The 45,410-nt window shown below is 61.9% G+C and carries 35 protein-coding genes (1 of these 35 only partly in view); 17 read left to right on the top strand and 18 right to left on the bottom strand.

The features are described from left to right. The first annotated feature begins 74 nt into the window (after window positions 1-74). From K3727_21735 to K3727_21710, 6 genes are all read left to right on the top strand, one after another. Window positions 75-1,727: an SEL1-like repeat protein gene (locus K3727_21735; protein ID UWQ93526.1), complete on the top strand. Its 1,653-nt coding sequence runs from the start codon at window positions 75-77 to the stop codon at window positions 1,725-1,727. Further along, a complete protein-coding gene (locus K3727_21730; protein UWQ93525.1) occupies window positions 1,727-2,971 on the top strand; it encodes a sel1 repeat family protein in 1,245 nt (414 codons plus the stop codon). Before K3727_21735 ends, K3727_21730 begins: the two co-directional genes overlap by 1 nt. A 185-nt stretch (window positions 2,972-3,156) precedes the next feature. After that, window positions 3,157-3,588, top strand: coding sequence for a hypothetical protein (locus K3727_21725; GenBank protein ID UWQ93524.1), 432 nt, complete (start codon window positions 3,157-3,159; stop codon window positions 3,586-3,588). 70 nt (window positions 3,589-3,658) lie between these two features. Further along, entirely contained in the window at window positions 3,659-4,546 is an 888-nt protein-coding gene (locus K3727_21720; GenBank protein UWQ93523.1) for a hypothetical protein, read from the top strand. Between the two features lie 160 nt (window positions 4,547-4,706). Then, entirely contained in the window at window positions 4,707-5,801 is a 1,095-nt protein-coding gene (locus tag K3727_21715) for a DegT/DnrJ/EryC1/StrS family aminotransferase (GenBank protein UWQ93522.1), read from the top strand. Further along, entirely contained in the window at window positions 5,798-6,784 is a 987-nt protein-coding gene (locus tag K3727_21710) for a hypothetical protein (protein ID UWQ93521.1), read from the top strand. The genes K3727_21715 and K3727_21710 overlap by 4 nt, the downstream gene beginning before the upstream one ends. Here the strand turns inward: K3727_21710 and K3727_21705 are convergent. Then, window positions 6,779-7,426 carry a hypothetical protein gene (locus K3727_21705; protein ID UWQ93520.1) on the bottom strand — a complete coding sequence of 216 codons (648 nt, stop codon included), beginning with the start codon at window positions 7,424-7,426 and terminating at the stop codon, window positions 6,779-6,781. The genes K3727_21710 and K3727_21705 overlap by 6 nt on opposite strands. Before the next feature lie 364 nt (window positions 7,427-7,790). Here K3727_21705 and K3727_21700 point away from each other — a divergent pair, with 364 nt between their 5' ends. Further along, window positions 7,791-10,889, top strand: a complete 3,099-nt coding sequence (locus K3727_21700) for an FG-GAP-like repeat-containing protein (GenBank protein UWQ93519.1) — start codon at window positions 7,791-7,793, stop codon at window positions 10,887-10,889. A gap of 3 nt (window positions 10,890-10,892) precedes the next feature. Here K3727_21700 and K3727_21695 read toward each other — a convergent pair whose 3' ends face one another. The 3 genes from K3727_21695 to K3727_21685 all read right to left on the bottom strand — a co-directional run bounded on the left by K3727_21695 (window position 10,893) and on the right by K3727_21685 (window position 14,656). Further along, window positions 10,893-11,633 carry a phosphoadenylyl-sulfate reductase gene (locus K3727_21695; protein UWQ93518.1) on the bottom strand — a complete coding sequence of 247 codons (741 nt, stop codon included), beginning with the start codon at window positions 11,631-11,633 and terminating at the stop codon, window positions 10,893-10,895. A 94-nt stretch (window positions 11,634-11,727) separates the two neighbouring features. Further along, window positions 11,728-13,317 carry a sulfotransferase gene (locus K3727_21690; GenBank protein UWQ93517.1) on the bottom strand — a complete coding sequence of 530 codons (1,590 nt, stop codon included), beginning with the start codon at window positions 13,315-13,317 and terminating at the stop codon, window positions 11,728-11,730. 181 nt (window positions 13,318-13,498) lie between these two features. Continuing rightward, the gene (locus K3727_21685) at window positions 13,499-14,656 is read right to left on the bottom strand and encodes an NAD-dependent epimerase/dehydratase family protein (GenBank protein UWQ93516.1); all 1,158 of its coding nucleotides are present in this window, start codon (window positions 14,654-14,656) and stop codon (window positions 13,499-13,501) included. Between the two features lie 470 nt (window positions 14,657-15,126). On the opposite strand from K3727_21685, the gene K3727_21680 reads away from it, so the two are divergent. Beyond that, window positions 15,127-17,112, top strand: a complete 1,986-nt coding sequence (locus K3727_21680) for a glycosyltransferase family 4 protein (GenBank protein ID UWQ93515.1) — start codon at window positions 15,127-15,129, stop codon at window positions 17,110-17,112. Between the two features lies 1 nt (window position 17,113). After that, window positions 17,114-17,857 (top strand): glycosyltransferase family 2 protein, encoded by a 744-nt coding sequence (locus tag K3727_21675; protein ID UWQ93514.1) that lies wholly within the window; start codon window positions 17,114-17,116, stop codon window positions 17,855-17,857. A gap of 221 nt (window positions 17,858-18,078) precedes the next feature. Here the strand turns inward: K3727_21675 and galE are convergent, their stop codons facing one another. From galE to K3727_21660, 3 genes are all read right to left on the bottom strand, one after another. Then, a complete protein-coding gene (gene galE / locus K3727_21670; GenBank protein ID UWQ93513.1) occupies window positions 18,079-19,065 on the bottom strand; it encodes a UDP-glucose 4-epimerase GalE in 987 nt (328 codons plus the stop codon). A gap of 38 nt (window positions 19,066-19,103) precedes the next feature. Further along, complete coding sequence (locus K3727_21665) at window positions 19,104-20,075, bottom strand: SDR family oxidoreductase (protein UWQ93512.1); 972 nt, start codon at window positions 20,073-20,075, stop codon at window positions 19,104-19,106. Window positions 20,076-20,296: 221 nt separating this feature from the next. Then, window positions 20,297-22,576: a hypothetical protein gene (locus K3727_21660; GenBank protein ID UWQ93511.1), complete on the bottom strand. Its 2,280-nt coding sequence runs from the start codon at window positions 22,574-22,576 to the stop codon at window positions 20,297-20,299. A 338-nt stretch (window positions 22,577-22,914) separates the two neighbouring features. On the opposite strand from K3727_21660, the gene K3727_21655 reads away from it, so the two are divergent. Then, on the top strand, window positions 22,915-24,081 hold the full coding sequence (locus K3727_21655; GenBank protein UWQ93510.1) for a nucleotide sugar dehydrogenase: 1,167 nt from the start codon (window positions 22,915-22,917) through the stop codon (window positions 24,079-24,081). Window positions 24,082-24,102: 21 nt separating this feature from the next. Here K3727_21655 and K3727_21650 read toward each other — a convergent pair whose 3' ends face one another. From K3727_21650 to K3727_21640, 3 genes are all read right to left on the bottom strand, one after another. After that, window positions 24,103-25,761 carry a glycosyltransferase family 61 protein gene (locus K3727_21650; GenBank protein ID UWQ93509.1) on the bottom strand — a complete coding sequence of 553 codons (1,659 nt, stop codon included), beginning with the start codon at window positions 25,759-25,761 and terminating at the stop codon, window positions 24,103-24,105. 286 nt (window positions 25,762-26,047) lie between these two features. Continuing rightward, window positions 26,048-26,350 carry a hypothetical protein gene (locus K3727_21645; protein ID UWQ93561.1) on the bottom strand — a complete coding sequence of 101 codons (303 nt, stop codon included), beginning with the start codon at window positions 26,348-26,350 and terminating at the stop codon, window positions 26,048-26,050. 4 nt (window positions 26,351-26,354) lie between these two features. Continuing rightward, window positions 26,355-27,434, bottom strand: a complete 1,080-nt coding sequence (locus K3727_21640) for a DUF2793 domain-containing protein (GenBank protein UWQ93508.1) — start codon at window positions 27,432-27,434, stop codon at window positions 26,355-26,357. Window positions 27,435-27,629: 195 nt separating this feature from the next. On the opposite strand from K3727_21640, the gene K3727_21635 reads away from it, so the two are divergent. Then, window positions 27,630-29,042: a mannose-1-phosphate guanylyltransferase/mannose-6-phosphate isomerase gene (locus K3727_21635; GenBank protein ID UWQ93507.1), complete on the top strand. Its 1,413-nt coding sequence runs from the start codon at window positions 27,630-27,632 to the stop codon at window positions 29,040-29,042. Between the two features lie 173 nt (window positions 29,043-29,215). Here the strand turns inward: K3727_21635 and K3727_21630 are convergent, their stop codons facing one another. The 7 genes from K3727_21630 to K3727_21600 form a co-directional block, all read right to left on the bottom strand. Continuing rightward, window positions 29,216-29,554 (bottom strand): hypothetical protein, encoded by a 339-nt coding sequence (locus K3727_21630; GenBank protein ID UWQ93506.1) that lies wholly within the window; start codon window positions 29,552-29,554, stop codon window positions 29,216-29,218. 120 nt (window positions 29,555-29,674) lie between these two features. Next, the gene (locus K3727_21625) at window positions 29,675-30,346 is read right to left on the bottom strand and encodes a YjbF family lipoprotein (GenBank protein UWQ93505.1); all 672 of its coding nucleotides are present in this window, start codon (window positions 30,344-30,346) and stop codon (window positions 29,675-29,677) included. Then, on the bottom strand, window positions 30,343-32,538 hold the full coding sequence (locus K3727_21620) for a YjbH domain-containing protein (protein ID UWQ93504.1): 2,196 nt from the start codon (window positions 32,536-32,538) through the stop codon (window positions 30,343-30,345). Before K3727_21620 ends, K3727_21625 begins: the two co-directional genes overlap by 4 nt. A 180-nt stretch (window positions 32,539-32,718) precedes the next feature. Next, a complete protein-coding gene (locus K3727_21615; GenBank protein UWQ93503.1) occupies window positions 32,719-34,593 on the bottom strand; it encodes a polysaccharide biosynthesis protein in 1,875 nt (624 codons plus the stop codon). Between the two features lie 420 nt (window positions 34,594-35,013). Next, window positions 35,014-35,907, bottom strand: a complete 894-nt coding sequence (gene galU, locus K3727_21610) for a UTP--glucose-1-phosphate uridylyltransferase GalU (protein ID UWQ93502.1) — start codon at window positions 35,905-35,907, stop codon at window positions 35,014-35,016. Between the two features lie 286 nt (window positions 35,908-36,193). Then, entirely contained in the window at window positions 36,194-37,276 is a 1,083-nt protein-coding gene (locus K3727_21605; GenBank protein UWQ93501.1) for a ParB N-terminal domain-containing protein, read from the bottom strand. 34 nt (window positions 37,277-37,310) lie between these two features. Beyond that, window positions 37,311-38,699: an AAA family ATPase gene (locus K3727_21600; protein ID UWQ93500.1), complete on the bottom strand. Its 1,389-nt coding sequence runs from the start codon at window positions 38,697-38,699 to the stop codon at window positions 37,311-37,313. Between the two features lie 466 nt (window positions 38,700-39,165). On the opposite strand from K3727_21600, the gene K3727_21595 reads away from it, so the two are divergent. The 6 genes from K3727_21595 to K3727_21570 all read left to right on the top strand — a co-directional run bounded on the left by K3727_21595 (window position 39,166) and on the right by K3727_21570 (window position 45,077). Further along, window positions 39,166-40,197: a replication initiator protein A gene (locus tag K3727_21595; protein ID UWQ93560.1), complete on the top strand. Its 1,032-nt coding sequence runs from the start codon at window positions 39,166-39,168 to the stop codon at window positions 40,195-40,197. Between the two features lie 173 nt (window positions 40,198-40,370). Further along, window positions 40,371-40,937: a dTDP-4-dehydrorhamnose 3,5-epimerase gene (gene rfbC, locus K3727_21590; protein UWQ93499.1), complete on the top strand. Its 567-nt coding sequence runs from the start codon at window positions 40,371-40,373 to the stop codon at window positions 40,935-40,937. A gap of 6 nt (window positions 40,938-40,943) precedes the next feature. Beyond that, window positions 40,944-41,996 carry a dTDP-glucose 4,6-dehydratase gene (rfbB, locus tag K3727_21585; protein UWQ93498.1) on the top strand — a complete coding sequence of 351 codons (1,053 nt, stop codon included), beginning with the start codon at window positions 40,944-40,946 and terminating at the stop codon, window positions 41,994-41,996. Next, the gene (gene rfbD, locus K3727_21580) at window positions 41,993-42,859 is read left to right on the top strand and encodes a dTDP-4-dehydrorhamnose reductase (protein ID UWQ93497.1); all 867 of its coding nucleotides are present in this window, start codon (window positions 41,993-41,995) and stop codon (window positions 42,857-42,859) included. Before rfbB ends, rfbD begins: the two co-directional genes overlap by 4 nt. A 73-nt stretch (window positions 42,860-42,932) precedes the next feature. Continuing rightward, window positions 42,933-43,805: a glucose-1-phosphate thymidylyltransferase RfbA gene (rfbA, locus tag K3727_21575; GenBank protein ID UWQ93496.1), complete on the top strand. Its 873-nt coding sequence runs from the start codon at window positions 42,933-42,935 to the stop codon at window positions 43,803-43,805. A gap of 18 nt (window positions 43,806-43,823) precedes the next feature. Then, window positions 43,824-45,077, top strand: a complete 1,254-nt coding sequence (locus tag K3727_21570) for a glycosyltransferase (GenBank protein ID UWQ93495.1) — start codon at window positions 43,824-43,826, stop codon at window positions 45,075-45,077. A gap of 87 nt (window positions 45,078-45,164) precedes the next feature. Here the strand turns inward: K3727_21570 and K3727_21565 are convergent, their stop codons facing one another. Beyond that, on the bottom strand, window positions 45,165-45,410 hold the 3' portion of the coding sequence (locus tag K3727_21565) for a polysaccharide export protein (GenBank protein ID UWQ93494.1). Its footprint extends 882 nt past the window's final position; the window shows 246 of its 1,128 coding nt (coding positions 883-1,128); its start codon lies off the right edge, out of view — the gene reads right to left on this strand; its stop codon occupies window positions 45,165-45,167.

Raw genomic sequence — 45,410 nt, 5'->3', positions numbered from 1 at the left:
CGGTTCCCACTGTTGCATGACTTGTTCTAAGGTGGCCCCAGCGCATTCACCCTTTTTGTCAAAGACGTATCCTCATGCCCTTTTTCCACCACCTGACAAGACCCTGGTACACCGCTCTCTGCCTGGGCGTTTCCCTGCCGCTGACCGCCCTCCCGGCTCTGGCTCAAAGCGAACTGGCCCAAGGCGAACAGCCCCCGCAAGAGCAGAGCGAAGCGGCACCGGCCCTGCCCGAAATGGCCGCAATCGAACAGGCCTGGAAACGCGGCGATTATGTCACCGCGCGTGCCGGGCTCGCGCAGCTGGCTCAGGAGCTGGGCACGCCGCTGGCGCAATACCGCTATGGCCGGATCCTGTTTGAAGGGCGCGGCGGGCCACGCGATATCCCCGGCGCGATCGACTGGCTGACCCGGGCGGTCGCGCAGGACCACCTGGAGGCGATCACCCTGCTGGCGCGCATCCATCTGAGCGGCGAGGACCTGGGCCTGCAACGCGATTCCGCCCAGGCCGCAGAGCTGCTGGCCAAAGCGGCGACCCGCGGGAAAAGCGAAGCCCAATATTATCTGGGACTGCTCAGCAGCGCCGGGGACGGCCTGCCCAAGGACGAAACCGCCGCCGTCAACTGGTTCCTGGCGGCCGCCGAACAGCAGCATGTCGAGGCGCAATATGCCCTCAGCCGCGCCTATTCCAAAGGTGCAGGCGTTGAGGTCAACACCCAGAAGGCTCTCAAATGGCTGACCCGGGCGGCCGAGAACGGCCATACCGACGCCCAGTTTTTCCTGGCCAATGCCTATGACGGCGGCAAGGGGGCCCCGAACCTGCCCGGCGAAGCGCTGGCCTGGTACCGCCGGGCTGCGGAAAACGGGCATATCCTGGCCGCGCGGGTGCTGGGTACCAAATACATGCAGGGGGACGGGGTCACACAGAACATGACCGAAGCGCTGCGCTGGCTCGTGCCTGCGGCGCAGGCCGGTGAACCCGGTGCCATGTCCAATCTCGGGTATATCTATACCACCGGTGCCGAAGGGGTCCCCCCCGATGAGGCCAAGGCGCTCTATTGGTATGAGCAGGCTGCCGAATATGGCGTGAGCCGGGCGATGCTGATTCTGGGCCAGATCCACGAAACCGGCCGGGGCACACCCGTCGATCCGGCCCGGGCGATGGCGCTCTATCGTCAGGCGCTGAGCGCCGGACAGCCCAAAGCCGCCGAACAGCTGACCCGGATGCAACTGGCCGGCAAACTCGACGCTCTGGCCGCCCCCCAGGAGGCCGTCGCCTGGATGGCGGTGGCGGCCCGGGATGGCACTGCAGCTGCCCAGGAGTGGCTGGCCGCCCAGGCTGTGGACGGCAACCGTCCGGCCCGGACGGCGCTGGCGCTGGTGCTTTTGGCCCAGGCCCAGACCGCCCCGGAAACTGCTCCGCAAAAAACCCAGGAGGCCGCCGCTCTGCTGCTGCAGGCCGCCGAGGCCGGAGATGCCCGGGCGCAGGCCGAGCTGGGCCAGCTCTATACCACCGGGACCGGGGTTTCTCTGGATTATGTCAACGCCCATAAATGGCTGAATGTGGCCGCCGCCAGCGGCGCCACCAAGGCGGCACAACAGCGCGACACGATCGCCAAGCTGATGACCCCGGAGCAGATCGCCCAGGCCCAGACCGCCGCCCGGGAGGTGTTTGAACAGGCGACCCTGCAGCCCCCGCAAACCCAACAGACCGTTCAGGAAAACAACTGATGCGCCACCCACGTCCGATGCGCCAGGGCTTGTGGGCCTGTCTGGTTCTGCTTGCGGTCCAGGCGATTGCCCCGGTTTTTGCTCCGGCTTTTGCTCAGACCACGTCGCCAGAGATCACCCCGGATCAGAATACCGGCCGGGCGATGGACCCTGCAACCAAAGACGCACCCGAAGAGTGGTTCGAACAGGGCGAACGCTATCACGCCGGCCAGGGCGTCATCCGGGATTTCCGAACCGCGGCCGATTTCTATCGTCAGGCCGCACAACAGGGCCATGCCGGTGCCCAGAACCGGCTGGGACAATATTATCATTCGGGCCTTGGTGTGGCCCAGGATCTGGATCAGGCCCTGACCTGGCTGGAGCAGGCCGCACAACAGGGTGATCCACAGCATTTGTTTGATCTCGCCACCGCCCTGGAAGGCTCTGATCCGACCCGCGCTGCCACGATTTACGAACAGGCCGCCGACGCCGGCCATACCGAGGCTTCGGTCAATCTGGGGGTGCTGTATCAGGACGGCATCGGTGTGGCCCAGGATCATGAGCGGGCCTTTGCCCTGTATTTCAAGGCCGCCAAGACCGGACATGCCCGGGCCCGCAACAATCTGGGATTGCTCTATGTGCGCGGCCACGGCGTGGACCAGCATTACGAAAAGGCAACCGTCCTGTTTCAGGCCGCCGCCGATCAGGGGCTGCCCACGGCCATGCGCAATCTCAGCGTCATGTATGCCAATGGGCTGGGCATCGCGCAAAGCGATGCGCTGGCCGAACAATGGGCCCGGCGCGCCAGCCAGACCCGACAGGATGTGGTCTCGGTCGATGACACCGAATTGTGCCTGTTTGACGACAGGTTGCAGCGCCCCGACAACACCCCCGACAACCGGGCCATCGCGTTACAGGCCGCCCAAAGCCGGGACCCCGTCACCCTGTTTCTCGCAGGCTGGCTCAGCTGCAGCCACCCCGAAGCCAGCATTCTCGACCTGCGCCAGGCCGCCCGGCTGTTCCGGGCCGCTGCCGACCGGGGTCATGGCCCCTCGATGCTCAATCTGGCGCAGTTCTATATTCAGGGACGCGGTGTTCCGCAGGATTTCATGTTGGGATACATGTGGTTGACCCTCGCCGGATCAGCCGGCCTGCCCCAGACGCTGGCCCAGAGCACCGCCCTGCAACAGCGCATGCCCCCCGAACAGGTCAACGAAGCCCAGACGCGTGCACGTGAAATTTGGCGGAAATTGCAACCAATGTGAACAAGATCATTGTGCACGATCTGAAAACATAGAAATTTAATAAAACTTCTTAATTCCGGGGACCCCCTCGTGTATAGTGAAGTTGCCCCAACGGCAGGCTGCCGCACGGCATATGTGCCGGAACACGGGCGAGACAAGGCAAAACGAGTGATGTTTTTTTGATTGATTTGACTGGAAGGAGCCACATGTCTCTGTTGAAAAAAGGTCTGATTCTTGCGGCCGCGCTGCCGATCAGCCTGGGTCTGGCCAGCATTTCCATGGCCGCCAATCCTGTAAAACAACATAATTCCAATGCGGTCTGGTTCGAGAACTGGACCGGGTTGAGCAACGCCAAGCTGGTGGTCTCGGCCCCGGACGGCAAGATCATCTCGATTGCTGCCCCCAGCGGCACACCTGTCTTTCAGCTCAGCGGCTCCGAAGTGGTGGATGGTATCTATCACTTTGAACTGAGCGCGGCGAGCGAGGAACAGGTCAAGATCGTAAACCCGCAGAACAACGGGCGCGGCGACGCGGCCTCTGACACCAAGGCCAAACCGTTCCATATGAACGGCAGCTTTACCGTATCCCGCGGGGTGATCATCAGCCCCGAGGACATCTCCGAAGAAGACACCAACTAGACACAACCGGACATCCGGGCCGCAAAGAGCACCGGAGCCTCTGACATAAACACAACAGGGAGTTTAACAAATGCCTTCTGTACGCACATTGAAATCACTTGCACTGGGGACCTCGGCCCTGTGCCTCGCCGCCAGCCTGGCCCAGGCGGATCAGGTCATTCTGGACGATCTGATCGTCGATGGCAGCATCTGCGTCGGCATGGACTGCGTCAACGGCGAAAGCTTTGGCTTTGACACGCTACGCCTGAAAGAAAACAACCTGCGCATCAAGGCACAGGATACGTCGAATTCGGCGTCCTTCCCGACCAATGACTGGCAGCTTACCTTCAACGACAGCACCAATGGCGGTCAGAACAAATTCTCGATCGACGATGTCGACGGTGGTCGCACCCCCTTCACCATCGAAGCCAGCGCCCCCAGCCATTCGCTCTATGTCGATGACGGCGGCCGCATCGGTCTGGGCACCGCGACCCCGGTGGTGGAAGTACATGTCGTAGACGGTGACACACCCACCCTGCGCCTGGAACAGGACGGCTCGAGCGGCTTTACCCCGCAAACCTTTGATGTGGCCGCCAACGAAACCAACTTCTTTGTCCGTGATGTGACCAACGGCAGTACGCTGCCGTTCAGGGTCCGCCCCAGCGCACCGACAAGCTCAATCGACATCGCGGCTGATGGTGATGTCGGGATCGGGACGACCACCCCAGAGGGGAACTCGCAGATGACAATTCAAGGCGATGGCTCTGATCGGGGCGTCCTGTGGCTGCGGCGGAACGGCGGCACCGGCATCGTGCTGGAGGACTTTGGTGCCTCACCGGAAATCTGGACCTTCGGTTCCGATGACAACGGGACCTTCAATGTTGCCCTGGTCGGGACCGGCATTATGTTCTCGCTCGATTCAGCCGGCAACGCGACCTTTACCGGGACCGTCACCGCGGCACCGGGCGGCGTCAACTAAGGCCCGTAACAGTTTCAAGATCAGGGGAGCCGGCCCATTTTCGGCTCCCTTTTTTGTTTCCCCTTTACAAATCCGGCCCCGTAGCGGACAGATCCTGTACGACCAGACGGCCCTGCCAGGACCCGATTGCGCAGACTTTCAGCTGATTGAACAGACACATATGACCATTCCTGTCGCCAAACCGACATTGCCCGCATTTGATCAATTCGCCGCGCTCGCCCAGGACATTTTCGACCGGCGTTACGTGTCAAACTTCTCGAAATATTGCAGATTGATGGAAGACCGGGCATCGCAGATGCTGGGGGCTGACATGCTGTCGGTCGCCAGTTGCGATATCGGCATGACCCTGGCCTGGCGCGCCCTGGGCCTGTCACACGGCGAGGTGATTGTTCCCAGCTTTACCTTTGCCTCCACGATCAACGCGCTTGTCTGGAATGGGCTGACCCCGGTTTTTGCCGACATCGACCCCGACACGCTGTGTCTCGCGCCAGACGCGGTGCGGGCGCTGATCACCCCCCGCACCGTCGCCATTGCCGCCATGCATTGTTTCGGCGAACCGGTTTCTCCCGACATTGACGTGATTGCTGCGGACAACGGTCTGGCCCTGTTTTTTGACGCCGCCCATGCCATCGGGACAACCGTCTCCGGGTCGTCCCTGGCCGGGCGGGGAGATGTTTCGGTCTACAGCCTGAGCGGCACCAAGGTCGTGACCGCCGGTGAAGGCGGGCTGATCACCTTTGCGCGCCCCGACATCCGGGATCGGTTTCTCGAATTGCGCGGCTATGGTTTCGTCGGGGATTACAATGCCAAGGCCCCGGGGCTGAACGGCAAGATTTCCGAAATGAATGCCGCAATGGGGTATCTGTCTCTCGACCTGCTCGACAGCATGATCCTGGAACGGGCCAGAGTGGCACAGCGCTATCGGGATCGGCTGGCACATCTTCCGACTCTCAGGTTTCAACCGGCCCCGGCCCCGGGAGACACCAGAAGTTACAAGGATTTCGTGATCGTCTTTGCCGATCAGACCCTGCGGGACGCCGTGGAACAGGCGCTGGCCGATCAGCAGATCGGGAGCAAACGCTATTTCTTTCCGGCCCACCGGATGGATGCCTATCGCACCCTGGCGCGGGTGGCCCCGCTGGACGTGACCGAAGACATCTATGGTCGGGCCCTGTGCGTCCCCATGTTCAGCGATCTGTCGGATGCGGATATTGATCGGATCGCCGACATCATCGAAACCGTCGCCACATCATGACCCGTCATCCCAGTGTCGAATTCCGCGTGGGTGCCAGCCCCACGCCACATTTTGCCCTGATGCTGGCCCTCCTGTATCAAAGCCTGCAGCGGCACGCCGGGTTGGACCGGTTCGACATGACCGTCATCGTCAGTGCCGGCCCCGACCAGCAGGCCGAAACAGCGGCCTTTGCCGAATGGCTGGCCCCCGAGATACGTTGCCATCCTGTCGATCCCGCCATGTTCAAGGACCACGGCGTTCACGGCGCAGCGGATCTCCGGCTGCAGCTTCCCTGCACCGCCGATGTCATGGTCTGTATAGATGCCGACATGATCGCCTGCGGTGACCTGTCCGAACTTCTGGGCGATTGTGTCGCCCAGTCAACCGTCGCCGGTGTTGTCGCCCATATCGCCCCGATCACACGACAGGACTGGGGCAATCTCCATGCCGCGGCGCAGCTGGATCCTCCCACATTCCCCTATCGCTACACGGGCTGGCCCTACATGTGGAAAAAAGAGGACCGAACGCCCGGTGCCATGATGGCCCCGCCCTATTTCAACTATGGGTTTGTTGTCATTCCAGAAGCGGCCCGTCAGTCCATCGCCGAACATCACCGCGCCTGCGCAAACGCAGCCCGCCAGGCCTTTCCCAGCAGCGTCTTCCGGTCGCAGATCTCGCTCACGCTGGCCATTGCCCACAGCGGGGTCCGTCATCGCGCGCTCGGGATGAAATACAATTTCCCCAATGATGTCGCCCTCGAAGCCCTCCACCCAAAAGAGCTCGCAGATGCGCGCCTGTTGCATCTGCTGCGGCGCAATCACATGTTCGACAAACGCGAAATCTTTGCCAGCCTGGAAACTCTGAAAGACTTTGCCGGAACCGGTTGGGAAACCGCGGGATCCCTGGAGATTGCGCGCGGGATCATTGCCGACATCCTGCCCGAACTGGAGCAGCGGGCGCGTCCTGGGCAGCTGGCACATCCCAGCTGGAGCTGGACGTCATGAGCGCACCCGGCCACGGGGACGCGCCGGCACGCCGCGAACCCTGGTTCCCGGAGCCACATCCCGGTCCGCAGCCGATCCCGCACAGACCAACCCCTGTCTGCCAATCGTAACCCGGGACGCCACGGTTGCCCCAATTGCCACCGTGGCCTCATCTTCGATGGTGACAGCCGCCCCGATCGCCGCTCCGCCGGAAATCAGGGCATGGTTGCCGATCCGGCACTGATGGCCGACCAGCGCCATGCAATGCACAATCGTATTCTCGCCGACCGTGGTGGCGACGCCGATATGTGCACGGGCACAGATGACCGAACCACGCCCGATGGAACAATGCGGGGCCACATGGGCCTCGGGGTGGATTGCCGTCACGATATCGACCCCCGCCGCGACAGCCTGGTGATACAGCGCCGCGCGGGTCTCGTTATCAACCCAGCCTCCCAGACCGATGGCCGCGGAAATCCCCTCCTGAGCCAGGGTTTGCAAACGATCCGCACGGCCGATGATCGGCACAGTCAGCACCAGCCGGTCCGGGTCGCTATCATCCGCAATACAGCCGATGACATCGAACGTCCCCATCGCCTGCAGCACATCGATGACCACCACGGCATGTTCGCCGGATCCAAGTATGACAACCGGCTTTTTCATGACGCGCCCTCGGACATGGGGGGGGCATCATCCCGGCACGGCAAGATCATCACACTGGGTCTCCTCTCCTTGCGCTGTCACCCGCCTGTGGGCACATGGTCTTTATGGCTGCAAACCCGTGAACAATCACGCCTTTTCTGCCTCTTGATCCGCTCTGGCAAGGGAGAGAAAAGAAATGTCTTTTCAGGCTTTGCCCCAGGGGGTTCGTTGCGTAATCTGTGTCCCGAAACAGATCAGAATACGACCAATTGATATGGGTGTGGCGGCCCGCCCCACAGGGCCGGCCCCGGGCCTGACTGACCGCTCGATTGACTGCTCGATTGACCGCCCGATTGACCGCTCGACTGGCCCCCCGATTGGCCCAATGAATGAGACAGACATGAATCACATGGTACATCCCCAGTTTCACAAACGCCTTGTCCTTGTCGGGATTCTCATCGTGGCGCTGGCCTGGATGTTCTGGACCGGGTCGCGCTATCCGGCGCTGGACGAAAAGGCGATGATGTCGGGTGCCATCCAGCTGGAGGATGCGCTGAGCTTTGAGGCCAAATTCCCCATCACCCCGGACATGGGGCTGCTGGAGCGGATCTTCTGGTCGACGCTCAACTGGGTCAATACCAACAAGAAAGGCATGACCTTTGGCATTCTCTTTGCCGCCGCCTTCCTGACCGCGACCGCCTATCTGAAACAGCGCAGTTTTTCGGGCGGATTTGCCAATTCGCTGCTGGGCCTGGCCATCGGCACGCCGCTGGGGGTCTGCGTCAACTGTGCCGCGCCGATTGCGCGAGGGATGTATTCCGGCGGGATGCGGGCGGAAACCGTGCTGTCGGCCATGATCGCATCGCCGACCCTGAACATCGTGGTGCTGACCATGACCTTCAGCCTGCTGCCCTTTTACATGGCCGTGACCAAGATCGCGCTCAGCCTGATCGTGATCCTGGGCGCGGTGCCGCTGATCTGCCGGATGCTGCCCCAGGCACAGCGCGCCCCCGACCCCCACATTTCCGCGCCCCAACCCTGGAGCGCCGGAGAGCTGGGCACAGCCACCAGCGAACCCCTGTGGCAGGCCCTGTTGGCGGTGCTGGTCAGCTATGCGCGAAACCTGTGGTATATCGTCAAGATGACCGTACCGCTGATGGTTCTGGCCGGGTTTCTGGGCACCATCGCGGCGGTTTTCCTGCCCCCCGAGATGGTCACCGGGCTGGAATTCGCGCTTTGGATCCTGATCCCGCTGGCGTTGGTTGGTCTGTTTCTGCCGGTGCCCATTGCCTTTGACGTGGTTGTCACCGGGGCCCTGCTGGGGCTGGGGATGAGCCAGGGGTATGTCATGGCGCTGTTGTTCACCCTGGGCACCTTCAGCATCTATTCCTTCTTCATCGTGGCCCAATCGGTGTCGCTGCGCAGCGCGCTGATGCTGTCGGGCGCGGTGCTGGTGCTGGGCATCCTGGGTGGCATCGGTGCCCAGAGCTATCACGACTGGCAAACCCGCCGGGCGCTGGAGCTGCTGCTGGGCGAAGCGCCCGGCTCTGATCCGGGCCTCTGGGCGGCCCAGGCCGCCACGCTCGAAGCCGCGCCCAACGGGATCGAGGTCACCGCGCGCCCTTTTGCGCCCTCCTCCCCGCCGGGTGACGCGCCATTCACCCGGATCGAGGCCGACACCATCGGTATCGACAAGCCGCTGGAATTTTCCTTTCGCGACATGTGGCCCCCGTTCTGGGAAGGCCGCAGCCTGGCGGCGGGGGATCTGGACAATGACGGCGATACCGATCTGGTCATCGCGTCGACCGAAATCGGGCTGTATGCCTATGAAAACGACGGCCACGGCCAATTCACCCGGCTGACCCTGCCGCCCGGTCCGCTGGGCGACATGCATGTGTTCAACGCGGTGCTGGCTGATATCGACAATGACGGCTGGCGCGATCTGTTTGTGGCCACCTACCGACAGGGCAATTATCTGGTGATGAACCGCGCCGGACAGCTCGACACCGCCAACCCACAGCCCGTCAAAAACCGCCCGGACGCGGTGCTGTCGCTGGCGCTGAGCCTGGCGGATGCGGATCGCGATGGCGATCTGGATGTGGCTTTGGGCAATTGGGCGGCGGGCTGGTACCGCCGGGTGCCGGGCGAGGAATCGCGCAACCGCATCCTGTGGAACGAAGACGGCGCGCTGACCGGTGACAGCTATCTGGATCTGCCCGCCATCCCCGGCGAAACCCTCAGCATCCTGTTTTCCGACATCGACCGCGACGGGGCCCAGGACCTGCTGGTGGGCAATGATTTCGAAATCCCGGACGCGATCTATTTTGGCGATGGTGCCCGCGGGTTTGACCAGATCACCCATCAGGACGGGCTGATCCCGCAGACCACCACCACCACGATGACGATCAAATCCGACGATCTGACCGGCAACGGCCATCCCGAACTCTATCTGGCGCAGATCGCGGGCCGCTCGTCCGGGGTCTCAGACACGCTCAAGATGCAGCCGCTGGAGCAGTATTGCGACGGCATTGAAAACCCCGAGGCGCTGGCCACCTGCCGCAAGAACATGAAGATCAAGACCTGGTACAAATCGGGCAACAATTTCGACCCGACCTATGCCGCCCGCTGTCAGGAACTGGACGGGCGCGATCAGGCCGAATGCAAGGCAATGCTGGTCAAGGATCTGGCGATCCAGCAGAACAACCCCGAGATCTGCGCCCTGCTCCCCGCCACCCAGCTGGTGGCGCGCTCCTATTGCGAGCTGCATTTCCGTCCGGCCCGCGCCGTCACCGCCGCCGAAGCCGCAGCCTCAATCCAGCAGATCCTGCGCTCGAATGTGCTGCTCGAAGCCCAGGCCCCCGGAGATCTGCGCAGCGCAGGCTATGCCGACACCGCCGAGACGCGCGGTCTGGATGTGGGCGGCTGGAGCTGGGACACCAAAATCGAGGATTTTGACCTGGATGGCGATCTGGACGTCTATATCGTCAACGGCACCTGGGTTCCGAACGAGGTCAGCCCCTCGAACCTGTATTTCGAAAACGACGGCAGCGGCACTTTCACCGAAACCTCCGGGCCCATGGGGCTCGAGGATTATCTGATGACCGCCTCTGCCGTGGCTTTTGACGCCGACGGGGATGGCGATCTGGATATTCTGACCCACCCGGTGAACGGGCCGCTCAGCTTCTTTCGCAACACCACACAAGCGCCCCGATCGGTTGCCGTCACGCTCGAGGACCACCTGGGAAACCGCGACGGGATCGGTGCCATCATCGAAATCGAAGACGATCAGGGAAACCGTCAGAGCCGGGAACTCCAGCTGGGCGGCGGCTTCATGTCCTTTGACGCGCCCGGGCGCCATTTCGGCCTGGCGCCGGGGGCCTCCCTGTTCCGGACCCTGCGCATTCACTGGAGTACGGGTGACACCAGCGTGATCCCCGGCCCGTTCGAGCCCGGCCAGAGCTACCGGATCCGCCGGGGCGGCTGACCCCTAGCCGCCCTTGCGCACCATCTTGCCATTTTCGAAATGGATGCCGCATTCGGTTTTTTCGCTGTCCGCCCAGCGACCGGCGCGGGGGTCTTCGCCGGGTTTCACCGCCCGCGTACAGGGGGCACAGCCCACCGACAGATACCCCTGCTGCATCAGCGGATGGCGGGGCAACGCGTGGGTCTCGTAATAGGCGTCGGTCTGGTCGCGGTCCCAGTCGATCAGCGGGTTGACCTTGATCCAGCGGTCCTGGATTTCGAACAGATCTATTTCGGTCCGGGTGTCGGCCTGGCCCCGTTTGCGGCCGGTGATCCAGCAGTCAAGGCTGCGCAACGCCGCCAGCATGGGCAGGGTCTTGCGCACGTGGCAGCACAGATCGGGGTTGGCCTTGTGCAGATCCCCATCCGGGTCATCCGCGTCGACCCCTGCGGGCCGCGGCGTCACGGTCTGGATATTGCACAGGCCCAGCTGCTCGATCAGCTGATCGCGATAGGTCAGGGTTTCGGGGAAATGTTTCCAGGTATCCAGAAAGATCACCGGGACATAGGGGTCGATCCGGCTCACCATGTGCAACAGCACCGCAGCCTCGGTGCCAAAGGACGAAACCAGCCCGATCCGGCCGGGAAAATCGCTGCGGATGGCCGAACGCAGAATATCCTCGGCCTGCTGACCGGCGTGCCGGGCGCTCAATCCATATGCCCGATCCTTCAGCTCCAGCCGGGCATTGGTTTCAAATGTGGTCATCTCTATGTGCTCCGATGATAGTCATTATAAGCGCAAACTGTCCTGCCCCCGCCCTGATGTGTCCCACAGCAGGTTGCTGTCTTCCGGTCTGTCCCTAGCGTTGCATTTGACGGATCATCCCGGTGATGTCTTCGCGCTCGACCAAGTCGGCCATCAGGGTGCTCCATCCCTGAGGCGCATAGTCCGAGACCGCAGTCTCCGGCGCAAACGCAGAGAGGTTGGCGTGCAGCAGACCGTCCTTGAGTTCGGTGATCCCCCAATTCTCACCCTCCTCGACCCACAACAGAAGATGCGCTGCGTTCTCAGCCCGAAGGTGGCGATGGAGCTGGTCCAGCTTTTCTGAATCGAGCCTGCTGCGCCCCTCGGTGCTCTTGATGATATACAGGGCCGGCTTGTGCCGCATCTGTGACCAGAACCGGGTTGCCAGAAAATCCAGCCTCTGTTTTTCGGCGGTATAAAGCGTCTCGAACAGATCCGGGTCCGGCTGCAACCGGAGCTGGCCATCCGCCGCAACATCCACCAGCCCGCTTTCGAACGTGATGCCGCTGGCCCCGTCCTGCACCCGGGTCGGGCCACAGGCCCGCAGGGTCTCGCGTTGAAACAGCGGCCCCCGGGACCTGAAATAGCCAAGCAGATCATCCGCCGACAGGTTGGCCCAGCGAAAGAGGCTGGCCGGCTCATAGCCGCGATCGCGCTGCCAGGCCCCGTATTCGCTGTTGTCCCCCAGGCTTTCGGTCATCCGCATCAGCTTGTGGACACGCAAATCAGGCTCGCGGCGTCTGGCTGGGGCGGCGTCGTTCTTGCGCCGTTTGAGCCGTCTCAGATCCCGCAGCCATGTCCCGGCCTCCTGCGCCAGCACCGGCTGCGCGCTCTTGAGATCCGGCTCCAGCGCTCTGGCCAGCACCTTCTGTTCCCGGACCCCCAGGGCCGGGTGTTGGGCATTTCGACCCTGGGCACCGATCTCGTGAAAAAAGCTCTGTTCGGGGCGCGTGGCTATATCCGCGCTCAGGGCGACCCCAAGGATCTCTGCCAGATCCTGCAGTGTCTGCTTTGGGTCGCGCTGGATATCCTCATAGCGGAGAATGTGGAGGTCCTCCCCGAACACCTCTCCCCAGGTGTCTATCACCGTGGCGTAATCCCATCGCTTGCGCTGCAGGGGGGTGCTCAGGAAATCCTTGAGATCTTCGACCGACGGGAGCCCCCGATACCGGCCCTGGATATGAAAATGCAGCCGGATCTGAGACGCCAGCCGCTCCATCGGTTCGCGGATCAGATACAGGACCTTGCTGCCCTCGGGCAGGCCTGCGCGCAGGTCCCTGATCCTGTCCCGGTCCAGAAAACACAAGGTGGGCGAAATATCCATGGCCGGGCGATCCGGCTGACACATGAGATCCAGATATTCATCCACCGACGGCGCGCGGGTTTGCGGGATCTGCGAAAACCCGGCCAGCCAGGTCTCCTGGGCCTCCCGGTCGTGCACCTCCGCCAGCCGGGCCGCCGCGGTCCCGATCGCCCGGGTGCGTTCCGCATCCGAACGCCGACTGTTCCAATACCGGACTTCCTGAATCTGAGGCACAAACAGGCCGGGATGCAGGCTGAATTCATGAAACAGCCACGGCGTTCCTGCGCGCGGCGCACCAATACAGAGATGGACGGGATTGCGTGTCGTGTCTGTCGGTTCCATCGCTTTGACTATGCCCCTCGAAATCCGTTCGTTTGAAGCATGGTGGCGGTTCTTCCGGGGTTCGCAAAGATTTTTGGCTGTAAAATGACGTCTGGCGCCGCCCCGCGCCTGGAAAATGCCTGAAAAATACCCGGAAGCACAAACAGAAATCTGTGCTTCCGGATTGGTTATTTGACCCGGATCAGCGCCAGAGCGAGACGCAGGGGATCTTGGTCTTGTCGCAGCGTTCCGCGTATTTCTGAGCGATCTCGCGCACTTCGTCCATGACGCCTTCGTTCAGCTTGATGGGCTCGAGGCCCAGGCCGAGGAAGCGGTCGTTGGCAACATGCAGATCGTTTTCGGCAGCTTCGTTGCGCGGGTTGTCCAGATAGGCGATCTCGGTGCCCATCATCTCGTGGATCATCTGCGCCAGATCCCGCACCCGGTGGGTTTCGGTCATCTGGTTGAGAATGTTCACACGCTCGCCCGCCTGCGGTGGGTTTTCCAGCGCCAGCTCGACACAGCGGCAGGTGTCCTGGATGTGGATGAACGCGCGGGTCTGACCACCGGTGCCATGCACGGTCATCGGATATTCCACTGCGGCCTGCATGATGAAACGGTTCAGAACCGTGCCATAATCGCCGTCATAGTCAAACCGGTTGATCAGACGCTCGTCCAGACGGGTCTCTGCGGTCTGGGTGCCCCAGACGATCCCCTGGTGCAGGTCGGTGATCTTGACGCCGTCATTCTTGTTGTAGAAGTGGAAGAACAGCTGATCCTGGCTCTTGGTCATGTGATAGATCGAACCGGGGTTGGTCGGGTACAGGATTTCCTGCTCCGCTTCACCGGCGGGGGTGTCGATCTTGACCTTCAGATACCCTTCGGGGATCTTCATGCCGGCGGTGCCATAGCCGTAAACGCCCATGGTGCCCAGGTGGACCAGGTGGATGTCCTGGCCGCTTTCGGCGATCGCCGCCAGAACGTCATTGGTGGCGTTCAGGTTGTTGTTGACGGTATAGCGCTTGTGCGACGCGGATTTCATCGAATAGGGGGCCGCGCGCTGCTCAGCGAAATGGATGATCGCGTCCGGCTTTTCGTCTTTGATCAATGTCAGCAGACGATGATAATGCTTGCCCACCGTGAAATTGTGGAAGGGCACGTCTTTGCCGGTCAATTCTTTCCAGACACGCAGGCGCTCGCCGATCGGACGGATCGGGGTCAGGCTGTCCACTTCCAGTTCGATGTCGATTTCACGGCGTGACAGGTTATCGACGGCAATGACATCGTGTCCCCGCTTTGAAAGATGCAACGTCGTGGGCCAACCACAAAACCCATCCGCGCCAAGAACGATTACTTTCATTTAGAATACCTCATTGAAGTCCGTATGTAGGTTTTCGCAACCCAGCGTCGACAGACGAAAAAGCCCACCGATCTCTTTGTCGCTTCCAAGAAGCTTCTGACAGTCTCGGCCTTATAATTCAATAGTCGTCAACCAATTTCGCCTGACCTGCGCGCATGTGCTCAATCTCTGCGCGACAGAAGGCAGAACCACGCCGCAAATGGTCCGAAATCATAAAAATTCTTGCCTTGCAGGCAACATTCAATCAAAGCATACCCCCAAATTACCTGACCACGACCAGGGTGCAACCGTTTGGTGGCCCAGAGAATGAGGACAGCCAGAACACAGGAAAAGCACTGATCGGAGCCGAACGCGACCTGCGGTCCTGTTGACAAGCAGCCCCCCCCCGGCAGACTGTTCCAACCAACTTTGCAAAACATATATCAACTCTCGTCGACACAACTATCATACACACAAGATTATTGGGCAACATGTCGAAATCTACCGTTCTTACATCTGATCCGGACACCTCTGTGGCCGCGCCGGCCGCCACTCAGGATCCCCTTCCCGCAACCGACAAGGATGACAGCCTGCTTCGGACCAACCGGTTGACGGATGCCGTTCGGAACAAGCTGGCACAGCATTTTGATTCCGAGTTCTACCTGAAGGCCTACCCCGATGTTCGGGCAACCGGCATGGATCCGGTCGAACATTATTTCTACTTCGGCTGGAAGGAAGCACGGAATCCGAGAGAAGATTTCAAGACCGAAGCCTATCTGAAGAAATACCCCGAACTTCTGGCCTTTGGCAGTTGCCCGCTGTTGCATTTTGCGATGGGGTTGGACACTGGCAAACGCATGCCGGTCTCGGTGCCGCTTGCCTCTGAGGGCGCGCACCCGATCCAGGCCGGGCCGTCGATCACGCTCAAAGTGCCGCCGGTCGCGGACCTCAAGCTCATCCGCCCGTTCTTTGACGAGACATTCTATTGCGACGAATACCCGCATGTGACCCGGCTGGGTGTGGATCCGCTGGTACATTACATGACCATCGGCTGGATCGAAGGCAATGATCCCAGCGCAGAGTTCTCGACCTCTTTCTATCTGAAAAAGAACCCCGACATCCGCAAACAGGGGATCAATCCCTTCCTGCATTACCACAAGTTCGGCAAAAAAGAGAAATGGCGCCAGGGTCGGGCCGTTTCCCGCGTCGAAGCCTATGCGCTGGAGGCCTTTGACCCCGGCGGTGCGCTGGCCGACGCGCTGAGCGAAGCGCTTGAGCTGGAACCGATGCTGGGCTTTCCCAACAATGTGAACCGGATCGTCCGCTCGCTGCCCCTGACCCATGGAAAGGTCGTCGATCTGGCGGCCAAGCTGCGCCGGACCTTTGCCGGGCGCACATTCTCCAATGTCGTTCTGGTGCCGCATGTCCGCATGTCGGGTGCCACCCGCATCGGCGGGATGCTGACCCATGCGCTGGCCAATCTGCACGGTGACCAGGAGGTGCTGCTGGTCCAGACCGACGCCTCGCATTTCGAATTCCCCGAATGGTTCCCGGACTCGGTCATGCACCTGGACCTGAGCACCGAGATGGAGGGCATGAGCGAGGACGAAAAGTTCAAGATCCTGACCGATCTGCTGTATGGCATCGAAGCCAAACATGTCTTCAACGTCCAGAGCCGCCTGTTCTGGAACCTGATGCGCGCCTTTGGCAAACAGATCGGCCAGGAGATCAACATCACCAGCTATCTGTTCTGCTGGGATGTCACGGTCACCGGACTGCGCACCGGTTATCCGATCCAATGGCTGCGCGACACCGTCGATTTCCACCATTCGGTGCTGACCGACAGCGCCTTTCTGGCCCGCGACATCCGCACCCGTTTCGGGTTCACCGGTGACCAGGCACAGCGGGTTCAACCGCTGCTGAGCTATACCGACCTGCTGCCCGAACCGGCCCCCGCCTCGGGCCAGCGCCGCCCCCGCGCCATGTGGGCCGGACGGCACGACCGCCAAAAGCGGATAGACATCCTGGTCGATATCGCGCGCGCCAACCCCGAGATCGATATCTGGGTCTATGGCAAGCCGGTCCTGGATCAGAAAACCCTGAAAGATTACAACCCACCGTCCAATATCTACGACCAGGGGGCCTTTGACAGCTTTGAGGAGACGCTGGAAAACGGCTTTGACTTCTTCCTGTACACGGCCGAATGGGACGGCATTCCCACCGGGCTGCTCGAAGCGGCCGCGGCGCGGTTGCCGATCGTTGCCCCCGATATCGGCGGCATTTCAGAATTGGTCGATGCCACCACCGGCTGGTTGGTCGCGGATTACCAGGACGTCGATGGCTATCGCACTGCGATCGGCGAATTGCTGGGCGACCGGGCGGATGCCCAGGCACGGGCTGAAACGCTTTATGCAAAGCTTGGGGAACAGTTCTCCCCCGATGCCTACCGCAATGATCTGAAGAAAGTACTGCCCTGACATGTTTGAGTATGACATTACCACGATCCTGACCGGCCACCGCGAAGGCCGCCTGTCCGTCGCCACCCTGCGGTCGATCCGCGCCGCAGTGTCCAAGGCCCGGGCCGCAGGCCTGAGCGTGCAGGAAATCTATGTGCTCGACCGGGCCAACGAGATCACCACCTCGGTGTTCCGGGCTGCGGCCGAAGAGGCCGGGGAACATGCGCTGCTGCTGGAAACCGACCTGGGCGACCAGGGCGCCGCGCGCAACCACGCCATCACCCAGGCCCGCGGCAAACGCACGGCCTTTCAGGATGGCGATGACCTGTGGACATCGGATTGGCTGGTCCAGGCCTGGACCTTCCTCGAAGAGGTCGGACCCGATGTGGTCGCGCACCCCGCCTACAACTACTTCTTCGAAGGTCAGGCCACCATCTTCCGCCAGATTGATCAGGACAGCGACGAATACCGCCCCGACATGCTGCGCCTGTTCAACTACTGGGACGCGCTGGCCATGTGCGACACTGAATTGTACCGCCGCTTCCCCTTCCCCAAACGCGACATGGCCAACGGCTGGGCTTATGAAGACTGGGGCTGGAACTGCATCACTGTCGATGCGGGCATCCGCCACAAGATCGTTCCCGATACCACGATCTTCAAACGGCGCCGCGCCGGGTCGCAGACCATGAACGCCTCGACCGGCAAGGCCCGGATGCGGCGCAATGCGCTGATGAGCTACGGCAACCCCAACTACGCCGGCCTCTGATCTCCGGGCCTCTGATCTTCGGCCTCTGGTCCCCCGGGTACGGATCCCGGCGCGGGCCAGACCGGGCCAGACCGGGCCAGACCGGCTCAGACCGGATCGGACCGGGCCAGACCACACCAGACCGGGGCACACGCCCAAAACAAAACGGCCGAACCTGTCAAAGGGTCGGCCGTTCCTATTTCTGCTTCGGGCCACAACAGGGCCCGGGTCACACGACCAGCTCAGCCGTCGTTACGGGTGAGCCAGGTCCAGGCCGTGCGCAGCAATGTGTCCATATCCGACATCTCGGGGGTCCAGCCCAGCTTCTGACGGGCCAGCGACGGATCCGCCACCAGCTCGGAGGGATCCCCGGCGCGGCGTGGTCCCATCACATAGGGCACCTCGCGATTGGTGATGCGCTTGGTGGCCTGGATCAGCTCAAGGATCGACAGCCCCTGCCCCGTGCCCAGGTTCAGCACGTGGAATCCCGGCTCTGCCTCCATCAGGTCCAGGGCCTGCACATGCGCCGCTGCCAGGTCCATGACGTGAATATAATCCCGAATACAGGTCCCGTCCGGCGTCGGGTGATCGTCGCCGAACACCGTGAGCTTGCGGTCCGGATCCTGGGTGCGCGCCGCTTCCAGCATCAGCGGGATCAGGTGGGTTTCCGGGTCATGTTCCTCGCCGATTTCCCCGTCCGGATCACAACCGGCCGCATTGAAATAGCGCAACGCCACCGCAGACATCCCATACGCGGCCGCATAGTCGCGCAGCACATGCTCGATGAACAGTTTCGAACGCCCATAGGGGTTGATCGGGTTCTGTGGCAGCGTCTCGCTGATCGGAACCGTCTCCGGGGTGCCATAGGTGGCGCAGGTCGAAGAAAAGACGATGCGCTCCACCCCGTTGGCACGCAGCGCATCCAGCAACGCAACCGTGCCGGATGTGTTGTTGCGATAGTAGATGTCGGGGTGGTCCATCGACTCGCCCACATAGGCAAAAGCCGCAAAATGGATCGCCGCGATCGGGCGATAGGTCTCGACAACCTCGCGGATGCGCGCCGCATCCGCGATATCGCCCTCTTCAAAGGGGCCATATTTCACCGCATGGCGGTTGCCACGCGACAGGTTGTCATAACAAACCGGGATATATCCCTTTTGCTTCAGGACCTTGCAGGTATGGCTGCCGATATAACCGGCCCCGCCTGTCACCAGAACATGCTTTGACATTGGGTCTGAAACTCCTTCTTTGTGGGCTCGGGCTGGTCTCAAACCAGCCGAAGTTCCTTCACCAGGTCACTGAAATAGGCAATGGTGCGCTCCAGACCCTCTTCCAGCTGAACCTGGGGTTCCCAGTCCAGCTTTTCCTTGGCCTGCGTGATATCGGGCCGGCGTTGCAGCGGATCGTCCTGCGGCAGCGGCTTGTGAATGACCTTGGATTTGGATCCGGTCAGACGCAGCACTTTCTCGGCCAGCTCCAGCATGGTGAATTCACCCGGATTGCCCAGGTTGATCGGACCGGTCACCCCGGATTCGCTGTCCATCATGCGCAGGAAGCCTTCGACCAGATCATCCACATAGCAGAACGACCGGGTCTGGGTTCCGTCGCCAAAGATCGTGATGTCCTGTCCGGTGAGCGCCTGCACGATAAAGTTCGACACCACCCGGCCATCCGCATGGTGCATCCGCGGCCCATAGGTGTTGAAGATCCGCACCACTTTGATGTCCATGTCATGCTGACGGTGGTAATCAAAAAACAGGGTTTCGGCGCAGCGCTTGCCTTCGTCATAGCAGGAGCGCGGGCCGACCGGGTTCACATTGCCCCAGTAATCTTCGGACTGCGGGTGGACATGCGGGCTGCCATAGACTTCGGACGTCGAAGCCTGGAAAATCGGGCAGCGCAGACGTTTGGCCAGGCCCAGCATGTTGATTGCGCCATGCACGCTGGTCTTGGTGGTCTGGACCGGGTCGTGCTGGTAATGGATCGGGCTGGCCGGGCAGGCCAGATTAAAGATCTGGTCGACTTCGACATACAGCGGGAATGTCACATCATGGCGCAGAAATTCAAACCGGGGATGTTCATGCAAATGATCAATATTGCGCTTGGTCCCGGTGAACAGGTTGTCCAGACACAGCACCTCGTGATCCCGTTCCAGCAGCCGATCCACCAAATGCGATCCCAGGAAGCCAGCTCCACCGGTCACCAAAATCCGCTTCCTGCTATCATATAAACGTGTCATCAAATACCTCAATTCTGTTCATGGCCGAAAACGCATATTCCCCGGCTCATTGCAATCGCTGAACTGAAAAACGCTATTTTCACGCAGACCTGTGTTCAGCCTGCAAATCTGGCAGTGACGTTATCTCACGCCCTTTTACCGCCCCGGCCCTAGCCGTCAACACCCGTCAGGGAAACCGCCTCAAAAGGTCTCGGGTAGGCGGCAAATATAGGCTGATTGGCTCAAATCAGGGCATCTCGAACACCCGGGCTGGGGAACCGGCCTTCGGCATGACCAAAGCAAATGAAATGCAGCGCCGGATTCAGTCCGGTTTCCCCCACATCCGTGTAATGGCTGACATACCATGGCGCATCAAAGAGCCCGGATGTGTTGAGCAATGTAATGGCCTCTTGCGTCCGGCGGCTTTGGCCGACCGGCATACGCCTGCGGGCCATTCGGGCGTCAAGCACTCCGACATAGGCCCCCAGGGCAATCTGAAACTGGACCTTCAACCCGTCCATCTGCGTGACCTGATGCTCCAGATCCTGTGTCAGCCGGGCGATGTCCTCGGCCCGGGCCGCCACCTCCTGTGCATGGGCCTTCTGGCTGGCCAGCTGTTTTGCACTCCAGGCCGCGCTCTGCTCGGCGTGGTGGTGTTGCAGCGTGCTGAACTGGGTCTGCTCTGTGGCCAACTGGGTTTCCAAATCCGCCACATGGGCCTGTGATTCTGTGGCGACCAGGCGGGCGTGCGCCAGTTCCGACAACAGCTTTCTGCCGACCTCTTCCATCTCGTCCCGGGCCATCCGGGTATCCACGAGCGCGGTCCGGGTCTGGGCCAGCGCCGTCTCTGCCGCATCGCGCGCCTGGGCGGTGGCGGCTTCGGCGGCGCGGCTGGTCTCCAGCGTCGCATCACGCTCGGCCAGCGTCGCGTCACGCTCGGCCAACACCGCGTCACGCTCAGCCAACACCGCGTCACGCTCGGCCAGATCCGCCTGGGCCTGCGTCTGCGCCTGGGCCAGCGCCGTCTCTGCCGCCTCGCGCGCCTGGGCGGTGGCAGCTTCGGCAGCGCGGCTGGTCTCCAGCGCCGCGTCACGCTCAGCCAGATCTGCCTGGGCCTGGACCTGCGCCTGGGCCAGCGCCGTCTCTGCCGCCTCGCGCGCCTGGGCCATGGCGGCTTCGGCGGTGCGACTGGCCTCCAACGCCGCGTCACGCTCGGCCAGTGCGGCGTCACGACCGGCCAGCGCCGCGTCACGGTCAGCCAGAACCGTCCGGGTCTGGACCAGCGCCGTTTGTGCGGCCTCCAGCGCCTGGGCGGTGGCAGCTTCGGCGGCGCGGCTGGCCTCCAGCGCGGCGTCACGCTCGGCCAATGCCGCGTCACGCTCAGCCAGATCTGCCTGCGCCTGAGCCTGCATCTGGGCCAGCGCCGTCTCTGCGGCCTCGCGCGCCTGGGCGGTGGCGACTTCGGCGGCGCGGCTGGTGTCCAGCGCTGCGGCGCGTTCGGCCAGCGCCGCGTCACGCTCAGCCAGATCCGCCTGGGCCTGGGCCTGCGTCTGGGCCAGCGCCGTTTCCGCCGCCTCGCGCGCCTGGGTCGTGGCGGAAACCGACGATTGGGCCGCCTCCAGCTTTGTGCTCAGGTTGGTCAGCTTCTGTTCGGATTGCTTGTTTTCGCGGGTCAGCGTGGCGATGGCCCCGGCAAGATCGTCGAATGTGGGGGCCACCAGATCAAACGCGGCCCGGATCTGATCCAGCTTTGCCTCATCTGTGTCCTCATAATCGTCCCGCGCCCAGCGTGCCATGATGTCAAAGACATCCCGCACCCATATCAGCAGCGTTTCATCCTCGAACAGACGCTGATCATCAATCGTATGGTGGCGCCATCTCGGCGACAGGAACCCGTCTATCTTTTCGGCCGCCTGGGCCGCCGTCACCGGCCACTGGATGTCCAGCGTCCGGGCAATCCGGGCCGTGCAGGCGCGCCAATCCTCCAGCAGACTGTCATAGCGGGTCACCACCCGTGCATGTCCCCGGGTGCTCCGCTCGGCATCCAGAACATGGCGCAGCCATGCCAGCAACGCCGCAGACCGGGGGAAGTGATTGCGCACCTGCAACGAATCCGCCACCTCGAGCGGATTGCGGATCGGCAGCACAAAAGCCGGCGTCACCTTTTCCCGCTTCAACGCTTCGGCCCAGAACGGGGTCAGCCGACACAGCCGCGGGTCCTTGAGCACGAACAACGGCGAGGTCCCGAACTCGCCGCGCAGAACCTCCTGGGCCCGGACTGCAAAATCCTCGGACCTGTCTTCTGGAAACGCCGCGACATCAACCGCCGTCCAGCCGCTCCAGAACGACCCGGCCTCGGTCAGGATCTTGTCGTTCAGCTCCATGACCGGTTTGGATTCCCAGAACCCCAGGTCATTGTCCTTGTCCTGTGCGGGCAGCATATGCGCCGGAAGATCGCTGCCCATCAAATTCAGGACACGGGTCAGGCTGGACGTCCCCGAACGGTGCATCCCCAGCACCATGATCGCCGTTCTCTTCCTGCTCGCCGGTCTCTTCTTCGACTGTTTCTGCTTCAACAGCTCTGTCAATTCATGCTTCCCGCAATTTTTTTCACGCCCAGGAACATCAAACTGGGCACCTGTGTATTTATTGTTACTTGTCCCCGTCTGTTCCCGACTGTCAAGCTGACGGCACAACACCATGGGGTCATATGTGTTGATAAATCATGCAATCCGCCCCAGCGACCACATCCCACACGCCGCACATATTGCAGAGCCCGAACATTAATGGCTAATAGTACATATCCACGGCCCCCCCGGGGGCCACAGTCAATTCCTTTTGAAAAACGGAAAGCTTCCCTATGAAAATCTCTGTCGCCGGCTTGGGATATGTCGGCCTTTCCAATGCTGTTTTGCTGGCACAAAAACACGATGTTTGCGCAATTGATATTTCAGCGGATCGTGTCGGCATGATCAATGCCCGCAAAAGCCCGATCATTGATGACGAGCTGACCGATTATCTGGCCCAAAAAGATCTTTCCCTGACGGCAACAATGTCTGCGGATGACGCCTATTGTGATGCGGATTATGTCATCGTGGCGACCCCGACCGACTATGACCCCACCACCAATCACTTCAATACCAGCTCGGTCGAAGCGGTGATTTCCGAAGTCATCGCCCGCAACAAACGGGCCACGATCGTGATCAAATCGACAATTCCCGTCGGCTTTGTCCAGGACGTCTCGGAGCGGCTGAACACCGATCAGGTCATCTTCAGCCCGGAATTCCTGCGCGAAGGGCGCGCCCTGCATGACAATCTGTACCCGTCGCGGATCATCGTCGGGGAACGGTCGGACCGGGCCCAGATCTTTGCCGACATGCTGCGTGACTGCTCGCTCAAACCCGATGTCACCGTTTTGTTGACCAACCCCTCCGAAGCCGAGGCGATCAAGCTCTTTGCCAATACCTATCTCGCCATGCGGGTGGCCTATTTCAACGAACTCGACAGCTATGCGCTGGCCCATGACATGGACAGCCGGCAAATCATCGAAGGCGTCGGCCTGGATCCGCGCATCGGCACCCAGTACAACAATCCGTCCTTCGGCTATGGCGGCTATTGCCTGCCCAAGGATACCAAACAGCTGCTGGCCAATTATTCCGAAGTGCCCCAGAACATGATCCGGGCCATCGTCGAAGCCAACCGGACCCGCAAGGATTTCCTGGCCGACCGGATCCTGGCGCGCGCGCCCGAATGCGTCGGCATCCATCGCCTGGTGATGAAGGCCGGATCCGACAATTTCCGCCAAAGCTCGATCCAGGGGATCATGAAGCGGATCAAGGCCAAGGGGATCGAGGTGATCATCTATGAACCGGCCATGACCGAGGACGCCTTTTTCGGCTCACGCGTCATTACCGATCTCGACGCGTTCAAGGCCGAAGCCGATGTCATCATCGCCAACCGGGCCGCGCCCGAATTGGCCGACGTCGACCACAAGCTGTTCACCCGGGATCTGTTCGGCTCTGACTGACAAGAAAGACCTGAGCCCTCCTCACGGGAGGGGGGCTCCGATCTCGAGATCCCGCTCTGCCGGCGGGGTCTTGCCCCGGCGCGACGATGCGGGCCAGCCGGGAGTGTCGGGCCCGGCGGGCGTGTCGGGGTCCTTCAGACACTCCTGCACACGCGCGATGACATCGCCAACATCCAGCCTCCAGCCCTCCCGGATCTCTGCATCGCACAGGATCGGGTAATAGCGGTGCCCTGCATCCAGGGCGACCTGACCGATGACCCCCGACAGATAGCTGCGGGAGGTGATTTCGATCAGCCTGCAGCCGCGCGGGCTGAAGATGGCATTCGCCAACCCTGCCCCATGCAGCCCGGCCACGACCGATGCCCTGGAAAAGATCTCGGCCTGCTGCGCAATGGTATACCCGCCGGAGTCAAAGATCTCGAACCCCAGCGCCCGAAAGGCCTCTTCCAGCTCCTGCGTGTTCTCCAGGCGGCGCAGCGTGCTGTTTGCCCGGCTCACGAACAGCTTTGTGCCGCCCTGCGCCAGATCCCCGACCTGGGTACGCCCCGATTGCAGGGCGCGGGTATAATCGACGCTCCAGCTGGCCGCATCCACCATGATCCCCACATCCATCAGAACCGGGCGCACCGACGTGCTGTGTTCGGTGCACACGATCCTGTCTTGCGGGATATCCAGCAAATCCAGGATCTGCCGGTCCATGCCGTTGATCTCGCCGCACCAGTAGATCGGACATGTGAGACCCAGGGATTTATAGGTGAACAGATACCGGCCCCGGTCAATCAGGGAATGGTAATAATTCCGGTTTCCGGTTCTGGGTGCCACAAAGCCAAGCGGGATCCGGCGCTTGGGAAAGATCTTGCGGATTTTCCCGAATGTGGTGGCATGGTGAAACAGGTCGGTGGTGGGCAGGTTCAGCATCCATTCCCCCCCTTCCCGAAACACGATGGCCCGGGGGACGTGTGTTTCACACACCCCATTGACCACAAACACCTTGCGTAGAGTCTGATTCGGGCGCGGTTTGACCCGGTTGGTCGCCGTCTCGTTGAAGGCGGTCAGCAACCTGTCCTGCAAAGGGCTGAGCGGTGCTGTCCCGGTCACGGCCCCGTCATCGTGCAATTCGATCCGCAGGGCTGCCCTGGTCCGACGCACGGATTTGATCAGCCCCGGAAGACTCGAGGCGACACCGGAGAGCGGTCTGGACATGACATTTTCGATCAGGTTCAGATCGAGCTGATAGATCGGTTCGACAAAATCGGCCCGACGATAGTATTGGGGATTAAAGATGGCCCCGGCCAGCAACCTCTCGGTTCTGATCTTGTTGTGAACATGGGGGAACCTGTCGATGTTCCCGGCGATGTCCTGAACGAATTTGGCCCCCAGATCCATGTCGATGCGATTGAGGATCCGCGTGATGTTCATGATGTTGGCATCGCCCGGAAAATGCCGGTTTCTGATGTCCCGGGTCTGCGCATACTCATGGATGAACAGCATCATCTTGTGGAATTTCCGACTCTCTTCGCTCTCGGCAAGCACCGTGAGGTTTTCCAGAAAGGTCTCTGGATCGGACTCCGACGCGATCCGCAGCACCTGCAGCATATACCGCCGGTCGCGCTTCCAGATCGGCTCTGAGGGCGACCTGTCCGGGTCGGTCTCTGCTGGTTCGGCCGGCCTCGACGTCACCCTCTCCAAACCAGCGGCCTTCGCCTCCCGGCGCTCAATCATCTTCCAGCGCTGAAAAGCACAATATCGGTTATATAGAGTCGATAAAAACATTCGCTCACCGGTCAAACAGTTACTGAAAATCGGAGCGTTCGGAAAAGTCGTCACGCCCATAAAAAAAGAACAATATATGATCGTGATAGAGCGCCCCGCCCCCCCTGACAACCGTGTGTGGCAAGATGCGGCACCCCCGGCCGCCCCTCCCCCGGTTGATGCGGGGGAAAGAGGCAGCCGGGGGGGAAGATGTTCAGGTATAGGGCGGCAGGTCGATCGGACCATCGTCCGGGACCGCAACCGGAACCGGGTACAGCCGGTCATGTGGCGCATCCGGACCGTGCGGCAGCACCAGGCTCAGACAGATCTGCCCGCCGCTGCGGCAGACATCCGACAGGATCCAGTCACAGCCAACGTCAGAGCGGTCCCGACACCCGCCTTCCGGGATATCCGAAAAATCATAGGCGTCTCCATTGATGATCAGACTGTCGCCGGCGCGGCTCAGATCCAGAATATCGTCACAACGAACAGGGGAAAAAACAAGATGCATGGGGATCTCCTCAATACCAGCGGCCAATGGCCATGAGCGACACTTCGGGTGCGACGGCGTTGGATCCGGACACATCCCAGGAATGCACCGCAGCGCTAAACGCGCCGGCCCCATCATTCTTTGCCGCCACGATGCGCGGCCCCCCGGTATAGCGGCAGGTCACCGAAAGCGCGGGCGAAACGTCCACCGTGGAAAACCCGGACGGAAAGGTCCAGGTCGCCGCCCCGCCGGAATTGGTGGTGAAATTTTCATTCCAGCAGATCTGGGTGCCATCGGCCAACCGGATATATTGCCCGTTGGCATTGCCGCCCTGTTCGAACACGGCCCCGGTCGGGTCGCCCGCGGACTGGCTGACCGCGCCCAGCAGATTGCCGGGCCCATAACCGTAATCCGCCCGCATCAGGCGTCCTGCGGTTGTATCCATCGCGCTGCTTTGGACCGCGGTGCCGGTCACCGGCGCGTCCAGCTGCACCGTGCCCGGATCGGCCCGCAGCACCTGGGTCCAGCTGCTGCCATCGGCGCTGACCTTGATCGAAAACGCCGTATCCCCCGCCAGGCCCATTTCGGCATGGCCGGTCCAATTCGACTGGAACAGCAGGCTGGCGGTATCGCTGTCCGACGCCTTGTTCACCTTGACCCTGTGATCCGCCCCGGCATGGGTCAGCAGCACCGCCTGCGACGCCACCGCCAACCGGTTGGTGTCATCCGCTGCCGTTGCGATCCCCACGCGGGCAACCTGGTCGGTGCTGAGATCCGGAATACTCCAATTTCCCCCGGTATAGACTCTGATTTTGGCCTCTGTCGTGTCCCAGGCCAACCACCCTTCCTGCGGGTCGAGAAACTGCCACGCCGTGCCGTCCCAGGTGGCGATTTTGCCGTCCTGCCCGGCCCAGGCCAACCCCGGCACCGCGCCCAGGGCGTGGCTGTCGCCGATCCCCGGTGTGTCGGGCGGCGTGTCGGCCCCAAAGGCAACGATGCGCAATTGCACCAGGGTATCGAGCCCCTGAATCGCCTCGTTGTGGGTTACATGTTTCTGCGCCTGCGAAGGCTGGATATAGGGCAACCCTAGTTTGGGCGATATCTCTGTCATGTCCGCTCCGGAAATTGCTGCACGAATGCTGTGATCGCCCCTTTTGTGACCGCCAAAGATGGAGACCGGCTGAACCGGGCGCGCGGGCCGGTAATCCTTTGGAAACCCGACCGCACCCGCCCCGCCTGCACCATGTTGCCATCCCATCCCCGGCCCGATAGCTATGAACACATGTCAGCAAACAGGGCGGGTCTCATGATCACTCCGATAATCCTCTGCGGCGGTTCCGGCACCCGGCTCTGGCCCCTGTCGCGCAAAAGCTATCCCAAGCAGTTCGTGCAGCTGGTTGGCGACAATTCGCTGTTTCAGGCCTCGGCACAACGCATGAGCGGCGACGGCTTTGCCGCCCCCGTGGTGCTGACCAATTCCGATTTCCGCTTTATCGTCACCGAACAGCTGACCGAAACCGGGATCGACCCCGCCGCCATCCTGATCGAACCCGAGGGCCGCAATACCGCCCCCGCCGTGCTGGCCGCCGCGCTGTGGCTGGAGAAAAGCGACCCCGACGCGTTGATGCTGGTGGCACCGTCGGACCATGTGGTGCCCGATGCCGCCGCCTTCCGCGCCGCGGTCGCCACCGGAACCGCAGCCGCCACGGCCGGGGATCTGGTCACCTTTGGCATCACCCCCACCCATGCCGAAACCGGCTATGGCTATCTGGAACTGGCCGGATCGGCGCAGGACCCCATCGTCAAACTGTCCCGCTTTGTCGAAAAACCGGACGCGGCCAAGGCCGAAGCCATGCTGGCGGCCGGCAATTTCCTGTGGAACGCCGGTATTTTCCTGTTCTCGGCCAAAACCATCATCGCCGCCTTTCGCGCCCATGCCCCGGCGCTGTTGGCCCCGGTCCAGGCCGCGGTGGACGCCGGCAAACCGGATCTGGGCTTTCTGCGTCTCGACCCGGCCGCCTGGGCGGCCGCCGAAGATATTTCGATCGACTATGCGGTGATGGAAAAGGCCGACAATCTCAGCGTCGTTCCCTTTGCCGATGGCTGGTCCGATCTGGGCGGCTGGGATGCGGTCTGGCGGGAATCGCCACGCGACGGCAATGGCGTCGCCAGCGCTGGCCCGACCACGGCGCTGGATTGCCAGAACACCCTGCTGCGCTCAGAAGATGACACGCTGGAACTGGTGGGGCTCGGGCTCAAGGACATTATCGCCATCGCCATGCCGGATGCGGTCCTGGTGGCCGATGCCTCGCGCGCACAGGACGTCAAACAGGCGGTCACCGCGCTCAAGGCGAAACCGGCCCGTCAGGCCACCATGTTCCCCAAGGATCACCGCCCCTGGGGCTGGTTCGAAAGCCTGGTCATGGGCGACCGGTTTCAGGTCAAACGCATCACCGTGCATCCCGGTGCCGCCCTCAGCCTGCAATCGCATCATCACCGGTCGGAACATTGGATCGTGGTCGAAGGCACCGCACGGGTCACCATCGACGACGAGGTCCGCCTGGTGGCCGAAAACCAATCCGTCTACATCCCGCTGGGCGCAGTGCACCGGATGGAAAACCCCGGCAAGGTGCCCATGGTTCTGATCGAGGTTCAGACCGGCAGCTATCTGGGAGAGGATGACATCATCCGATACGAGGACGTCTACGCCCGCCCATAAGGTGAAACCGCGCCGAAGCGGCCCTGGGCGGTGTCCTTTGGGTCCGGGCGCGGATCCGGGCCCCTGCCCGCTTCACACCTGGGCCCTCACAACAAGAACACCCCAAAAAAAGAAACAGGCTGCCAAAAGGCAGCCTGTTTCGTAATTTTCAGATCAGCACCAGACTGAAGCGATCAGGAACCGCCGGTTGTCGTGGTGGTGGTGGTGGTGGTTTCATCATCATCACCGATGACGATCGCCAGGAGCAGCGCACCAGCTGCAATGCCCCCGATCGCGGTCCCACTCAGAGTGCCGCCGGTCACACCGCCCGTGAGGGGCTGAGCAACAGCATTCGCATATGCTGGATTAACGGTCCCGGCACGGCAGGTCACCTTGAGCCGGCCATCTGCCAGATATTCTGCAGCGGTCACGTCACAGATATTTGCATCACGTGCATCGCTCAGAGCATCGGCGGATGCAATTACAGGCATTACCATCGCAGCGGTAGCGAGAGCAGCAATCACTTTTTTCATAATCAAACCCCTTTTGGCTGAAGTTAGCCAAGTTGTAGAACAGATTATATACCTTTTCAACGAGACATGCACGCCATCGCATTAAATGACGTGTTTTTTTGCCACGCGCGTGCCGATTGCCTAAAGGCTGAGCCTGCGCAACCGTATATATCCGATCTCGGGGCCCGCCCATTGCCGGGATTGCCAGACCACATTGGCTCTGGGATCGACCCAGTAATCATTGGTGATCGCGCCCCCTGCGCCGGTACAGGACTGCTGAACATGGCGGGTGACGTGGCGGCGCCCCACAATCTCGAGCGTTTGCGACCCCTTGTCGCTGATCTCGCAGATCAGCGACAGGCGCAGGGCCTGTTCATCGCCGCCGCGAATCAGTTGCACATGGCTGCCCCCGCCAACCGGGCCCGGCTGATCGCCGCTGACCCGTACATCGCTGGACAGGATGTCGGCTCCCAGACCGCGGGTTGCCACCAATATTCCGTTGCGCGTCGTCAGCGTGGCATCATCGCCCGTGCGCCAGACCGTCACATGGCCCCCGGCCCCGTCATCGCGCGTCGCATTCACCGACAGATAGGCCGACAGCCCCCGGTTTTCGACCGTGGCCTCCAGGGCACCCCCGTCCAACGCATCAAGCTGCGCCCGGGTCACCGGCGGCAATCCCGGATCCGGCTGTGTCCGGGCCCGGATCACATTCCCGATATTGCGGACCACCTGTTCCTGCAACGGGGCTTCTTCGGTGCCACGCGAACATCCCAACACCGTCAACAGGACGGCAACAGACAGGACAAACCTCATTGCCAGAACCCCGCCCATTGATCGGTCAATGCCTTTTGATGCGCCTGGCGCACCTGTCCATACAGCCGGCCCGGCACATGTACCCGCGCGCCACCATCGCGCTGGATCGGCCGGATCACCGTGCCCATGCTCTTGCGGCTGGGTTTGCCCAGGAACCAGCCCAACGGCATCGAGAACCGGATCCCCTTGTCAAAGGAGCCTTCCCCGAATTCGGCCGCCGACACATTGGTCAGGGTGAAAAAGGCCCCGACCGACCAGCCATTCTTGAACACCCGGTCCAGACCGAATGTGGCCCCCACGTCTCCGGCCAGATAGCGACCCGCGTCGATCTGGCCGTGAAAGCCGTTGTTGAAATCCATATAGGCCGACACATGCCCGGTCAGAACCCGGTAGTCCTGGAACCCCAGCCGTTGGTCATAATCGCGCTTGAGCGCGTAATTGGCCTCGACCCCCAGCGCCAGCAGGCTGTTGACCGGTTTCCACAGCAGTTCGCTCGACAGGCCGCCATAGCCATATTCGAAATAGCCCGCACTCACCCGTGCATAAAAATCCTCGCGCGGCTGCCAATAGCGGGCGACATACAGATTGTTGAGCGTGGTGCCATATTGCGCATACAGCGCCTGATCGGTGCGCACCGGCGGCAAGGCCGATGTCGACACCCGCCCGTCCTTGAGATTGCCGGCAATCCGCTGCCGCAGACGCCCCGCAATCACCCAGCCCGGTGCCGGTTTAAAGGTGGCGCCCGCATCAACCCCGACATCAATCCGGACCGGCTGTTGCGGGTCGAAATAGGCGGGTGCAAAATACGGGGTGAGCGACCAGCTGAAGTCGGGATACAGATCCCGCCCCGGCACCGCCGTCTCCGCAGCCGGACCCGCAGCCCCGAACCCGACCACCGCATGCATCGCATCGGGCGCTTCGGGATCAAACTCCAGCGCCTCCAGATCCGATCGCCGCATCGTGACCCGCGACAGGCTCAGCCCCTGGGACACCAGCACCAGGTCAAAGGTCTCGACCGATGGCGGCATCACCCGCGACAGGGCCCGCGCCGCGCGGCCCACCGCCACGGCATTCGACTTGTAGCGGGTGTTGCGGAACCGCAGTTCGACACGATCCGCCGCCACATCCAGGCTTTCCAGAATCAGGCCGTCCTTCTTGAGGATCGGTTGCAGCAGCGACCGCAGCAGCGGGGCCGGGCGGCCCTCGGACCAGGCCGTGCTCCAGGCTTCGGGGTTGCTGGCCCGATCGGGACGGGCCGTCACCGGCTGAGGCGCGGAAATTGTCATCGGCGTGGGGGGATGTTTTGGATTGAGCTGGATCTGCGCATTCACACCCAATTCGGATCCATACAGGTAATAGGCCCCCAACCGGGTGCGCGGGCTGACCTGATATTCGACCCCGAAGTTGACCGGGGATTTCTTGACGAACACCGATGTGGTCTGGGTCTCGGTCACATAATCGTCCGAGGAATATTCCAGTTTGAAGGACAGGCGGTCATTGGCGTGCCATTCTACCCCGCCAAACAGCGCCATGGGCCCGCGGAACCATTGATCATAGGACAGCTGCCCCCCGGTATTGGCGGGGTTAAAGGCCGGTCGAGTGCCAAAGCCGCCAAAGGATCCATACGATCCCAGCCGCCCCCAACCGATCCCGGTGGTCACCTGCAGACGCCCGGGCAGGCGCGACGCCCCCAGGGACGGTGTTTCGAAATTCTTGGTGGCGACGACATATTCCCCGGCATAGATCCCGGTGCCCGCGAAATCCTGCAGTCCCAGAACAATCCCGGGGCGCCAGTGATTTTCCTCGGCCAGCCGGAACCGCACATCAAACCCGCGGTCGTAATAGGTGGGGAACCCGACAAGGTTCCAGTTCTGGATCGAATTGTAGCGAAAGCTGGCCGACATCCAGGGCGTCGGCTGAAAGGTCAGCGTATAACGCCCCTGGCCACCGAAATAGGACACTGTCGTGGTGAACTGCCCCTCGGGCAGCATGTCGGCGCTCGGCATGTCGATCAGCCCCGGCACCCCGTAAAAGTTCAGCGTCGGAACCGGGAGGGTCCGGAACGCCGGTTCCCGGGTCACGCCGTGCAGCGTTGTGGTGTCGAGTGCGGATTCGGATGCTGTGGAACCGGGCACCGCCTGATCCTGTGCCAGCGCGGTTGCGCCCCATACAGCACATATTGCCAGGGCCATCCCCCGGATGCACCCTCGCCCGGCACGATTCCCGATGCGGGCCGCGACCTTGCCTGTCCGTCTGCTCGCCACCAATGGGCCCTCGCCTGTCATCTTCTGTCGCCCTTAGACCACGAAGGCGGGGGGCAGATCAATTCCCTTGACCGGTCCACATCCGGACACGGCACCAAAACAGCACCGTTACAGGCTGACGCGATTGTCCTGCCAGACACAATAGCCTTCGACCCAGCGCGTCACCACTTCCAACGCGGCCTTGTCGTCACTGTCGGCCATGGCTTCGCGCAGACCGCGCAGCACCGCCGCCATTTCGATCTCGCTCAGCATGTCTTCCTGCGCACAGAAGATTTTCTGATGGCGCGTCCCGATCAGATCCTGGCTCAGGGTCAGCTCTTCTTCCATCTTTTCGCCCGGGCGCAGACCGATGACTTCGATCTCGATATCGCCATCCGGCGTATCCGCGTCGCGCACCGTATACCCGGCCCGCTGGATCACCTGCCGGGCCAGTTGCATGATCGGCACCGGTTCGCCCATGTCCAGCACGAACATCTCGCCGCCCCGGGCCTCGGATCCGGCCTTGAGCACCAGCTGCACCGCTTCGCTGATGGTCATGAAATACCGTTTCACCCGCGGGTCGGTCACTGTGACCGGTCCGCCCCGGCTGACCTGGTCCTGAAACAGGGGCACCACGGATCCCGACGACCCCAGAACATTGCCAAAGCGCACCATGGCAAAGATCGTGTCGCCATAGCGGGTGGCCAGATCCTGGACCACCAGTTCGGCCAGCCGCTTGCTGGCGCCCATCACATTGGCCGGGCGCACCGCCTTGTCGGACGAAATCAGAATGAACCGCTCCACGCCCAGATCCGCCGCCTCGCGCGCCAGCGTCTGGGTGCCGAACACATTGTTGGACAGCCCCGCCAACGGATTGGCCTCGACCAGCGGCACATGTTTATAGGCCGCCGCATGCAGCACCACCTGCACCCCGTGATCGGTCAGCGCCTTGCGCACCTGACGCGGATCCGTCACCGACCCCAGCACCGGCACCACTTCGACTCCGGTGCCCTCGGCCAGCTGTTCCAGTTCCTGATGCACCAGATACAGCGCCAGTTCGCTCAGCTCATACAGCACCAGTTTGGCCGGGCGACAGGCCAGCACCTGACGGCACAGTTCCGATCCGATCGACCCGCCGGCCCCCGAGATCAGCACCGCCCGTCCGGCATAGCTGTCGCAATCGGCCTCCAGCGCCACGGTATGCGCGGTCCGGCCCAGGAAATTCTGCGGGGCCACCGGTGTCAGCTTGTCCACCAGCGCCTCTTCGCCAATCAGCTGGGCAAAGCTGGGCAGGGCCTGCACCTCGAGCCCCATCTTCTGAAGCCGTTTGATGATCTGGGCCTGCTTTGGCTGGCTTTGGGAGGGCATGGCCAACAGAACCCGGTTGATGTTGCGGGCCTTGGCAATTTCGGAAATGCGCGCCGGTGGAAACACCGACAGCCCCATCAGCGTCAGATTCTGCAGCGATGTATTGTCGTCCACAAACGCCACCGGATCGATCCGTTCGTGGGTTTTCAGCGCCTGGGCCAATTGGGTTCCGGTGGTCCCGGCCCCATAGATCAGCACCCGACGACGCGGCTGTGCCCGGCGATAGATCGCCTGAACCACCTGCGCCAGCACCGCCCGCATTGCCACCATGAACAGGAAATAGCTGATGGCGAACATCACATGGGTTCCCAGCGGCAGGCTGATGCCGCTCACCCCCATCAGAAACGCAGCGGCGGCGGCGGTCAGCACGGCCAGAACCGCCGTCAGCCCCACAGCATGGCGTTCATAGGCGATCAGTTGCACATGTGGCAGCCCCAGCCGCAGGGACAGCGCCGCCGTCACCGCCATCAGATACGGCAGGATCGGGAATGTCAGCGCCAGCGTTTCCAACGGCATCGTCGGCAGGGACTGCATCGTATAGGTGAACAGCAAGGCCACCGGGATCAACACCAGGTCGATCGCGAGAAAAACATAGCTCTTTTGCTTTCGGGTGAGCGCGCTGATCAATCTAAACATTCGGGTTGCAGCCCCTCATCAAGAATATTTCACGGGCAAAACAGGTGCCCTGTCCCAAATCATCAGGGTCGACGTTACCCGACCCATCACCGTAAAAGGTCACAAAACCAGTAGACTGCCTCTAAAAGATCTTCAGATATCATTAACTCAATTCTACTCGTTTGCAAAATGTTGACTGGCAAAAAATCGCCATTTCATCGGATTTTTTACGGAAAGCCGTCCCCGACCGCATCTTGTGCCACAGCGCTGCCCGGCAAACAGGCATCTGAAACACCGGCACCCCCGCTCAGGCCTTCTGCTCGGACCCCCTGCTCGGGCCTTGTGCCTTCGCCCCCGGCCCGAGAGACATCCGGGATAGCCCGGGCACATCCGCGCCCGGGGCCCGCGCACAGGCGTTATTAACAGGCGTTATTACCCGAGTTATTCTGCAGCGCGCGACGTCTGCATGATTCCACCGAGATACTGCATGAGATCGTCTCTGAGGTCGTCCCGCGCGAGGGCGAAGGCGACGGTGGCCTGCAGGAAGCCGGCCTTGGAGCCGCAGTCAAACCGCTGCCCGCGGAAGCGGTAGCCATACACCGACGTGCCCGCGTCGATATCGGCGGCGATCGCATCGGTCAGCTGGATTTCCCCGCCGGCACCGGATTTGATCTTGTTCAGGTTGCTCAGCACGCTGGGGCTGAGGATATAGCGCCCGATGACCGCCAGGTTCGACGGGGCCTCTTCGGCCTTGGGTTTCTCGACCATCCCATTGACCGACACGATCGACCCCATGTCCTCCTTGACGTCCAGCACCCCATAGGCGCTGGCCTTTTCCGGCGGGACTTCCATCGCCGCAACCATGTTGCCGCCGGTTTCTTCGTAGGCCTCCACCATCTGCTGCAGACAGGGGGTTTCGGCCGCAATGACATCATCCGGCAAAATCACGGCAAAAGGTTCATTGGCGATCAGCCGCCGCGCGCACCAGACCGCATGCCCCAGACCCAATGCCCGGTGCTGACGCAAATAGGCGATGGCACCGCTTTCCATATTGGTCGCCTTGAGCGTCTCCAGAAGCTCGTCCTTGCCCTTCTTGCGCAATTCCTGCTCCAGAACAGGAGAGGTATCAAAGTAATCCTCCAACGCCCCCTTGCCGCGCGACGTCACAAAGATGAATTCCTTGATCCCAGCCGCCCGCGCTTCGTCAATCGCGTATTGAACCAGCGGGCGATCCACCAGCGTCATGATCTCTTTTGGAACCGATTTGGTCGCAGGCAAAAACCGCGTCCCCATCCCCGCAACGGGGAAGATTGCCTTGGTGACTTTTCTAGACATATCCAACCTCAAATACATTCGTCCGACGTATCGCCAAACCCTAAAGATTTTCCCTCTTTGGACCAAAACCCGAGGCAAGGCAATCAAGTTGCCGGACCTCCCAGACCCCCACCAGGTCGTGTCTGGACCACTCAGATGTTTCGCGTGCGAAACATAACCGCCCGCCCCAAATTCCGACCAAAAGCGCGAGAGTCCGCGCCGACCCGGGGCCGACCCGGGCCCTGTTTCAGGCCGCAGGTCGTGTTTTTTTGGCTCCAAAGTTATGAATAGACTCTGTTTGGGCCTCTCAGTGGCTCCGCAGCCAATCCTGCAGAGCCTCGGCCAGATGTTCGGAAATACCATCCCCGATCAGCTCAATCCGCCCCTGATCCGGGGTGAACCGCATTTCGATCCCTGCGGTCACGCGGGTGACAATCCGCTCATTTGCCGCGGGTCGATCCGTGGTTGACCGCAGACGCGGGCGCGCCGGGGGGGCCGGATCGGCCGGCGGGGCAGGGGGAGCCTGGCGTTCGGCCAAAAGCGCGGCAAGAATGCGCATCTCGGCCCCGGCGGTGTCGCGCGGGCTGTCCTTGAGCCGCGCCTTGACCGCATCGCCAAACCCGGGATCACGCACCATCTCGCGCGCCAGCGCCAGGCCCAGCTTCTCCGAGATCGCCGAGGGAAACCACAGGACCGCGTCAAAGGCTTCGACCAGCATGATAAAGGTGCCGATCTTGGAGCGTTTGGAGCGCGCCGCATTGGCAAACAACCCCTGCAAGGCCGCCCGCTGAGTCGGATAGATGTCTTCCTTCATCGCCCGAACCGCAATGCGCGCGCGTTCATAATGGCTGAGATTGACCCGGATCTCATTCTCTTCGACCATCGCGACATAGGCGTCCTGGGCCGTTTCCGGGGTGATGACCATGGCACGGACATGGGCAAATTTAGGGTCTGAGGTCTCTTTGTAGAGTCGCTTGAGCGCGCTCAAGCGGCGCCAGCCGGAAATCAGACCATGGGTGCGCCCCCCAGCCGGATCCGACAGGCGTTCGACTTCGACCGGCATCTGCTGGCCCCGCGCCCGCAGGCTGTCCATCAGCGCGGTCATTTCCTCTTCGTCCTGCTCCAGACGGTCGCGCACAAGATAGCGTTCGTCGATCACGTCGAGCGGCAGCAGTTCGATCATCCGCCCCTCGGCCCGGGCCGAGGCCAGGGCCTGGCTGACCTCTTCGAGCGCAGCCGCCGCCGAAGCCTCGCCTGCCACCTGCGCAATGGGCGCCGCCCCAAGCGGCATGGATTTGGTTTCCGGAGCGCGCATCCCATCAACGGGACCGCTCGGGGATCCCCCCAGAAAATCATTGCGTGCGGGGGTCAGTCGCTTGCGTTTTGCCATGTCTGCTCCTCCTGTTTGCCCTTGTTAGGGTCTGTTATTCTGCGGCCTGCCGGGAGTCGAGTTCGGCGCGACGCCAAATGCCCAGCAGCAACCGTTTGAACGCGGCATAGGTGGCGTCGAATGTCTCGCGCCCACGCGCATAGGTTTCGCGGTTGAAATCACGATAATCGGCCTCGTAGATGCCATTGACCTGTTCTCCGGCCTGGCCGATCAGCGCGGTGAAATCCTGCCGGTGCGGTGACAGCGTCTTGCCCAGATAGGCCTGCATCAGAGCCGAAAGTTCGCCCTGTTGGGCGCCGTCATACCGGGTGATCACGGTGCGCACCGCATCCCATTCGAACCCCATCTCGGGGCGGCCGAGGGCGCGGGCCGCAACATTTTCGCCGTCTTCGATGCTGGCGAATGTGGAATGCAGCATGTCAAAGAACCGCCCCGTGGAATCGAATTCAAGAAACGAGGCCCCCATGGGCACCAGCAGAATATCCGCCGCCGCCAGACCATTGATGGTCAGATAGCCAAGCGCAGGCGGGGTATCGATGAACACCAGGTCATACTGATCCAGCACCCCATCCGCCTCCAGCCGGTCGGTGAGCGCGTCCCACAGCTTCCAGCCGCGCGCCTGCATCCGCCAGACCGGAATCTGGAATTCGGCCCAATACAGGTTCAGCTGGGCACCAATCAGGTCGATGTTCGGCCAATGGGTGGATTGGATCACATCCCCGGCCGTCATCTCCAGCGCCGCCGCCAGGTTGTCGTCCAGCGGCTGGGGCGGGTCGCCCCGGTCCAGGCGGCGCTGATTGTCGAGGCGCAGATATTCGCCATAGTGGCGCGCCAGCAGCGGAAAGGCCGTCTGCCATTCATCATCGACCTTGCCGCCAAAGATCGAGGTCATCGAGCCCTGGCTGTCGAGATCAATCACCAGCACGCGATACCCATCAAGCGCCGCCGACATCGCCAGATGCGCCGCGGTGCTGGTTTTGCCCACGCCGCCCTTGAAATTGGCCACGGCAACCATCTTGGCGGGCTGTCCGGGGGGACGATAGGGCAGGTAGTTCTTGGCTTTGGATCCCTGTGCCCCAAAATGCGCGCGCAGGCGCAGCACCTCGTCGAGGGTGAACCATTTGGCGCCGCCTTCGGTTTCGCTGCGGCCCTGGGGCAGGTCGGGGTTCTGTTTCAGCACCCGACGGAAATGGGCCTGGGCGACGGGGATCAGATAGCGGGTGATTTCCCAGGTCGAAAACAGGCGCAGCTGTTTGCGGCCATCTTCGTCAAGACCGCGGCTGGCCAGATCCACCCGACCCCGGGCACAGGCCTCGGCGATGGCCGCAAAGCCGCCTGTCTCTGTGGGTAACTCCAGCTCCGCCATCGCGGCGTCTGGGTCGATGTTGAAATAGGGGGGCAGGGCTGTGCTGTCCTTGGCCATGTGAAATCCGCTCGATGTGCTGTGTTTTCCTTAGAATACTGCAAAACGCATCACATGGAAGCAGAATGCGCATATCACATGATTTTTCTCAGCAAAATAAGGGGATGTTGGTGCCAATTTAGCGCAAGTTTCCAGGCATGGCGATTTTTTTATAGTGTTATATTTGTGTTATTTCCTGTTATGGACCCTGTATATGTCAACCTGTGCATTGAAAACAAAGGGTTTTTGGGGATTTTGACGGGATGTCGTGACTCTGAAACCCCGAAGAAGTGACTCTGAACCCCCGATCAAGCGACTCCAAACCCCCGTTGTGCGAGCTTGTGGATAACTCTAGGGTGGGTGTCACTAAAACCACGAAAGAAAACGAGTCGGATCCGACGGAAATATCCGGGGAATTCGGCCAAGGGGATGACCCTGAACACAGGGCGCCCGAGCGCAGGCAGATGAGGACGAGGCAGTGACTGGTATGACCGTGGCAGGCGGGAAGGGTGCAGACCTTTTGCCGGACCGAATGCGACAGAGCGATTTTTTCGTCTGCGATATTTTTGATGCCATCCCCAAGAACGATCTGGCGAGCATGGAGCATCCGCTGTTTTCGCTGGCCACCCGACCGGATCGCCGCATTCTGGAGTATGAGCACAACAGGGTGCAGATCACGGTGACACCATCGGTCAAGGGATTGGCGACGATCCATGACAAGGACATCCTGATCTTTTGCATCTCGCAGCTGATGGGGGCGCTGAACGCGGGCCGCCAGGTCAGCCGGACGCTGCACCTCAAGGCGCATGATCTGCTGGTCGCCACCAACCGCGAAACCAGCGGGGACGCCTATCGCCGTCTGCGCGAGGCCTTTGAGCGGCTGGCCGGCACCCGGATCACCACCAATATCGCCACCGGAGAGACCGAGACCACCACCGGGTTTGGTCTGATCGAAAGCTGGGAGATCGTGCGCAAGTCCCCCACATCGGCCAAGGGTGGCGGGCGAATGGTCAGCGTGGCGGTGACGCTGTCGGACTGGCTGTTCCGGGCGGTGCTGTCGAAATCGGTGCTGACGCTCAGCCGGGATTATTTCCGTCTGCGCAAACCGCTGGAGCGGCGCATCTATGAACTGGCGCGCAAACATTGTGGCCGTCAGCCGGGGTGGACGGTGTCCGTCGAAACGCTGTTGAAGAAATCCGGATCTGCCAGCCCCCGACGGGTGTTCCGCAAGATGCTGCGCGACATGATCGAGGCGGGGCATCTGCCCGATTACGACATGCGCGAAGAGCCCGGCGATCTGATCCGCTTTACGCCGCGCGGAGGGCTGGTCGAAGGCGATGCCCGCCCGCCAACCCTGTCCGAGGCCGCCCGTGACGAGGCCCGCCGCCTGATGCCCGGTGTCGATGTCCATGCGCTGGAGGCGGATTGGCGCGGGGTCTGGGCGCGTTCGGGCGCACCGCGCCTGCGCAAGCCGGATGCGGCCTTTTTGGGGTGGGTGCGCAAACGCAGCGCGCCGTAACGCCCCGTAACGCCCCGTAACGCACAGGGACGCACAGGGACGACGGGTGAGGTTCCATGTGGCCCGATTGGGACCCTTTGACGTGTTGGCGCAATTTATTCGCTTCCCCCGGTGACTGTTTGAGGTTGGGTTGCTAAAGGGGAACTGAGTTTGAGACCGGAAATTGAGATAAAATGCAGATACAAGAAACGTCCCTTCCCGGTGTGAAGGTTCTGACCCCCAATCGGTTTGGCGATGCGCGCGGATTTTTCAGCGAAAGCTGGAACAAACGGCTTCTGCACGACCATGGTATCGATCTGGAGTTCGTACAGGACAATCATTCGATGTCGGCCCAGACGGGCACCATCCGTGGTCTGCATTTCCAGGCCCCGCCCCACGCCCAGGACAAGCTGGTGCGCTGTGGCCAGGGGGCGCTGTTTGACGTGGCGGTCGACATCCGCAAGGGCAGCCCCACCTATGGCCATTGGTATGGCGAAGAGCTGACAGCAGAAAACGGCAAGCAGCTGCTGGTGCCCGCCGGGTTTCTGCACGGCTTTGTGACCCGCGCACCCGATACCGAGATCCTGTATAAATGCACCGATTATTACGCGCCCGACTGTGACGGGGCCGTCCGCTGGGACAGCTGCGGGATCGACTGGGGGATCGACCCAGCGCAGGGGGGCGATCCGGTGCTCTCGGGCAAGGATGCGGTGGCCCCCGCCCTGGCCGATTTCGACAGCCCGTTTGTCTGGGAAGGATAAGAGACCATGAAACTGCTTGTCACCGGGGGGGCGGGATTCATCGGATCCGCCGTTGTGCGCCAGGCCATTCGGGACGGACATCAGGTGGTCAATCTCGATGCGCTCACCTATGCCGCCTGTCTGGACAATGTGGCCAGCGTCGCGGACAGCCCGAATTACGTGTTCGTGCAGGCCGACATCCGCGATCGGGCGGCGCTGGACCGGGTTTTTGGCGAACACAGCCCGGATGCGGTGATGCATCTGGCCGCGGAATCCCATGTGGACCGGTCGATCGACGGCCCCGGCGATTTCATCGAAACCAATATCACCGGCACCTACAACATGCTCGAGGCGGCGCGCAGCTATTGGATGCAGGCAGGCAGGCCGGAGACGTTCCGTTTCCATCACATCTCGACCGACGAGGTCTATGGCTCGCTGCCCAGCGACCCCGACGTGCTGTTCACCGAAGACACCGCCTATGACCCGCGTTCGCCCTATTCGGCGTCCAAGGCCAGCTCGGACCATCTGGTGCGCGCCTGGGCCGAGACCTATGGGCTGCCGGTGGTGCTGACCAATTGTTCGAACAATTACGGCCCCTATCATTTCCCCGAAAAGCTGATCCCGGTGATCATCCTGAACGCGCTGGCGGGCAGGGATCTGCCGATCTATGGCGATGGGTCCAACATCCGCGACTGGCTGTTTGTCGAGGATCATGCCGATGCGCTGCTGACCGTGGTGCAGAAGGGCGCGCTGGGGCGGACGTATAACATCGGTGGCGAAAATGAACGCACCAACCTCGCGCTGGTGGAGACGCTGTGCGGTATTCTGGATGAAAAACGTCCGCGGGCCGATGGCGCCTCCTATCGGGCGCAGATCACCTTTGTCACCGACCGGCCCGGCCATGATGCGCGCTATGCCATCGACCCGACCCGGATCCGGACCGAACTGGGCTGGCGGCCCAGTGTCACGGTCGAAGAGGGGCTGGCGCGCACCGTGCAATGGTATCTGGACAATGAAAACTGGTGGCGGGCGCTGCAGGACCGCGCCGGCGTGGGCGAACGTCTGGGAGTGAAAGCATGAAGTGTCTTGTATTCGGAGAGATCGGCCAGCTGGGTCAGGAGCTGATCCGCCGGGCCGGTGATGTCACGCTGGAGGTGCGCGGGCTGGACGAGGCGGATTTCACCCGCCCCGAAACCTGCGTTGCCTTTGTCACAGCGACAGACGCCGATGCGGTGATCAATGCGGTGGCCTATACGGCCGTCGACAAGGCCGAAGAGGACGAACCGCTGGCCGAGATGATCAATGCCACCACCGCCGGTGCCCTGGCCCGCGCAGCGGCCGCGCGCGGATTGCCGTTTGTACAGGTGTCGACCGATTACGTCTTTGACGGATCCGGTGATCAGCCGTTTGCGGTGGACGCCCCGATGGGACCGCTGGGGGCCTATGGGCGCACCAAGCTGAACGGCGAAATCGCGGTGCGCGCGGCAGGCGGGGTGCATGCCATCCTGCGCACGTCGTGGGTGGTATCCGCACATGGACATAATTTCATCAAGACCATGCTGAAGCTGGGCGCCGAGCGCGACCGGCTGACCATTGTGGCCGATCAGATCGGCGGCCCGACCCCGGCGGCGGCGCTGGCCGATGCCTGTCTGGCCGTGGCCCGGCAGCTGGTGGCGGATCCGTCGAAATCGGGCAGCTACCATGTGTCGGGCGGACCGGATGTCAGCTGGGCCGATTTTGCCCGCGAGATCTTTGACCAGGCCGGGATTGACTGTGACGTGGTCGATATCCCCAGTTCAGACTATCCCACACCGGCCCGGCGCCCGCTCAATTCGCGCATGGACAATTCCGCGACCGAGGCGGTCTTTGGCCTGCCGCGCCCGGATTGGAAGGCGGGGCTGACCGAGATCCTGGCCGATCTGGACGCCCTGAAGAAAGACTGATTTTCATGACGCGGGCCGGATCGGCGCAGAACCTGCGGCGCAGGCCCATATTCGAGAGGTTGAAACACAACATATGACCAACCGCAAAGGCATCATTCTGGCGGGCGGCAGCGGCACCCGGCTGTATCCGATCACCATCGGGATCTCAAAGCAGCTGCTGCCGATCTATGACAAACCGATGATCTATTATCCGATCTCGGTGCTGATGCTGGCTGGTATCCGCGAGATCTGCATGATCACCACGCCGCAGGACCAGGCCCAGTTTCAACGTATGCTGGGGGATGGCAGCCAGTGGGGAATCGCGCTGACCTATGTGACCCAGCCCAACCCCGAGGGGCTGGCACAGGCCTATATTCTGGCCGAGGAGTTTCTGGATGGCGCGCCGTCGGCCATGGTGCTGGGCGACAATATCTTTTTTGGTCACGGGCTGCCCGAACTGATGGCGGCGGCGGATTCCCAGACCACCGGCGGCACCGTGTTCGGCTATCACGTGGCAGATCCCGAACGCTATGGTGTGGTGGATTTTGCCCCCGACGGGTCGGTCAGGTCGATCATCGAAAAACCGCCGGTGCCGCCGTCGAACTATGCGGTGACGGGGTTGTATTTCCTGGATGGCACAGCCCCGGAGCGGGCCCGCAGGGTGCGCCCCTCGGCGCGCGGAGAGCTGGAGATCACGTCGCTGTTGGAGATGTATCTGGAGGACGGCGAACTGACCCTGCAACGCATGGGGCGGGGCTATGCCTGGCTGGACACCGGCACCCATGGGTCCCTGCTGGATGCGGGCAATTTCGTGCGCACGCTGGAAAAACGCCAGGGCCTGCAGACCGGCTGTCCCGAAGAGATCGCGCATCAGAATGGTTGGACCACGGATGCGCAGTTGGCAGAGCGGGCCGAGCTGTTCAGCAAGAATGGATATGGCACCTATCTCAAGGGGCTTTTGCATTAGCAGGACAGGATTTGAACGATGAATATTCTCTTTGTGCACCAGAACATGCCCGGGCAATATCGCGAGCTGCTCATGTGGCTGGTCGCGCAGGGGGGGCATCGGATCGTGTTCCTGACCCAACGCCAGGATGCGCCCCGGATCAACGGGGTGCTGACCCGAACCTACAAGCCCCACCACAGCCCCGACGCCAAGGCCTATGGGCTGTCCAAGGTCTGGGAAGAGGCCACGGGGGCGGGGTTTGGGGCGGCCATGGCCGCACGCGATCTGGAACAGAGCGAGGGGTTTCGCCCGGATCTGATCCTGGGTCATACCGGTTGGGGCGAGCTGTTGTTCATGAAACAGATCTGGCCGGATGTGCCGATCCTGGGATTCTTTGAATATTTCTACAACGCCACCGGCGGGCTGGTCGGGTTCGACCCGGCCGAGCCGGTTTCCGATCACATGCCGTTCCTGATGGAGGCCCGCAACGCGGTGCCCTATGCCAATATCCACAAGGTGGATCTGGGCCATGTGCCGACCGTCTGGCAAAAGAACACGTTTCCCGACGCCTTCCATCCGAAATTCTACACCTGCCATGACGGGATCCGCACCGATCGGCTGGGGCCTGACCCGGAGGTGTCGCTCACGCTGGGGCGGCTGGAGCGGCCGATCACCCGACAGGATGAGGTGTTCACCTATCTGGCCCGCAATCTGGAACATGCCCGCGGCTTTCACATCTTTATGGCGGCGCTGCCCCGGATCCTGGCCGCCCGGCCCAACGCACGGGTGCTGGTGGTGGGGGGTGATGATGTTTCGTATGGTCGCAAGAGCAAGCACCCGCAGGGGCTGCGCGCCGAGCTGACCGAGGCACTGGGTGACAGCGTCGACTGGAACCGGGTGCATTTCCTGGGCCGGGTGCCCTATTCCAGCTTTTGTCAGGTGGTCCAGATCAGCCGCTGTCACCTGCATCTGACCATGCCCTTTGTGATGAGCTGGTCGCTGCTGGAATCCATGGCCATGCAGGCCACCATCGTGGCGTCCGATGTGCCGTCAGTGCGCGAGGCGGTGACCCATGGCAAAACCGGGCTGCTGGTGGATTTCTTTGATCCGCAGGCGCTGGCGGATCAGGTGATCGACGTGCTGGCCAACCCCGGTGCCTATGCCCATCTGGGGCCCGCGGCCCGGGCGCATGTGGTCGAAACCTATGATTTCACGACCCGCTGCCTGCCGGAACATATCCGGCAGATGAACGCCCTGGTTCCGGCACATCTGCGGATCGCGGTGCCGGGCTGATCCGGTCCAGGTCCCGTGCCCGCCCCCCTGTGCCCCCCTGTGTCCGCCCGTGACCAGCCCGCTGTGAGCGGCGTCAGGGGCGCGGGATCAATTGCCCAGATTGGCGGTGGTGTTGAAGACACCGACAAAGTTGCCGATGATGTTGGACACGGTCAGCACGTCGTTGATCGGCGATTCCGTGGCGATGATCAGATCATCGGGGTTGATCTGGAACCGGCGGGCCGAAAAGATGCCGTCGGCGCTGGCCAGGTCCAGCGAGAACACCACCCGGGGCTGACGCGGGCCGCGATTGCCGGCCGCCACCGCAGAGGCGGGATATTCACGCAGGATCAG

The organism is Rhodobacteraceae bacterium M382 (genome assembly GCA_025141015.1).
GTDB classification, from domain to species: domain Bacteria; phylum Pseudomonadota; class Alphaproteobacteria; order Rhodobacterales; family Rhodobacteraceae; genus Aliisedimentitalea; species Aliisedimentitalea scapharcae.
Note: the sequence above shows the minus strand (reverse complement) of the source record. Positions and strands in the feature narration are given on the sequence as shown.

Coding starts and splice junctions, on each gene's coding strand:
- K3727_21715 (UWQ93522.1), top strand. CDS start 4,707: ATGACCATTCCTGTCGCCAAACCGACATTGCCCGCATTTGATCAATTC.
- K3727_21600 (UWQ93500.1), bottom strand. CDS start 38,699: ATGGCCAAGGACAGCACAGCCCTGCCCCCCTATTTCAACATCGACCCA.
- K3727_21615 (UWQ93503.1), bottom strand. CDS start 34,593: ATGTTTAGATTGATCAGCGCGCTCACCCGAAAGCAAAAGAGCTATGTT.
- K3727_21570 (UWQ93495.1), top strand. CDS start 43,824: ATGAATATTCTCTTTGTGCACCAGAACATGCCCGGGCAATATCGCGAG.
- K3727_21595 (UWQ93560.1), top strand. CDS start 39,166: ATGACCGTGGCAGGCGGGAAGGGTGCAGACCTTTTGCCGGACCGAATG.
- K3727_21690 (UWQ93517.1), bottom strand. CDS start 13,317: ATGGAACCGACAGACACGACACGCAATCCCGTCCATCTCTGTATTGGT.
- K3727_21710 (UWQ93521.1), top strand. CDS start 5,798: ATGACCCGTCATCCCAGTGTCGAATTCCGCGTGGGTGCCAGCCCCACG.
- K3727_21700 (UWQ93519.1), top strand. CDS start 7,791: ATGAATGAGACAGACATGAATCACATGGTACATCCCCAGTTTCACAAA.
- K3727_21655 (UWQ93510.1), top strand. CDS start 22,915: ATGAAAATCTCTGTCGCCGGCTTGGGATATGTCGGCCTTTCCAATGCT.
- K3727_21685 (UWQ93516.1), bottom strand. CDS start 14,656: ATGAAAGTAATCGTTCTTGGCGCGGATGGGTTTTGTGGTTGGCCCACG.
- K3727_21605 (UWQ93501.1), bottom strand. CDS start 37,276: ATGGCAAAACGCAAGCGACTGACCCCCGCACGCAATGATTTTCTGGGG.
- K3727_21725 (UWQ93524.1), top strand. CDS start 3,157: ATGTCTCTGTTGAAAAAAGGTCTGATTCTTGCGGCCGCGCTGCCGATC.
- K3727_21695 (UWQ93518.1), bottom strand. CDS start 11,633: ATGACCACATTTGAAACCAATGCCCGGCTGGAGCTGAAGGATCGGGCA.
- K3727_21630 (UWQ93506.1), bottom strand. CDS start 29,554: ATGAAAAAAGTGATTGCTGCTCTCGCTACCGCTGCGATGGTAATGCCT.
- K3727_21625 (UWQ93505.1), bottom strand. CDS start 30,346: ATGAGGTTTGTCCTGTCTGTTGCCGTCCTGTTGACGGTGTTGGGATGT.
- K3727_21675 (UWQ93514.1), top strand. CDS start 17,114: ATGTTTGAGTATGACATTACCACGATCCTGACCGGCCACCGCGAAGGC.
- rfbA (UWQ93496.1), top strand. CDS start 42,933: ATGACCAACCGCAAAGGCATCATTCTGGCGGGCGGCAGCGGCACCCGG.
- K3727_21735 (UWQ93526.1), top strand. CDS start 75: ATGCCCTTTTTCCACCACCTGACAAGACCCTGGTACACCGCTCTCTGC.
- K3727_21720 (UWQ93523.1), top strand. CDS start 3,659: ATGCCTTCTGTACGCACATTGAAATCACTTGCACTGGGGACCTCGGCC.
- K3727_21660 (UWQ93511.1), bottom strand. CDS start 22,576: ATGGTGCTGGGGATGCACCGTTCGGGGACGTCCAGCCTGACCCGTGTC.
- K3727_21640 (UWQ93508.1), bottom strand. CDS start 27,434: ATGACAGAGATATCGCCCAAACTAGGGTTGCCCTATATCCAGCCTTCG.
- K3727_21680 (UWQ93515.1), top strand. CDS start 15,127: ATGTCGAAATCTACCGTTCTTACATCTGATCCGGACACCTCTGTGGCC.
- rfbB (UWQ93498.1), top strand. CDS start 40,944: ATGAAACTGCTTGTCACCGGGGGGGCGGGATTCATCGGATCCGCCGTT.
- K3727_21730 (UWQ93525.1), top strand. CDS start 1,727: ATGCGCCACCCACGTCCGATGCGCCAGGGCTTGTGGGCCTGTCTGGTT.
- K3727_21705 (UWQ93520.1), bottom strand. CDS start 7,426: ATGAAAAAGCCGGTTGTCATACTTGGATCCGGCGAACATGCCGTGGTG.
- K3727_21620 (UWQ93504.1), bottom strand. CDS start 32,538: ATGGCCCTGGCAATATGTGCTGTATGGGGCGCAACCGCGCTGGCACAG.
- K3727_21635 (UWQ93507.1), top strand. CDS start 27,630: ATGATCACTCCGATAATCCTCTGCGGCGGTTCCGGCACCCGGCTCTGG.
- galE (UWQ93513.1), bottom strand. CDS start 19,065: ATGTCAAAGCATGTTCTGGTGACAGGCGGGGCCGGTTATATCGGCAGC.
- rfbC (UWQ93499.1), top strand. CDS start 40,371: ATGCAGATACAAGAAACGTCCCTTCCCGGTGTGAAGGTTCTGACCCCC.
- K3727_21665 (UWQ93512.1), bottom strand. CDS start 20,075: ATGACACGTTTATATGATAGCAGGAAGCGGATTTTGGTGACCGGTGGA.
- rfbD (UWQ93497.1), top strand. CDS start 41,993: ATGAAGTGTCTTGTATTCGGAGAGATCGGCCAGCTGGGTCAGGAGCTG.
- galU (UWQ93502.1), bottom strand. CDS start 35,907: ATGTCTAGAAAAGTCACCAAGGCAATCTTCCCCGTTGCGGGGATGGGG.